Annotated in this window: 33 protein-coding genes and 1 tRNA gene (1 of these 34 running past the window's edge); 17 read left to right on the top strand and 17 right to left on the bottom strand. The window is 37.7% G+C overall.

The genetic code is table 11. The features are described from left to right. Window positions 1–4,272: the 3' portion of a choice-of-anchor L domain-containing protein gene (locus JNL75_01220; GenBank protein ID MBL7788434.1), read on the top strand. It extends 4,986 nt beyond the left edge of the window; only the last 4,272 of its 9,258 coding nucleotides appear in the window; the start codon falls outside the window, past its left edge; the stop codon is at window positions 4,270–4,272. Between the two features lie 174 nt (window positions 4,273–4,446). Beyond that, window positions 4,447–13,644 (top strand): choice-of-anchor L domain-containing protein, encoded by a 9,198-nt coding sequence (locus JNL75_01215; GenBank protein ID MBL7788433.1) that lies wholly within the window; start codon window positions 4,447–4,449, stop codon window positions 13,642–13,644. Between the two features lie 60 nt (window positions 13,645–13,704). Here JNL75_01215 and JNL75_01210 read toward each other — a convergent pair whose 3' ends face one another. Next, window positions 13,705–14,292, bottom strand: a complete 588-nt coding sequence (locus JNL75_01210; GenBank protein ID MBL7788432.1) for a DUF502 domain-containing protein — start codon at window positions 14,290–14,292, stop codon at window positions 13,705–13,707. A 64-nt stretch (window positions 14,293–14,356) separates the two neighbouring features. Continuing rightward, window positions 14,357–17,677 (bottom strand): leucine--tRNA ligase, encoded by a 3,321-nt coding sequence (locus tag JNL75_01205; protein MBL7788431.1) that lies wholly within the window; start codon window positions 17,675–17,677, stop codon window positions 14,357–14,359. A gap of 198 nt (window positions 17,678–17,875) precedes the next feature. Here JNL75_01205 and JNL75_01200 point away from each other — a divergent pair, with 198 nt between their 5' ends. Beyond that, window positions 17,876–18,577 (top strand): phosphatase PAP2 family protein, encoded by a 702-nt coding sequence (locus JNL75_01200; GenBank protein MBL7788430.1) that lies wholly within the window; start codon window positions 17,876–17,878, stop codon window positions 18,575–18,577. A 46-nt stretch (window positions 18,578–18,623) separates the two neighbouring features. After that, window positions 18,624–18,698: transfer RNA gene (locus tag JNL75_01195), tRNA-Val, on the top strand. Window positions 18,699–18,791: 93 nt separating this feature from the next. Here the strand turns inward: JNL75_01195 and JNL75_01190 are convergent. Genes JNL75_01190 through JNL75_01165 form a run of 6 tightly spaced genes read right to left on the bottom strand, consistent with a single transcriptional unit; the run spans window position 18,792 to window position 24,084 of the window. Then, window positions 18,792–18,944 (bottom strand): hypothetical protein, encoded by a 153-nt coding sequence (locus JNL75_01190; GenBank protein ID MBL7788429.1) that lies wholly within the window; start codon window positions 18,942–18,944, stop codon window positions 18,792–18,794. A gap of 60 nt (window positions 18,945–19,004) precedes the next feature. Beyond that, entirely contained in the window at window positions 19,005–19,229 is a 225-nt protein-coding gene (locus JNL75_01185; protein MBL7788428.1) for an MscL family protein, read from the bottom strand. 26 nt (window positions 19,230–19,255) lie between these two features. Further along, entirely contained in the window at window positions 19,256–20,215 is a 960-nt protein-coding gene (locus JNL75_01180; protein MBL7788427.1) for a M28 family peptidase, read from the bottom strand. A 2-nt stretch (window positions 20,216–20,217) separates the two neighbouring features. Beyond that, window positions 20,218–21,993: a 2-oxoacid:acceptor oxidoreductase subunit alpha gene (locus tag JNL75_01175; GenBank protein MBL7788426.1), complete on the bottom strand. Its 1,776-nt coding sequence runs from the start codon at window positions 21,991–21,993 to the stop codon at window positions 20,218–20,220. Between the two features lie 8 nt (window positions 21,994–22,001). Next, the gene (locus JNL75_01170) at window positions 22,002–22,418 is read right to left on the bottom strand and encodes a hypothetical protein (protein ID MBL7788425.1); all 417 of its coding nucleotides are present in this window, start codon (window positions 22,416–22,418) and stop codon (window positions 22,002–22,004) included. Between the two features lie 4 nt (window positions 22,419–22,422). After that, window positions 22,423–24,084 (bottom strand): S41 family peptidase, encoded by a 1,662-nt coding sequence (locus tag JNL75_01165; protein ID MBL7788424.1) that lies wholly within the window; start codon window positions 24,082–24,084, stop codon window positions 22,423–22,425. Between the two features lie 118 nt (window positions 24,085–24,202). Between JNL75_01165 and JNL75_01160 the strand changes: the two genes are divergently transcribed. The 4 genes from JNL75_01160 (at window position 24,203) to JNL75_01145 (ending at window position 28,437) form a co-directional block, all read left to right on the top strand. Further along, entirely contained in the window at window positions 24,203–24,940 is a 738-nt protein-coding gene (locus JNL75_01160) for an isoprenyl transferase (protein ID MBL7788423.1), read from the top strand. 9 nt (window positions 24,941–24,949) lie between these two features. Next, window positions 24,950–26,236, top strand: a complete 1,287-nt coding sequence (locus tag JNL75_01155) for a DUF2157 domain-containing protein (protein MBL7788422.1) — start codon at window positions 24,950–24,952, stop codon at window positions 26,234–26,236. Further along, a complete protein-coding gene (locus JNL75_01150; protein MBL7788421.1) occupies window positions 26,229–26,786 on the top strand; it encodes a GDYXXLXY domain-containing protein in 558 nt (185 codons plus the stop codon). The genes JNL75_01155 and JNL75_01150 overlap by 8 nt, the downstream gene beginning before the upstream one ends. A gap of 136 nt (window positions 26,787–26,922) precedes the next feature. After that, window positions 26,923–28,437 (top strand): T9SS type A sorting domain-containing protein, encoded by a 1,515-nt coding sequence (locus JNL75_01145; protein ID MBL7788420.1) that lies wholly within the window; start codon window positions 26,923–26,925, stop codon window positions 28,435–28,437. A 5-nt stretch (window positions 28,438–28,442) separates the two neighbouring features. Here the strand turns inward: JNL75_01145 and JNL75_01140 are convergent, their stop codons facing one another. From JNL75_01140 to JNL75_01100, 9 genes are all read right to left on the bottom strand, one after another. Continuing rightward, on the bottom strand, window positions 28,443–30,011 hold the full coding sequence (locus JNL75_01140; protein ID MBL7788419.1) for an OmpA family protein: 1,569 nt from the start codon (window positions 30,009–30,011) through the stop codon (window positions 28,443–28,445). A gap of 87 nt (window positions 30,012–30,098) precedes the next feature. Then, window positions 30,099–31,268: a molecular chaperone DnaJ gene (dnaJ, locus tag JNL75_01135; protein MBL7788418.1), complete on the bottom strand. Its 1,170-nt coding sequence runs from the start codon at window positions 31,266–31,268 to the stop codon at window positions 30,099–30,101. Window positions 31,269–31,440: 172 nt separating this feature from the next. Next, complete coding sequence (locus JNL75_01130) at window positions 31,441–31,995, bottom strand: nucleotide exchange factor GrpE (GenBank protein MBL7788417.1); 555 nt, start codon at window positions 31,993–31,995, stop codon at window positions 31,441–31,443. Window positions 31,996–32,144: 149 nt separating this feature from the next. Further along, on the bottom strand, window positions 32,145–33,719 hold the full coding sequence (gene rny / locus JNL75_01125; protein ID MBL7788416.1) for a ribonuclease Y: 1,575 nt from the start codon (window positions 33,717–33,719) through the stop codon (window positions 32,145–32,147). Window positions 33,720–33,790: 71 nt separating this feature from the next. Then, a complete protein-coding gene (locus JNL75_01120; GenBank protein MBL7788415.1) occupies window positions 33,791–34,087 on the bottom strand; it encodes a cell division protein ZapA in 297 nt (98 codons plus the stop codon). After that, entirely contained in the window at window positions 34,084–34,377 is a 294-nt protein-coding gene (locus JNL75_01115; protein MBL7788414.1) for a hypothetical protein, read from the bottom strand. Before JNL75_01115 ends, JNL75_01120 begins: the two co-directional genes overlap by 4 nt. 184 nt (window positions 34,378–34,561) lie before the next feature. Beyond that, window positions 34,562–35,140: a NifU family protein gene (locus tag JNL75_01110; GenBank protein MBL7788413.1), complete on the bottom strand. Its 579-nt coding sequence runs from the start codon at window positions 35,138–35,140 to the stop codon at window positions 34,562–34,564. Between the two features lie 45 nt (window positions 35,141–35,185). Beyond that, window positions 35,186–36,250, bottom strand: coding sequence for a 4-hydroxythreonine-4-phosphate dehydrogenase PdxA (gene pdxA / locus JNL75_01105; protein MBL7788412.1), 1,065 nt, complete (start codon window positions 36,248–36,250; stop codon window positions 35,186–35,188). After that, on the bottom strand, window positions 36,251–37,693 hold the full coding sequence (locus JNL75_01100) for a leucyl aminopeptidase (protein MBL7788411.1): 1,443 nt from the start codon (window positions 37,691–37,693) through the stop codon (window positions 36,251–36,253). A 104-nt stretch (window positions 37,694–37,797) separates the two neighbouring features. On the opposite strand from JNL75_01100, the gene rsmA reads away from it, so the two are divergent. The 9 genes from rsmA to JNL75_01055 all read left to right on the top strand — a co-directional run. Continuing rightward, a complete protein-coding gene (gene rsmA / locus JNL75_01095) occupies window positions 37,798–38,553 on the top strand; it encodes a ribosomal RNA small subunit methyltransferase A (protein ID MBL7788410.1) in 756 nt (251 codons plus the stop codon). Next, entirely contained in the window at window positions 38,553–39,479 is a 927-nt protein-coding gene (locus JNL75_01090) for a hypothetical protein (GenBank protein ID MBL7788409.1), read from the top strand. Before rsmA ends, JNL75_01090 begins: the two co-directional genes overlap by 1 nt. Window positions 39,480–39,588: 109 nt before the next feature. Further along, the gene (locus tag JNL75_01085) at window positions 39,589–43,485 is read left to right on the top strand and encodes a carboxypeptidase regulatory-like domain-containing protein (GenBank protein ID MBL7788408.1); all 3,897 of its coding nucleotides are present in this window, start codon (window positions 39,589–39,591) and stop codon (window positions 43,483–43,485) included. A 62-nt stretch (window positions 43,486–43,547) separates the two neighbouring features. Next, window positions 43,548–47,513: a hypothetical protein gene (locus tag JNL75_01080; GenBank protein MBL7788407.1), complete on the top strand. Its 3,966-nt coding sequence runs from the start codon at window positions 43,548–43,550 to the stop codon at window positions 47,511–47,513. 22 nt (window positions 47,514–47,535) lie between these two features. Beyond that, a complete protein-coding gene (locus JNL75_01075; GenBank protein MBL7788406.1) occupies window positions 47,536–49,692 on the top strand; it encodes a PorV/PorQ family protein in 2,157 nt (718 codons plus the stop codon). 87 nt (window positions 49,693–49,779) lie between these two features. Continuing rightward, a complete protein-coding gene (gene greA, locus JNL75_01070) occupies window positions 49,780–50,250 on the top strand; it encodes a transcription elongation factor GreA (GenBank protein MBL7788405.1) in 471 nt (156 codons plus the stop codon). A 9-nt stretch (window positions 50,251–50,259) separates the two neighbouring features. Further along, window positions 50,260–50,652 (top strand): HIT family protein, encoded by a 393-nt coding sequence (locus JNL75_01065; protein ID MBL7788404.1) that lies wholly within the window; start codon window positions 50,260–50,262, stop codon window positions 50,650–50,652. Between the two features lie 41 nt (window positions 50,653–50,693). After that, window positions 50,694–51,665 (top strand): pyruvate dehydrogenase complex E1 component subunit beta, encoded by a 972-nt coding sequence (locus JNL75_01060; GenBank protein ID MBL7788403.1) that lies wholly within the window; start codon window positions 50,694–50,696, stop codon window positions 51,663–51,665. A gap of 471 nt (window positions 51,666–52,136) precedes the next feature. Then, window positions 52,137–57,671, top strand: a 5,535-nt coding sequence (locus tag JNL75_01055; protein ID MBL7788402.1) for a hypothetical protein, incomplete at its 3' end; no start/stop codon positions are given.

Raw genomic sequence — 57,671 nt, 5'->3', positions numbered from 1 at the left:
TATAGTTATACCTGGTACAATTTCACAACATTAGATTCATTAAGCTCCTTGTTTAGTGGCAATTATTTATTGACTGTTTCGGATAATAGAGCCTGTGTAACGATTGATACCGCAAAGGTTTTATTTATTCAAAGTCCAGATATCAATCTAATCCCTACGAATTCATTTTGTGGACCTAGTAATGGAAGAATCGTCACAAATATTAGTTTTGGGCAATCACCATTTAGTTTTTCTTGGAGCCATGGCCCCACCACTAAAGACTTAAATGGCTTGGCTGCTAACAAATATATCCTGACAATTACCGATAGTACAGGTTGTACAGATAAAGACTCCGTCAACATTGCAGCGCAGCCACCTTTGGCGATTTCTATAAGTAAAAAACCTGCAAACTGTGATTTGAATAACGGTATTCTCACTGCATCTGTTGTTACAGGTAAGCCTCCTTATATATTCCACTGGAATACTATTATTTCTTCTATGACTGCTTCAGGCTTGGATACAGGTAAGCACGTCTTTTATATTTCGGATTCTAATAACTGTGAAATAAGAGACACCGTGCATCTGTCACGTGTGAAAAAGCATAGTGCAAGTCATATTGTAGTGAATGACAATTGCACCTATAAAATAGGAAGCATTTCTACAAATGTTATTGATGGGAGACTTCCTTATACCTACTCATGGAGTGGTGGATTAGGTACGAATGCCAATGCAATAAATGTAGGAGCGGGAACATATACCCTATCTATTACGGACAGTTTGGGTTGTTTGGTCACATCCCTTGTCAATGTAGGAGATACTGCTGGGCCTATTGTTTCGCTCATCGTTAATACTGCGAGTTGCGGACTCAATAATGGTTCTATATTTGCCAATGTTATCAGCTCCCGAACTCCTTTAAGTCATTTCTGGAATAATGTCGCTGGTACAAATACCTTGTCTAATATCAATGGGGGCAAATTTGTATATAGAGTGATTGATTCAAGAGGATGTATCAAGCAGGATTCTGCTACTCTCGATACGGTATTCCCATTGACGGCTACCAAGACCAGTAAAAATCCAAGTTGTAATCTCAATAATGGTTATATCAAAATAAGAGCAACAGGTGGCACTGGTGCGAAATCTTATTTTTGGAGTCCCGCAGCACCTAATACAGATTCTATAGCCAACCTAAGTCCTGGAAAATATAAATACACAGTAACCGATACGCGAGGTTGCATTTGGATAGACTCTGTGACGCTGATACAACAAGGTTTGCCAACTATCAATTTTAATAAAACTCCATCTACCTGTAGAGCTGGCAATGGAAGCCTGCAAGCAGTGGTAACTAATGCGAGCGGAACTATAACCTATAATTGGAGCAATGGCGGCAATACCCCTACCATTAGTGGTATAGTTCCGAACAACTATAGTGTGACCGTGACCGATGCTACAGGTTGTAGTGCTTCTTCGACTACTTTCCTAAATAGTATTGGAGTAGATTCTATCAATTTAATTTTCCAACATCCAAAATGTAATCTTAATAACGGTAAAATAAAAGCTGTGCCGAACAATACGATAGGCACTGTGAATTATAACTGGAGTACCACAGCTACCATAGATAGTATTATAAATCTTGGTGCTAACACATATACTGTGACAGTGACCGACAATCTATGTTCATTTAGCAAGTCACAAACTTTAGTCATGGCCACGTCGCCTGTCCTCAATGTGACTAAACAGGATGCCAGCTGTAACATCAACAATGGACAACTCAACGCCAATATCAATTTAGGAACAGGTACATCGCCCTTTAGTTATACTTGGAACGGAACTCCCGCTTCCTCTAGTTTAGTGAATATAGATTCAGGTACATATAAAGTAGTAGTAACTGATGTAAATAGTTGTAAGGATTCTACCATTATATATGTCTCTCGAATACCTATGCTCACAGTTAGTCTCACAGGCGAGAAATCAAAATGTGGCGAAGCCAATGGAAGTATTGCCACAAATGTAGGAGGTGGAGCTTCCACAAAATTCTACGCCTGGAGCAACGGTGCAAGCACAGCCAACCTTTCGAATATCTTGGCTGGCGCTTATACCCTTACACTAAGCGATAATGGAAATTGTACCATTACATCGAATATAACGATTGATGATTGGAAGAAACCAGAACTATATCCACAGACTGTTGTGTTGCCTGTTTGTGGCAAACCGAATGGATCTATAATGACAACTACAATATTTGGCACCAAACCATTAAGATACTTATGGAATACCGGTGATACGACCACCTTCTTAAATAATGTAGCGGATAATACTTATACACTTGTCGTAACAGATAGTATAGGCTGCAAGGATACTCTTATGGAAAATTTAATATCTGGTGCTTCGCCAGGATTTGATTCAATAAGAGTCGATCGCTCTACATGTGGATTGTCAAATGGTGGCATATATACCCTAATGTCGGTAAGAGCTATAAACCCTGTATATACATGGAGCACTGGATTCGTTGGTAATCATATAGTGAATATTGGACCTGGCACATATACACTTACCGTAACAGATGATAGACAATGTGAAATCATACGAAATTTTGTTGTACCTACAACAAAGCTTCCAAAAATCAAATTGGATTCTATTCAATCTTTTTGTCTTAAGGCAAATGGAAGTATCACATCTACTGTGACGGAAGGAACTGGATCCTATCAATACCTATGGAATACGGGCGCAACTAGTCCAAATATTGCTGGTTTGTTTCCAGGAATCTATAGACTTACCGTTACAGATAGCTTGAATTGCAGGGATTCTGCAAAAATTACTGTGACCGAAGAGCCTAATTTAGTAACAGCTACCTATGATACCTTCAACCTTATTTGCTTTCAAGATTTTTCAGGTCGTGTCAAATTTTTCCCTTCAGGTGGCCAGTTTCCTTATAGTTATAAGGTGTATACTACTAGACAAGATTCTGTAGCTATTGGTCTCAGCGCTGGCAAACATTATTTTACTATCACGGACAATAAAGGTTGTGAATATAAAGATTCATTCACCCTTACCCAGCCAAATAAGATGATTACCAGGGTGCTTGATTCCATCAATCTTATATGCCATAATCAGCCAACTGGAGAAATCTTGGTTAAAACAACAGGAGGTACATTTCCTTACACCTATCGCTGGTTCCCATCAGGAGCTTATGGCGATAGAGCCATTAACTTATATGCAGGAACTCAGACAGTAGCGGTCGAAGATTTAATAGGGTGTAAAGATACCTTAAAAGTAACTCTGACACAGCCTGCCCCGATACTTATTACAACAAGTTCTAAAATACAAAATCCTTGCTATGGCACAGCAAAAGGCTCTCTTTCCGTCAATGTAGTGAATGGAACCAAACCATATCAATATAACTGGTCCAATAAGGCTAATACTAAAGATCTTACGAATCTTAAGCGAGGGGTCTATACGTTAAATCTCATTGACTCGAATGGTTGTAGCGCTGGTCATACTGATTCTTTGATAGATCCAGCTAGAGAGCGCAATAGAGGGTCAATCATCACAAAAGACCTCATATGTAAAGAAATAATCGAAGGCGAGATAACCGTCAATGCAGAAGGAGGCGTTGCTCCGTATCAATATAGTATGGATAGTGGCAAGTTTTTCTCATATAAAAATAAGTGGACGAGACTCAATGCAGGTAATTATTATATACTTATTCGAGATAAGGAAAACTGTGAAACATATAAGGATACGGCTATTGCACCCGCTCCTATTCTGCGTATCGAAGCTACACCATCATCTAGCACCATAAACTTGGGAGAATCAGTCTCTCTAGGATTTAATGTTTTAGAGGGAAATAACTCATGGATAAATGAGATAATGTGGAGTGATGGAAATGGATTGAGTTGTTCAGATTGTGAACAACCAATAGCCACTACTTATGTGGACAATCATTATGTACTGACCATAAAATATCTCAGTAAATGCACTTTACGCGATACTGTTTATATAAAAGTATTAGATGATAATGAATTATATATTCCTACTGCATTTTCTCCGCTAAGCGCTAATCCTGAGAATGCTACATTTAAACTATATTCGAATAAAGTAGTTTCCGCACGCTTAACCATATTTAATCGATGGAGCGAAAAAATGTATGAAACGGAACAAGGAAATACAAAAGGTTGGGACGGATATTTTAAAGGAGAATTAGCACCAACAGGCGAGTATAGCTATATAGCAGAAGTTACTTATCTCAATAGTAGAAAGGTAATTAAAAAAGGAAGTTTTATATTGGTGAGGTAAAAAAAGAAAATCCGATTTCATCAGCCTTTTTTTATCTGAAAATCAATAGTTTTTTTAGACTTTTCTTTTAGCATTTATTATATTTGTGGTTGAGAAAGGAGATAGACTATGAATTTCCAAAAAATATTCCTTTGGGTTCTTGTTTTTTTTTCACTACATGTGAAAAGTCAGACTATGAGTGTCACTCCCAATCATACAGCAACCCAGTTAGCTAGTAGGTTAATAGGAAGGGGAGTTATACTGCCAGGTACAGGCATGAGTTTGAACTGCAACACACAAGCTAATGGAACTTTTATAAATGTAAATCCTACGCCAAATTTAAGTTTAGCCATAGATACAGGGATTGTCTTGTGCACTGGTCGAGTACTGACGGTGAGCGGCGATACAGGCATTAATGCAAATCGATTAGCGCAGGCTAGTAAGAATTGGGGCAATACAACTACGGATGCTCAGATAACTTCATTAGCTGGAAGCGCTGCTATACAGAGAGATCTCTGTTTTTTGCAGTTCCACTTCATACCACAGGGCGATACAGCATTTATAGATTATGCTTTTGCATCGGAGGAGTATCCTGAATATGGCTGTTCACAATACGTAGATGCTTTCGGAATTTTTGTCTCGCCTCCCGCTAGCACTAGTTTTACAAATTATGCTAAAGTGCCTGGAACCAATGTAAATGTTTCTACCAATAGTATTAATGATACTATGAAGCAAACGGGGTGGACAAATTATGTGAACTATTGCCAATCTTTGGGTTCAGGAGCTCCATTCATACAGCATTACACAGGAAATTTAGTTAATAATCATATTGTCTATGATGGAATGACAAAAACGTTAAGGGCAGTAATTCCTGTTTCACCTTTTCAAACGCATACCATGAAAATAGCTATAGCTGATATAGCAGATGGCTTTTTCGATAGTGGTATATTTTTAAAACAATACAGTTTTACTTCAAAAATTAAGCTAGAAATTACTGAGAAGAGAGGCACGAATGGAGTACCTACACCAGATACTATTAAACTAATTGAAGGATGTAACCCTGGAGTTATCCGTTTCTCCAGATTAGCTACTACGTCTCCTATCACGGTCAATGCCAGTTTTTCAGGATCTAGCTCAGCGAATGATTATACTGCTGCAGCTTCATTTACTATACCTACAGGAAGTTCTACCTTTTTGTATAACATTCAGGCTATTTTAGACTCACTCAAGGAAACGCCTGAATCATTGCGAATTGTATTTTCAGTGCCTAGTATTAACTATTCAGATACTGTTTTAATCATTATTCGAGATTTTGCAGGTGGTATAAACATTTTCGGAGGTAAACGTGATACTTCAGTGTGCGCAGGAAGAACATTGCCATTATTCTATACCACTACAGATAATAGCTATAATTTTACTTGGTCCCCCGCTGCTCGGTTGACCTGCACCAGCTGCTCAAATCCTATATATACAGCACCCAATCTCACAGTATTTACTACAGATACTATAAAACTTCGCATATCAGCGGTGGGTTGTCCTGCCTCTGATACACCAATTTTAGTGCGTGTTCAACCATTTCCGATCCTGTCACTCAATCCAAATCTGGCTTATTGTAAGGGAGATTCGGCTCAACTGCAGGTAACACCTAATCCTTTATCTAGTAATTATACCTATTCTTGGACTCCAGCCTCATGGTTGTCTTCTACTACTATTTCCAATCCGATAGCTAAACCACCAAGCACGCAGACATATAAGGTAGTGGTATCCACTTCAGGTGGTTGTCGTGATAGCGCTATTAGTCAAGTTAAGGTTTCGATCATACGTGATGAAATAGATTCGCTCATTGCAGTTAAAACATCGTGTGGTATCAATAATGGGTCTATTCGCATCAAGGTAAAAACTGGGTCTATTTCGAATCCACCTTATCAGTATTCCATTAATGGTGGAGTCAATTTTGTAGCCAGTAATGTGTTTAATGGACTGGCTGCAGGAACATATAATCTCGCTATTCGAAATGTAGCGGGCTGTAGAATCGATACAACCATAGTTGTCTCTGTTGGCACCTCTGCTCCGTCTGCTAATTTTGTTATTGATAGTACCTCCTGTGGATTAAATAATGGCAGGGCAAGAATTATATCAAAATCTGGTGTAAAACCAATAACTCAAACGTGGAGACTTGGCACTACAGTTATTTCAACAGATACATTTATAGATAATAGACCCAGCGGATTATATACACTCAATATACAAGATAGTTTGGGTTGTTCTATACAATACATGATTCCTATTGGTGCGAGTAGTCCCACTTCCACCAGTCGAACTGTCAGTCAACCGAACTGTGGTTTAAATAACGGAGTCATTACAATTATACCAAGCGGAGGTGTTGCGCCATATCGATATTTATGGAGTACAGGTGATACTGTTAGTATCATCTCTAGCAAAGGATCTGGCACCTATGTGCATACTTTAACCGATGCGAAAGGTTGTATCCAAAGAGACACCATTGTACTGAATTCATCCAATGGAATACAGGTGACAAAATCTTCAACTATCTCTACATGTGGACAGTCCAATGGCTCAGCTACTTTCAATGTAGTTAGTGGTGGCACTAGTCCGTATATTTATACCTGGAGCAACGGTGTTTCAACAACTGCTATTACAAGTGCAAACCATTCTATCAGTGGTCTCATTATGGGTTGGTATCGAATAACTATTCAAGATGGTGCGGGTTGCATTAGGATAGATTCTGTATATGTAAATGGAACTTCGGCTGTATCTCTCAATATTGTCAAAACGAACACAAATTGTGGTTTGCCAAATGGTTCCATAAATCTGCAAGTAGTATCCGGGAAAGCTCCATTTACTTATTCATGGTCAGGAGGTGCCTCTACCGCTTCAAGAACGAACTTGATATCTGGACTTTATGTAGTCACTGTTACAGACTCAAATAACTGCTCTGTAGTCACCGGAATAACATTAACGAATAATTCACTACCAACAGTGACCACCGCTCCTGTGCGTCCTACATGTAATTTAAACAATGGAAGAATAGCAGCTACGGTCATTGGGGGCAAGCCAAAAATTACTTATAGCTGGAGTAATGGCGATACTATTAGTTCAATAAGTAAATTAGCCCCAGGAATTTATTCACTAACTGTAACGGATTCCTTTGGATGTCAATTCATAAAAAGAGATACCCTAGAAGCTATACCAGCAGTAGACTTTACAGATAGTGTAATACAACCCGCTTGTCATAATTCATTAGGTTCTATTTTTCTTCAAAATATTTCTGGACCAACCCCAATCAACATTATATGGAGCAATGGATCTACTGCTACATCCTTAGTAAACCGAACGCCTGGAATCTACTCCGTTATGCTAATCGATACGAATAAATGCAGGAAATGGCGTAGTTTCAATCTAGCACCTAAGTCGGACCCAAACATTATATTTGACACCAAAAATGCTATGTGTACAGATACAGTGGGCCGTATTCTAACAAATGTGGTCAACGGTAAATTACCTATAAAATATGCTTGGAGTTCTGGTGATACCACGAGAGATATTGTAAATAAACCTAAAGGCTTTTATACCTTAATTATAACTGATTCCCTTGGTTGTAAAGATACTTTGAGTGATTCTATTCGCAGGAGACCATCGCCTACCTATTCGGATAGTTTCAAACCTGCTCGCTGTGGGTTGCATAATGGGCTAATTCATTTGTATAATTTATCCGGTTCTGGTCCATTTAGTTTTTTATGGTCACATAGTGATACAACAACAACAGGATTTGTCCGCTTCTTGCCCATGGGAATATATACTGTAGCTATAAAAGATGCCAATGGATGTGAAGTAAAGGACACTTTTAATCTTAATTCAAATGGTGACATACTTGTAACCTATGACATTTTTCGGTCGAAGTGCAAGGACTCAACAGGTAAAATTGCATTAACCTTCTATAATGGTACCCCACCATATACTATCAGTTGGTCAAATGGAGATAAAGGACTAGTGGCAGATTCATTAAAATTTGGCACTTATGGCTTAAGTATTCGAGATAGTTTAGGATGTACTTATTGGGATTCTATTAAAGTGAGAGATAGTACGAATATGAGAATGACTTTCGACATCACAAAGACACGATGTGATAGTCATACGGGAAAGGTTATTACAACACCTAATTATGGATTTGCTCCTTATAAATATCAATGGAATAGATTTCCAAAGGACACTTTTGCTATTATAGATTCGTTAGAGGCAAAGGAATATAAACTACAAGTAACAGATTCGCTTGGTTGTAAATATGATACCGCGGTGCAGATAGAATATACACACTATCCAATTATAAGAGATTCAGTAGTAATCGAAACATGTATTGGAGGCAACGGGGAGGTTCATATTAAAATAGATAGTGTCATTCAGCCAATAACCATACGATGGAATGGAGTAATAGATTCTGTTTATAAGAAAACTGGCTTGACGGGGGAGCGAAGCTTTAGTGTCTTCGTAATCGATTCACATAAATGTAATGTAACAGCTAATATAACCTTACCCAAAAATCCAACACAGTTTCCAAGTTTAGGAAAGACGCCTCCACCTTGTGGACGAAATCTCGGATCGCTGGAAGTATTTGGAGATAAACTCCATAGTTTTATTTGGAGTCCAGGCGGTAAGACTAGTAGAAGGATAGATTCGTTAGCTCCTGGTCTTTATGCCGTGACGGTATCGGATAGCAACGGTTGCACCTTTACTCTCAGAGATACATTAGCATATACCATATCTCCTCAAACTATTTATTTAAAGACTAGACCAAATTGTGGTAAGTCAGACGGAGCTATAACGGGTGTGGCCATTTCTACTGTAGGTGGATTAGAATATGCATTTCGAAAATTACCGAACCCATTTAGTTCGAATGTGCCATATCAAGGGGCTATAGAAATGTTTAACTTGGATTCAGGCTACTATGTAGTGAGGGTGAAAGATGGATATAATTGTGAAACAATAGATACAATTTATTTAAAAGATAGCGCAGCACAAAAAATCAACTTAACTGCAACGAATGCTATATGCACAGATAACAATGGAAAGGTAAAGGTAAATATTACAGGGGGTAAGCCACCTTACACTATTCAGTGGTATGATTTCACGAACCTCGACACCATAGTATCCCTTTCTAGCGGAACTTATGCAATAACTGTCACAGATAATAGAAATTGTGAGGTAAAAGATAGTGCAGAGGTTAAGTTTTTCTTACCACCAGAGGTCAGTCTGCAAGGAGAAAATTCACTCTGCGGAAACGGAAAAGGTAAAATTACTACCACGGTGGGCTTTGGAGTCAAGCCTATTGTATATCAATGGCAAGGAAGCTCTATAACTACCAAAGATAGAGTAAACCTTAATGGAGGAAATTATTCTATGACTGTTACAGATAGTTTAGGCTGTCAAGATACAGCTTCGATTTTGATTTTAGCTCAACCTGCTTTAATAGCAAGTTTGAAAGGAAGCCCTGCGCATTGTGCGCTCAATAATGGTTCAGCTACTTCAATTATTACTTCTGGCAAACCCCCTTATAATGTAGTATGGAATGGAAGTTTCTCTGGATTGGCACTCGTGGGAAGTGATTCAGGAAGACAGATTTGCCATATTATTGATTCTAACAATTGCGAACGTAGAGATACGATTTATCTTTCACGAATTCCAAAAACGACTATATCTACCAGTATAGTTAATGATAATTGTACCTATAAGATGGGCTCTATCATATCCAGTGCATCGGGCGGAAAACTGCCATATACTTATGCATGGAGTCATAATGCCTCGCTTAATACTCCAATGGCTGCGAATCTTGGTGCGGGAAATTATACGGTCTCTATAACAGATAGCTTAGGCTGTCAGGCTTCAGAGATTCGTACTATTGGTGATTCAGCGGGTCCAGCTCTCGCATTAATAGTGACAAACGCTACTTGTGGTTTGAATAATGCTTCCATCTTAGCAAATGTAAGTTCAAACAAGCCGCCTATTACTTACTTCTGGAATAATGTTTTAGGAACTAATAACATCGCCAATATCAATGGAGGAAGATATATCTGTCGCGTAGTGGATGCCAGAGGTTGCGTAAAAAGCGATACAGTTACTGTGGATACTTCTAAACCTTTACTAGGCTCTTTTATAAAAAAGAATGCAAGTTGTAATATAAATAACGGATATATCAAAGTCAATATGACAGGAGGCACGGGTAGCCGCTTATTTACATGGGCACATACTATTACAAATTCCGATTCTATAAGAAATCTCAGTCCAGGAACCTATAAATTAACCGTAACGGATAGCAAGGGTTGTGTCTGGTCAGACTCCATTGTGATAAATCAGCAAGGCTTCCCGAGTGTGAATCTTATAAAATACGATGCCAAGTGCCGGTTGCCAAATGGAAGATTGAAAGTTTCAGTTAGTAATCATGCTAGTCGGATGAGTTATATATGGAGCAATACAAATACTGCCGATTCTATTTCTAATTTAGTGCCAGGAAGTTATAGTGTAACGGCAAATGACGGATATGGTTGTAATGTGGCAGCCACTATCCAACTTGGAAATATTGGAATGGATTCGATTCGGTTTAATATTTTTCATCCACGTTGTATGGTAAATAATGGACGCGCTAAAGCTATTGCCGTAAATGCTTTAGGCAATGTTACATATAACTGGAGCAACACATCCACTATAGATAGTATTCATCCATTGGCGCCAGGCTCATATACCGTCACTGTTTCGGATAGTCTTTGTACACATACTAAATCCGCAAATTTAGTTATGGGCACTATACCGAAGCTAAATCTCATAAAACAAGATGCTTCATGCAATATCAATAATGGAACGATAACTACGAATGTCACACAAGGTACTCCGCCAATGAGTTTTAAATGGAGCAATAATATGACGCCTGCAAATTTATTCGGTGTGGATTCCGGTACCTATAGCGTAGTGGTTACAGATAACTATGGTTGCAAAGATAGCAGCGCTATTTATGTAGCGAGAATATCTGGTATGAATATTAGCTTCACTACTACGAAATCAAAATGTGGATTAGCTAATGGATCAATTCAAGGTTTGGTATTGGGAGGTGTACCAGGATACGACCTCACGTGGAATACAGGAGATAAGACAGCAATTATTTCCAATCAAACTGCTGGTAAGTATTGGTTATCAGTGAGAGACATAAATAATTGTGTTCATACGGATACCGTCATACTTGAAGACCGCAAAAAACCTCTAATTGTTGAAACTAAAATTCAGGCGGTCTGTAATAAAGCCAATGGTGCTATCAAGATAAATATACAGGATGGTACAATGCCATTTAGCTACCAATGGAGCAATGGTAAAACAACGAAAGATCTTGATAGTTTGGCAGTAGGTATTTATAGGATTACGGTTACAGATTCTCTAGGTTGTACAGACATTAAAAATATAGATATAGACCCTGGGACACCTCCATATCTACATGCAGATTCTACGCGAAGCGAACAGTCTACTTGTGGCTTAAAAAATGGCAAAATGCAAGCACTTCTTATGCGTGGAGTAGAACCTATTACATATTCTTGGAGTACTGGTGATACGGGATCTAGAGTCAACCATATTCTTCCTGGTAAACATTATTTGACCGTAGTAGATGGAAGACAATGTATAGTCGTGGACTCTTTGATAGTATCAACAACGACCGTTCCTAAGATAAAATTGGATAGTACGGATGCGTATTGTTTGAAAGCTGTTGGACAGATTGTAACAACTATTACCGATGGCACTCCACCATTTATGTATCAATGGAGCCATGGCGCAATCACACAAAATGCCATGAATATTGCGTCAGGAAACTATAGCTTGACAGTTTCAGATTTTTATAATTGTAAGGATACTGCCACTACAAAGGTCTTGGAAGAAGTTAATTTAGTTCGAGCAAGTTATGATACATTTAGATTGAATTGCTTTAATGATAACTCGGGACGAGTCGTTTTGTATGCAACAGGTGGGCAAAAACCATATCTATATTCCATATCAACCTCTAGCTTGGATAGCGCATTTAATGGACTAAGTGCTGGGAAATATGATTTTACTGTGACAGATAATAAAGGTTGTGTATATCGCGATTCATTTATTATTACTCAGCCAGACTCCATTCATCTCGTATTTGACTCTATCAAACCTCTGACCTGCTATAATAGAAACGATGGCATGCTACAAGTAACTGCCAATGGCAGCAATGGCAGCTTTAATTATTTATGGACGCCTTCGAATCAGACTACTAATAAAGCGATTAATCTAGGAGATGCGGCCCATAAAGTCGTGGCTACAGATGCCAAAGGTTGCAGAAAAGAGCTATCGCATACTTTTATCAATCCTGCTCAAATACTTGTCAAATCAATTATTACGCATAATGCATGTCATGGTGAATCTAAAGGTGCCATTAGAATAGAGGCATCCAATGGTGTCAAGCCTTATAACTATGCCTGGTCAAACGGGAACACCTCGAGCAGTCCTAGTCAACTGGGTTCTGGTGTTTATCGCTTAACTTTGACAGATAAGGTAGGCTGCGTCATTTTAAGAAATGATACGGTGACCTCGCCAAAGAAACTTTTTCCTGGAGAGCCTATACCTCTAGACCAAGCTTGCAGAGAGCAACTTTATGGAGAGGTGGAGATAAAAAATACCGAAGGTGGAGTCAGACCATATTCATTTAGTATAGATGGTGGCTTGACCTTTACCATGCGAAATAAATTTGATGAACTCAAACCAGCTAAATATCAAATACTCATAAAAGACTTCAATGGTTGTCTAGATTCTATTCAGACTGAAATAAAAGGATATCCGGTATTTAATATAAAGGCTTATCCAATAGACACGACTATAGCACTGGGAGAAAGCGTATTACTCGGCTTTGATGTCACAGAGGGAAGTCCTGACTTGGTTAATAGTATTCGTTGGGCTAGCTCAGATGGTCTTAGTTGCATAGATTGCAAAGAACCTTTAGCGACCACCTATGTCAGCAAAAATTATGCTGTAGAGGTTAAGTACAATCAGCGCTGTTTTGTTTATGATACCGTAAGAATAAAAGTCATAGATAGTAATGATCTTTATATCCCGAATTCATTCGCTCCTGCAGCTAGCAATGTCGAGAATAGAACATTCAGAATTTATGCAAATAAGGTAGTGCGAGCAGAGCTAATGATATTTAACCGCTGGGGAGAGAAAATGTTCGAGACAGAAGATGCTCATTTATCAGGATGGGATGGAATATATAAAGGAGAACCAGCTCCAATGGCAGTTTATATCTATTATGTGGAAGTCACATATCTCGGGGGTAGAAAAGTAGTACGAAAAGGCGATGTAACCCTAGTGAGGTGAGGATCTGATTATAAGTTAAAGGATTGGATTGTCTGCAATTATTTTATATATAAACAAGTCCTACTTAATCTCTCCATGGACAATACCCCCTGAAATGACAAACTTCATCAAATCTTTGACATCTTTCGTGTCAAGTGGAGTGAGTAAATCTCTGCGGACGAGTAAGAGCTCGCCAGTAAAAGCATAAGAAAGTGGAAAGTAAACGGAAACTAAGTCTGAACTGATATCATAGTTGGATACATCCTCAGAAGTGATGAAACCGATACGATGAATACCTTCTCCCACTCTAGCTAAAACCGGTTTTTCAAATTTCTTTTTATCTGAAGCGAAAGCACCTATGACATCTCGAATGGCTTTATATACTTCTTTGACTATGGGCACTCGAAGAAGAAAAGCTTCGAAACCTTTAAAAAGTTTTTCCATTAAAATATTGGTCCCTAAAAATCCGACAAGTATTAAGACGAGTAAAACGGTAATCAATCCTAAACCATAAATTCTAAATCCAAAAATGGAATGAAAGATTTCCTGCACAGGAGAGTCAATATTATTTAGAATAAGCCAAATAACATAAAATGTAGTTAGGACAGGAGCAGTGATAAATGTACCTCTTAGCAAGTAGGTTCCTGTTTCTTTTATTTGATATTTCATTATAATTTAGTAGTTAGTTTAAAGTCGCATTCGTTAGTTCACCGTATTGGTAATAATTTTTAAATTATACAACTACATTAATCATTCTGCCTTTTACGAAAATAAATTTCTTAATTTCTCTACCTTCTAGCCATTTCAATACAGTTTCATTTGTCATGGCGGCTTCCCTAGCTTGAGCCTCATCGATATCGGCAGCTAGGTTTATCTTGACTCGCATTTTACCATTGATGGATACGGGATATTCTATGGTGTCATCTACGAGATATTTTTCATCTACCGCAGGAAATTCTTCTACGATGATAGAGCCCGTTTTACCCAACTGAGACCAAATAGTCTCGGCAGTATGGGGCGCAAATGGACAAATAGCCTTTAATAGTGGCAGTAAAATATCTTGGCTCGATGTTTTCGCCGATGTCAATTCATTCACTGCTATCATAAAAGCACTCACACAAGTATTGAATGAAAAGTTTTCGATATCCTTGGCGAGTTTATCGAGAGTACGATGTAGCACTTTTAGCTCCTCTGTGGTTGCTCCAGTAGAGGTCATTTTAGAATTGCCATTTTCATCCAAATACAAATTCCAAAAACGCTTTAAAAATTTGGATACACCCTCTATCCCCGCAGTATTCCATGGTTTGGACTGCTCTATGGGACCTAGAAACATCTCATACATTCGAAAACAATCTGCACCATATTTATCGATAATATCATCGGGATTAACGACATTGTATTTGGACTTGGACATTTTTTCGATTTCCCAGCCACAGATATATTTCCCATCTTCTAATTCGAATTGGGCATTCGCAAATTCACTCCTCCATTTTTTGAAAGCTTCGATATCTAAAGCATCGTTTTCTACCATATTTACATCAGTTCGAATTGGTGTAACTTCGGTATCCTTTTTTATTAATCCTTTAGAGATAAATATGTTTTCATTTTCATTAGAACGATAAACAAACTGCGTTCTACCCTGTATCATCCCCTGATTAATCAACCTTTTGAAAGGCTCTTTATGTGAGACAAAACCTCGGTCGTAAAGGAAGTGATTGAAGTAGCGGGAATACAAAAGATGACCTACGGCGTGTTCAGATCCTCCTTGATACAAATCGACTTGCCCCCAATACTTAGCTATATTTTTCGATACAAATTCCTTGTCATTCTGTGGATCCATATAACGGAGGAAATACCATGAAGAACCTGCAAAAGCAGGCATAGTGTCTACTTCACGCGTATAGCCTTCTATTTCATGCACCCATTTTTCATTTCTAGCATTGGGCGCTTGTCCATCTTTTGAGGGAAGAAAAGAATCTACATCGGGGTTTAATAAAGGTAATTGAGACTTATCTAATGGATAAGGTATTTCATCTTTCCATAAAATAGGAATAGGTTCGCCCCAGTATCGTTGACGACTGAAGTTAGCATCGCGAAGTCGAAACTGCGTCTTGCGTTCTCCGATACCATCATCTTCCATTCGTACTATCACCTTGTCGAAGCCATCTTTCCAATTCAGTCCATTTATAAAATCAGAATTCTTAAGAATACCTTGTTTGTCTCCAATTTCCGATTTTTCTATTCCTTTTTTATCAAATATTTCGATAATCTCTATACCAAACTTCTCGGCAAATTTTCTGTCTCGCTCATCCTCTGCTGGCACTGCCATGATAGCACCCGTGCCGTATCCCATCAATACGTATTCGGCGATATAGATAGGAAGCAATTTCCCAGTGAATGGATGAATAGCATAAGCCCCCGTAAACTGTCCACTTACTTCTTTTTCGGCTTGTCTGTCTATATCCGATTTCGATTTACAATAAGCGATATATTCATTGACCTTCGTTTTATATTCATCGGTCACTATCTTAGAAACTATCGTATGTTCAGGTGCCATCACCATAAAGGTAGCTCCGAAGATGGTATCAGGACGAGTAGTGTAAACTAGTATGTTTTTTCTATTGGTTAGATATATTTTGTCTATCTTTGCACTATCGAGTATCGTCTTGGGCGTTTCAGAGAAGGATTCTAGATTTCTAGAAGGCATAGCTCCCTCGATTAAGAGGGAAGATTGTAGTCCAGTCTTCCCTTTATTTATTCTAAAGGTACTTAAGTTTATTTTTTTTCTTCCCTTTCTAATCTCAAATACAGCTACATAATTTGCTTTTCTTATTTGCTTAGTGAAAATTATAGTTGGAAGTCCTCGCAAGTTTACACCTCCGTATATGACATTGTCTGGTTTCAATAAGACATCCATCAATAGTTCGAAATCATAAGAATTTACGCTCTTTTGTCCACGTTTCTCTTCTAGACAGGTATTGCCATGACGCTCGAAAATATGCCTAACGGCGTAGTTGTCAATTTCAAATTGGTATTCTTGATTTAGTTTAATCCCAGATTTTTCAGATAAAATTTGAGAAAATGAATCATCAATTGCACCCAAGGAAAACGAAGTCTTGTCATTTGAATTATCATTCAATGCAGCCTCAATGAATACAATGAATGACCTATTGGTTACTAACGGAAAAGTAACTTGAGCTCCTGTAGATTTCCCTATCCAATTTCGTTGTTGATCTTTTAATGAATTGGAAAAATCTACTTCTTCTAGTCCCTGCAATAATCTATCGGCATAAGCTGTCATTCGCAGCGACCATTGTCGCATTTTCTTTTTGACTACTGGGTGATTTCCGCGCTCACTTCGCCCATTGATGACTTCATCATTTGCGAGTACAGTTCCTAAAGCCTCACACCAGTTGACTTCACCCATACTTGTATAGATGAGGCGATAGTTCATCAGAATATCACTTTTCTCTTTTTCAGAATAGTTTTTCCATTCTTCGGCTGAAAAGGCTTTGACTTGGTTATTGGTAAAGGCGGTATTGTTATAATTCCCATGCTCTTCGAAATGTCTTATTAAGACATCGATTGAATAAGCGCATAGGTTTTCATAACAATAAATAGAATTAAACATTTCGATAAATAGCCACTGCGTCCATTTGTAATATTCTGGGCTGCTCGTCACGACTTCTCTCGACCAGTCAAAACTTAGACCAATTTTATTGAGCTGATTCTTATAAGTAGCTATATTTTCCTTGGTGGTGTCTCTAGGGTCTTTGCCTGTCTCAATAGCATACTGCTCTGCAGGCAAGCCGAAGCTATCAAAACCCATGGGGTGCAGTACATTGAAACCTTTCATCCGCTTGAATCGTGCATAGATATCACTAGCTACATAGCCTAGTGGATGACCTACATGCAAGCCAGCGCCACTGGGATAGGGAAACATCTCTAAGACATAATGTTTTGGCTTAGAAATATCGTTTTCTATTTTGTAAATATCTTTATCTGACCATATTTTCTTAGCCGCCTGGTCTATCGCACTGGGGGAATACTGCATAGTTTGGTAAAAGATGACAAATGTACACATAATTTTTCTTCGTCAAATTATAAACGAAGGAAGAAAAATTATGTGGAACTTACTAACAACCAGTCAAAGAGATAAATAATTAGGGAAATACTAATAGAAAAGATATGTGCGAATTAAATTCATTTTTAGGATTTTTGTTTTATGGCTAAACATTCAATATTTTTTTACTTGTTATTTCAATCCATAATGACTTTGTACGGACAAAACTCTACATATTCTCTGAGTCTAGCAAGAGAAATTAGTTTTTTTGCCACAGGTCTTAGTTTCAATGCCTTAGGTGCCATACAGAGTAGAAATACTTCTGTATTAAGAGTAGAAGATATTGAAAAGCTCTCTCGCAATGTCTTAGATGGGCTAGATAGAACGGCGACTTATAACTACTCGCTGAAAGCGAAGGGAATGAGCGACAAGTTGCTCTTAGGTTCTTTGGTTTTGCCTACGACGATAATGCTTGACCCGAATCAGCGAAATCAACTAGGAGAAAAAACGACCATGTTGCTTCAAACTTACCTGATCAATGCGGGTAGTACTTTGCTTGTTAAATCACTAGTGAGACGTACCAGACCATTTGTGTATAATGAAAATGTGCCCCTCTCAGAGAAGCTAAAAGCGGATGCCCGCATGTCTTTTTTCTCTGGACATACTAGTTTCACGGCTAGTTCAGCATTTTTCACCGCATCTATGCTCACTGCCAATGGTCAAAATAAGAATTTAGCGCCAATAATATGGTCTAGTGCCGCTGTATTACCGGCTGTTCAGGGTTATCTTCGCTGGAAGGCGGGCAAGCATTTCCCTACGGATATTTTCATAGGATATGCTATAGGGGCTGGCTTAGGCTATCTAATTCCGAAAATACATGAAGGTTTTTAAATCTGGAATACAATTATTTTCTATATTTGCACACCTATTTTCTAAGGGGCAATTAGCTCAGCTGGTTCAGAGCACTACGTCGACAACGTAGGGGTCATTGGTTCGAATCCGATATTGCCCACATTCCAATTTTTTTTGCGTAAAGGGTTATTGATTCCCTTAGTACTCTTGCTGCTCAGGAGACAGATTCGCTTTCTACTTTTAAATCTAGTACCTACCTTTCATCTGCTCCTTCATCACCATCTATGATGGCTTTCACATCTGAGGTACAATGTTTACATTTGATAGCATCGACTGGAATAAATTCTCGGCAATAAGGACACTCTCTGCTTCCTTGTGCACGAAAATTGGCGAGTTTGAGTTTCATGATTACCTTGACTAGGGCAAATAGAACTGCAGCTTTAATGAGAAAGCCGATAAGCGTGTTTTAAAATTTTCCTACATGTATCTGCCCTTTTAAAAAGGGTACTGTAAGTCCTGACATATCTGGAACACCTCCTAAGGCAGCTATAAAATCCCCGATAATATCGGTAGATAGACTATCTACCACTGTAGAAAAGGCTGCACCGATGATAACTCCTAACGCTAGGTCAAACATGTTGCCACTCGTAGCAAAGAGCCGAAATTCTTCTAAATATTTTTTAATATACATAGGTAATATAAATTGATGTCAACTTATTACTTTTCCTTTTCTTCTTCTCCAAATTTTACTACTCTATTTTCATTAATTAATGAATAAAGGGCTAGAGTAATTCTAGCAGTAGTTCTATGCAAATATTCAAGGTATAGATTATCTAAATCATCTTTAACAGTTAGGTAGTATTTATCATTTTCAAAGTTGAAGGATGTAAGGGTTATACTTGGGACCTTAAGCACATTAAAGAATGGCTCATGCTCAAAGCTTTCACGAAATACATCGCCGTGAGCTAATTGGATAAATTCAGGATGTATATACCTATTAAGTTGGTTCATGAGTGTATTGGCAGAATCCTGAACACAGAGCAGATTTTGCCTACCTTCGAGGAAAGGTCGCCCCAGCATTTCTAGGTTAATTACATATTTAATGTCCAAGTAATCGTATTTCATAAGTGTATCGGCGAGAAAACCAGCACCTATCATATTTTTGTGTTTCCCAGAAGTGAAGGCAAAGATTATATTTTCACGAGGTTTGATTTTATTAAAGAAAAGCGCTAGCTGAAAAACGGCGGAGACTCCTGTGGCATTATCATTACCACCTTTAAAAAAACTATCCTTGGTAGTCCTATTTTTAGCCATTCCTAGATTGTCATAGTTAGCAGTAATAAGTATCGCTGAGCGTTTTCTCAGATTGCCCCGATAGAGTCCTACAATATTATATCCTGTTTTATTAGCATCTATTTTGTAGGGTATTCGATAATTATCAAAATAGGTTTTGATATTATATGCTCGCAACATACTTTCGAGATAAACAATGCTTCGTGAAATACTCTCTCGTTCTATGTCTCTTCCTTCAAATTGTGGACTGGTAAGTGTGGTCAGGATGCTTTTGGTAAAATTTATATTTTGTCCTTCTAGTATATCTTCAAACCCAATGTTTTGAGCAAAGTAAGAATTGTCTATAATCAATAGAAGGAAGAGCAACGTCTTTTTATGAATCATAGTTAATTCAGTATATCTGAAATCTTTACTGTTAATTCCTCTTCAAAAAATGGATTTCCTTTCAACTTATTGATTTTAAAAATTGGTTTTTTATAAAATGCTCCAAGATAATCAGCAAACTGACCATGATTGAGTTCTGGCACAATTATCTGGTCATAAGAATTTATTGTGGAAAGAAAGTTTTTAGGAAAAGGAAATATCCAATCTAAGTGTAAGTGGGCTATTTCATGAAATTGTTTAGCTAGTTCAGAGAAAGCTTCTTTGGTAGCTCCATAGGTAGAACCCCAGCTTAATATCAATGTCCCTTTTTCCGAACTGAATTTCTCTAAAACGCAATCTGGGATATATTCAGACATTTTCAGAATTTTTTGGTACCGTGTTTCTACCATCTTGTGATGGTTTTGTCCTTCATAGGAAATATGACCTGTGTGATAATCTTTCTCCAATCCTCCAGCGATATAGTTTACACCTGCTTGACCCAAATCTGTCCATGGTCTTACTAAGCTATCTTCAGATCGTGAAAAAGGCAAATCGCTCTTATAAAAATCAATGGTTCGAGCTTCGATGGGTGGTACTTCCCAGAGTTCACTGCCATTCGCAATGAGGGCATCACTCAATAAAAAAACAGGTGTCTGAAATCGCATCATCATTTCTATAGCTTGCAAAGTGGTATCATATGCGCTAGAGGGATTTCTTATGCTTACTACCGGCACAGGACAATCCCCATGTCGTCCCTTGATCACCATATTTAAATCCGACTGCTCTACCTTGGTAGGTAAGCCAGTACTAGGACCAGCGCGCTGCACATCTATAATTAGTAGTGGGATTTCTGCCATGTGGGCAAGACCTATAGTTTCTTGCTTTAGGTCTATGCCAGGACCAGATGATGCGGTAATCCCTATATTCCCTGCAAAGGCAGCACCTAAAGCCATGCCTGCTGCTGCGATTTCATCTTCGGCTTGTTTTACAATCACTTCTTTCATCTTCGTCTTAGCCAATTCATGAAGAATATCGGATGCAGGTGTAATAGGATATCCTCCAAAGAAAACATTTCGACCAAAAATTTTAGGAGCAGAAAGAATCGCTAAAGCTATTGCCGAATTTCCATTAATGTTTCTATAATAACCTTCTTTAAAATGAGCTTTATCATCTAATTTTTCAAGTGAAAACTCAATAGTTTCACCATAGTGAAAACCTTTCTTGAGAGCTACTTCCATCATTTCAAGTTGATCTCCCTTAAATTTATTTTTAATCAAATCTAGGGTTTTATCTATCGAAGATTCCAAAGCAAAAGCAAGAAATCCTAAAGCGAAAATATTTTTATTTTTATCCTTTGCTTTATCTTCTACTTTAAATTCTAGGAGTGCCTCTTTGGTCATACCAGAAAATGCTACTTCTAATTTTTTATTGGGAATAGCTTCTAGTTCTGACAAATCAAACCCTGCTAACTTGCAATTTTTCGTATCAAAGCCACTTGGGTCATAGATTAGTACACCAGTAGGTTTTAAGGTTTTGAAATACTTCTTAAGCGCTGCAGCATTAAAGGCAATGAATACATCAGATTTATTGCCAGCAGTATTAATTTTTTCACCACCATACTGAATTTGAAATCCAGATACGCCGCTAACTGTGCCTGCAGGCGCTCGTATTTCCGCAGGGAAATCAGAAAGGGTATTGAGGTCGAGATTTTCTAAAGCAACGTTATTAGAAAAAGCATTTCCTAATAACTGAATACCATCGCCAGAATCTCCAGCTAGGGTGACTACAAATTTATTCATCGACTAGTTTAGCAACAACAACAACTAGAGAATAGCCCGATGGCAACCAAGGCTGTTAAGATATAAGGAATAATTCCAGATGCCCCGACATAGTCTTTTGCTATGCGTTGTCCGCTAAACAGCTGGATTAAAAGAGCTAAACACAAGACAAAGCCCCATTCTGTAAACACACAGCAATAGCATTCACAAAACAAATAACAGTAAGTTGCGACTAACATCCAACCAGCAACGAATAATTCTTGAAGTGTTATCCAATAAAAAAGTGGAGTGATGATGGGCTTAAGAACTGTGTTTTCAAAAGCCGACTGAAACCAAGATAAATTTCCATTTCGATTGACAAGTTTATCTATTCCTGATTGTAAAAAAGTGATGACAAAAAATAGGCTTAATAGCCCTAAAATAATGGGTGTAGGAGATAAGTTCATATCATTATTTTTTAAGTAATTTATTATACTCTGAGGGGTTGGCAAATAACTTGAGAGCTTCTTTGATATCTTCATCATGCTCGAAATCATGCTCTACAACTCCTTTGCGGAAAAAGTATCTTCTCACAATTTCACCTTCCAGATACTCATGAATATCTTTTTTGTGTGTCATAAACTCATTATTTTTTGCTTCCTTAACCTTGGCTGCTAGCTCGTCATAGGCTTTTTGAATACTAGGCATGAGCTTTTCTCCTTCTGCTTTTTCTTTGAGGTTAGCTAGTTCCCTGTCCACCTCGGAATCATAGTTAAAGTTTTTAGACTTTGCATATTGTATAAATTTCTCATATTCTGCATCGGGCAGTCTAAATGTTTTAGGCGAATTTGGCTTTGGGTTTTTTGCTACATATTGATTTGCAAAATCTGCAGTAACGCCTTTTGCCATCAAATAGAAAATAATAGGAGCTAGGTATTCTTTTTTAGTCTTTACATCGGGATCTATGCCTCCCCCATCATATACTACTCTACCAGCTTTCGTTTTAAATGGAATCTTTAGAGAGTCGGGAATTTTTTTAACAGAGCCATCTGGGTTTTTTTCAGCATAATTTATTGCTTGTATACATCTTCCTGAAGGGATATAGTATTTAGCTGTAGTTACTTTCATTTGCGTGTTATAGGGCAATGGTCGCGTATTTTGAACGAGTCCTTTGCCAAATGTTTTCCCACCTAAAATTACTCCTCTATCATAGTCTTGAACTGCACCAGCCACGATTTCCGAAGCAGATGCAGATCCACCATTCGTAAGCACAATAAGCGGAATATTAGCATCATCTGCTCTTCGCTTGGTTCTGTGGGTCGACTGCATCTCTTGAATTTTTCCTTTTGTGCTGACGATTTCATTATTTTGATCAATAAATATATTAGATAAATCTACAGCCTCATGGAGAAGTCCTCCAGGATTTCCTCGTAAATCTAGCACAAGACCTTTCATGTTTTTATTAGCTTCCTTAAGTTTTAAAAACTCAGTACGGACATCATTACCAGCATTTTCCATAAAACTCTCCAATTTTATATACCCAATATCATTAGAAATCATACCTGCATACGGTACGTTTTTGAGTTTTATTTCTTTACGGGTGATTTCCGTAGTCATTTTTTTATAGGTGCCATCTGCTTGAAGTCTTTCATAAGTGAGTTTGAACGAAGATCCCGCCTGTCCTTTGAGAAGCTTACTTACATCATCAGTTTTTTTTCCTTTCATAGACTTTCCATCGATTTCTAGAATTCGATCACCGGGTATTAAGCCAGCCAAATGTGCAGGCATGCCTTCGTAGGGTTCGTCTATAATAACAAATTCGTCCCGCTGAGAGATAAGACTACCTATACCACCGTATTTTCCCGTGGTCTGAATTCGAAAATCCTCTGTTTCGGCTTCTGAATAATATTCCGTGTAAGGGTCTAGGTCTTTGAGCATAGCATCAATCGCTACTCTTATAGCGTGGCTAGGCTCTACTTTATCTACATAGTGAATATTGAGCTCCTTGAAAAGTGAAACGAAAATGTCAATATTTTTAGATATCTCGAAATAGTCTACATCTTTAAAAGAGATGGCAAATAAGGCAGCGAATGTAAAGAACACTCCAGCTAATCCCATTTTTAGTTTTTTCATCTTAGTTACAATCATTTTTACGATAACTACAAAAATAGAAGAATGTTGACTATGGTTGATTAAATTAATTCTTTTTAATCTCAAAACTTTTAACTTTGCCTTATTCCATCGAATAGAAATGATAACCAACGATATAGATAAATCAAAACTACCACAACATATAGCCATCATCATGGACGGAAATGGCAGGTGGGCACAGAGTCAAGGTAAGGATAGAACTTTTGGGCATCAAAATGGAGTGGAGTCTGTACGAGAAGCTATCAAGGGATGTATGGAAATTGGGGTGAAGTATCTCACACTTTATGCGTTTTCTACGGAAAACTGGAATAGACCGAAGGAAGAAGTTGATTTTTTGATGAATCTGCTCGTAGAGGCTATAGTCGGAGAGACACCAGAGCTACTGAAGAATGATATTCGATTAGAAACAATCGGTGCCATAGATGAGCTACCTCATGTTTCTTATCAGCATTTACTTCAAGCTAAAAAAGATACAGCTCACTGTAAGGAATTGACTTTAATCTTAGCATTGAACTATGGATCAAAAAAAGAGATAACTCAAGCAGTTCAGTCTATTGCGAACAGAGTTTTAAAAGGTGATTTAAAGATTGAAAATATCGACGAGACATGCATAACAGATAACCTTTACACATGTAGTTTTCCAGATCCAGAGATTATGATTCGCACCTCAAATGAGATGAGAGTATCTAATTTTCTCACCTGGCAATTAGCTTATGCGGAGTTTTTCTTTTTACCTATTTTCTGGCCAGAGTTTAAGCGAGAACATTTGTGGGAATGTGTTAGAGATTTTCAGCAGAGAGAGCGTCGCTTCGGTAAAACTAGTGCCCAGGTCCAGTAATTTTTAGTGGTGAAACGAGATATTGAAGAATTATTAAAGGCAAACGTAATAAGTCCAGAGATAGCAGATGCTATCTCCAATTATTACAAGCAAAAAGAAATATCTTCCCCAAACAGACTGGTTGTTGTATTTGGTATTTTAGGAGCATTATTAGTAGGACTAGGTGTTATCTTAATTATAGCGCATAACTGGGATGATCTAGCTCGAGGAGTTAAAACTTTTCTTGCTTTTATTCCACTAGTCCTAGGTCAGGTGGCCACTGGGTATTCTATTTTTAGAAAAAAGGAGAGTACATCCTGGCGAGAAGCTAGCGCCTGTTTTTTGATTTTCGCTATTGGTGCTTGCATCTCACTTATTAGTCAGATATATAATATTGAAGGAGATTTAGGTGATTTTTTATTGACTTGGAGTCTGCTTGTGTTGCCTATAGTTTATATTGCTAGATCTCATATAGCATCTTTGTTATATATTCTTTTGATTACTTATTTTCTATTTGAAAGTAATTCTTGGACGCATGGTAGACAGTTTAACTTTTTATATTGGTTGCTGTTTTTAGCCATAGTCCCTCATTTATTTTTTCTCTTTAAGAATAGAAAAGAAACTAATTTCATAAACTTTCATAGCTTTCTCATTTCAATTAGTTTGTCTTGTGGTGTAGGTTCACTAGCTGGCGAATTCCCTCATTTATTAAGTATTACATTCATTGCCTTGTTTTCATGCTTCTATGGGTTGGGGTATACCTATAAGTCTTCACAACAGGGTCATTTATCGAATGGTTTTATTCTGTATGGCTCTATGGCTACCATGGTCACCTTATTTATAGCTAGTTTTCAAGATTTTTGGAGGACTATGCGAGAAGTTATATGGAGTGCTTCGATATTTCAAACAGAAACATTTTATTTTGCACTTTTATTTTTTGTGAGCGCTATTCTAGTTTACTATTATTACTTTAATGATAGGAGATCCCAATGGCGAGATAATTTACAGCCTATAATGCCAGTATTCATAGTATATAGCTTCATATTTATAATAGGACAATTTTTCCCACAATTAGCACAAATTTTAATCAATATTCTTATTCTTAGTATAGGTGTATTGACTATAAGGCAAGGTGCGAATATGAATCACCTAGGGGTGCTAAATTATGGACTCATAATTATCACCATCCTAGTCGCATGCAGATTTTTTGATACCGATATTAGTTTTGTATGGCGCGGTCTAATTTTCGTCAGTCTAGGGCTTGGTTTTTTTGCTACGAATTTTTGGATGATAAAGAAACGAAGGGAAGATGGATAAAAAGAAGTTTCTAATACTTGCTTTCACACTGATGGCTTTCGCTCAATTATATGTTCCTTTTTCTATGGTTTGGGAAAGTGAAAGTATATTGGCTAAAGGCACCCCTTATAGGTTTAGAACGGCACCTATAGACCCGAATGACCCATTTCGAGGAAAGTATATCACTTTAAATTTTAAAGACAATATCTGTAATATAGCCAATGACAGTATTTGGTCCCAAGGAGATAAAGCATACGGTATTTTAGAAAATGTGAATGGATTTGCAAGTATTCGTTCATTGCAAAAATCTAAGCCAGAAAACAAAGACTATCTCTATCTTACTATAAGCTATATCGTGACTGTAGGGAATGAAAATAAAGCCAATCTTGTTTTCCCATTCGATAAATACTATATGGAAGAATCCAAAGCCTATGCGGCAGAAAAAATTTATCGTGAGCGACAATTGGATACTATTCACACGACCTATGCCCTAGTATATGTAAAAAACGGAGTAGGACGACTCTCCGATGTCAAAATTGGGGATAGCTCTATTCGAGATATGTTAAAGTAGGTCTCAACTATATCATTTTTTGCAAATTTTTTATAACAGATTGCAACAACCAAGTTTATTTCTTGAATTATTTTTGTACTAGTTTTTTTGTCTAGTTTGCAAATAGGCATATTGTTCATCTTTAAATTAATAAATTATGAAAAAGTTTTTAACTCTGGTTTTCTCAGCGACATTTATTTTTTTACAGGCTCAATTTTCTGACTTAGCTATCTTGCCTACACAAGGCAGCTGGGCGATTCATAAAGGTATAATCGATAATACGGAAATTGAGATAATACCCGATGGACACCGTGCTCAGGTAGAATTAACTTTTACAGTTTATGTGGACTCTGTGAATTTACATTTTAATAACTACAGGAGAAATCTACCTACCTACAAGGATAATCTATTAGAAGCACGATTAAATTTTAAGCTAGCTCCGGAGGCTTTCTTCTATGATTCTTATTTATGGCTCAATGCCACTACTATCATCCGAGCTAAAATACTTCCTAGAGGAGAAGCTAATAGGGTTTATGATTCCATTGTGAATCGTAAAATAGATCCTTCCATCTTGCAAAAGAACTGGGACAATCAATATTCTCTCAAAATATTCCCTATATCTACCGTATTTCCTAGAAAAGTAAAAATAGCCTATAGTATTCCCTTCAAAGTGGAAGATAATGGACGAGAGTTTATAGAGTTGCCTACGGATATACTCAAATTGACGAGTGCTAGTTCTACCACAAGTTTGATAGTTCATCATAAATCAAATGTCAAATTTAAGCACCTCGTTTTCCCGCTTACTGGCAGTATAATAAATGAAAATAGCACCAGTGTAACTTTTCGACTCCAAAATAATCAGTGGGTGACTAATCCAAGTTTTTACCTTGAATATTTCAATGAAAATGCGAAGGAGCCCTTTTCATTTTATCATCAAAAATTAACTGCAGATGAGTGCTTCTATGATTTGCGATTATCGACTAAACAATTAACAAATTTGACAAAATCAATTAGTTCTTTTGGTGTGAAAATCCCATTAAGGACAGGAGGTTTTGTCTATCAAAACTACAATACATCTAAGGGTCTTTTGATACCAAATAGCTTGTATAATGAGTGTGGCAGCTTTGTAGGAGAAATGGATTTTGAAAAACCAATAGAGCTCAAGTATAAAATAGGTTCCACTATTTTTACATTATCCGATACACTAAAATCTAACAGAACCGGCGAGTTCCTATATCAAAACTGGGCTCATATGTTTAGCCAGAATGTAACCAATGATGAAACAAAAGAAATTAGTCTTAAGTATAGAGTTTTGAATAATCAAACAGCCTTTTTAGCGCTTGAAGATGGCGATACGGTTACGAGTACAAAGGGAAATGATATGATATCCAATGGTGGTCGTGTGCGCTCAGGAATTGTTTCCGCAGATAAGGAGGCTATTTCTGTCTATCCCAATCCAATTATAAAGGATTTTAAGGTTGAGAGTGAAACGCCTATTATTTCTTTACGAATTATTGATATCAGCGGTAGATTGGTCTATTCACAAGAATTTGAAAAAGGGACCAAGACCTTGGAGTTCAATAGTGAGGAATTGAAAATGAAGAGCGGCATTTATTGGCTTATCATAGAAGAAAAGTCAAAAATGCACACAATAAAAGTCTTGAAAGAGTAATTGCTTTACTCACAAAAATCGACGCGTATTGCTACTCGTCTATTTTTAGCTCTGCATTCTTCGGTATTATTCTCTGGGCAGATAGGGTGTTCTTGTCCATATCCTTCATAGCGCAAGCGTGCTGAATCTATTCCTTTAGCTATAATAGCTCTAGTAGCTGCTTCCGCACGAATGGCAGATAATCGAATGTTTGCTTCAGGGTCACCGACGTTGTCTGTGTAGCCTCCTATTTTAAACTTCTTCTTAGGATAGGATTTAAATATCTTAGCAATCAAGGTAATTTGTTCATCAGAAATTTCTTTTAGTTGATTTGTACCCGACTTGAATAAAATTCTATCCATATCAAACCAAGTTTTTTTGAGTTCACTCGTTCCGCATTTTGCTTCTAAATATTCCACTAATTTGCGCTCTGTGCCATTCTCAGGAACATTGATGAGGGAGCCATCGGGTAGGCGAATAGATACCATTCCTCCTAGGGTCTTTTCCCAGGTGGCTTTTGCCTCTATAGAGGCTTGGTCAACGGAGAGTGAATCTACAGATTTTATTTTGTCGATTGATGCGCTTGCTATCGAATCCTTAGAATTATTTAATCCTGTCAATGACTTTATGGTGTCACAACCTTTCATTTGGGTCAGCCACCATATTAATGCTCCAGTAAGAATTAGTAAGATTAGCCAGCCCAGCCATTTCAGACTTCCTTTGCTTGATTTTTCTTCCTCAGCTAGTATTCTTCCAAGCTCGCTCTTAGGCTCAGAATTGATTTCGCTAGAATGAGTATTAGGTATGTTTTTTATTTCAACATAGTCATCAATAGTTTTATTTTCTTCTGTAGTTTCTTTAGACTCTTCGGAATTTAGTTGAACTTCGTTATTGATTTGTTCGGCTTCGTAGATAATATCCTCTTCGATTTCAAAATCATCTAATTCTGGCTTTATCTCTTTTTTCTCGAATACCTCCTTGGTCTCAGAGCTTGTAATTTCTTTCTGAAAAGATTCAAGTAAAGGAGAACTTATAATTTTTGTAGGTTCTTCTACCTTGTCTTGTGGAGCTGGTGGATCAACATCTATTTTAGTCTCATTGTGTTCCAGCTCACTCGGTTTGTCTTCTTCTACACTAGGCTCTTCTATAATTTCTAATTCTGGGGCAACTGGTGTGACGACCTTTTCCTCAGCTATTGTTAGATGATCTTCTATGACATTTTGATTTGTATCACCAGTATTTGAAGTTATACTATTCAAGGTTATGAATGTCTCTATCTCCTCCTTCATAGGATAGCTTCTTGCTATTTCTTTATGATTTCCTGCTAGCAATATGAGAAAGTGGGCACCATGAGCCGACTCTGTGCGATAGTTATTTTTGTCACCACAATTTTTTATAACGGAATGAATTCCCTGATCTCTCGATGATTCAGTTTTGTAGCCTTCGCTTCTTAGGATTACTTTATCCCCTTTTGTCAAGGCGAAATAGTATAATCCATTCGAATGCTTAAATTCGATAAAATTCACATGGACGGAGGATTTAGAGTCATTTATCCTCTCTTCATATTCTCTTATGATTAAATAATTATCCTCCATAAATGTTAATTTAAACTATGACAAAGATAACATGGTTTGTAAAATGGAATAAAATTTAATTCTCTTAAGTGAAGTTGCTGAAAGGGATTAACTAAAGAAGTCTTTCATTTTACTAAAGAATCCTTCTTTAGATTTAGCATTGACATCGGGATTAAAATTGCTCGCATTGACTAGATTTTCCATTGCTTTTTTCTCTTCTGAAGTGAGATTTTGTGGCGTCCAAGCATTGATAACAATCAACTGGTCTCCTTTGCCATAGCCATTGACATCTGGGATTCCTTTACCACTTAATCGTAAAATTTTTCCCGCCTGAGTACCCGGTTTGATATTGACTTTGACATTTCCATCGATAGTAGGAATTACTACATCGGCACCTAGAGCTAATTTAGCAAAATTGATATTGAGATTGTAGATGATATTTTTATCATCACGAATAAAAGTTGCATGCTCTATTTCTTCTATTTGTACAATTAGATCGCCTCTACTACCGCCATTTTCACCTTGATTGCCTTCGCCTCGAAGAGAGAGGCTCATACCCTGTTGAACTCCAGCAGGAATATTGATTTCTATGGTGTCTTTTGATGTATTGACTCCTTTTCCAGAGCATTCTTTACATGGTTTTATGATGACCTCACCTTTGCCTTCACAGGTCGGACAGACCGATTCTGTCTGAAATTGACCTAAAAACGTAGATTGAACTTTTCTTATGACTCCAGACCCATTACATCTTTTACAACTTTCCTTAGCATTGGCTTCATTCGCTGCTCCACTTCCTTTGCAGCCACTGCAATTTGTTTTTCTCTGGATATTGACTTTTTTTGTGGTGCCTTTGGCTATTTCTTCCAGAGTTAGTTTCGTGGTGATTCGAATACTTGAGCCTCTGTTTGCTCTGCTACCACCGCGGCCTCTACCACCTCCACCAAAGAAATCTTCGAAACCTCCGCCACCGCCGAATACGTCGCCGAAGTTTCGAAAAATATCCTCCATATTCATACCACCAAAACCTCCGCCTCCGCCAAATCCACCATTTCCATCAAAGGCTTGATGTCCGAACTGGTCATAGCGTTGCTTTTTTTCAGCATTACCTAATACATCATAGGCTTCGGCGGCTTCTTTAAACTTTTCTTCAGCAGCTTTGTCACCTTGGTTTCTATCGGGATGATATTTAATCGCTAACTTGCGATAAGCATCTTTTATCTCTTTTTCAGTGGCGTTTTTCGATACGCCTAATATTTCGTAATAATCTCTTTTAGCCATTTACTAGTGGGTAGTTTGTATAGTGGTCAGTGATTCAGTTGTCAGTTATTCATTGAATAATATTTCCAGTGGCAATAACTGGGAGTGGATAGAGGTCTTTAAACTTAAATAATCTTAAATCATACATTCATTTTCAAATTTTCAAATTGACCCATTTTTAAATTGTATAATATTATTTCCCAACAACCACTTTAGCGAATCGAATCACTTTTTCATGCATCATATATCCGCTCTCAATCTCATCGATGACCTTGCCTTTTTGACTATCATCGGACACTGGTATTTCCGTAATAGCTTCGTGCTTCTCTACATCAAAGTGCATTCCCTTAGCCTCTATTTTTTTCACTCCTTTTTTCTCTATTGTTTTATTGAGTTTGTCATATATAAGTTGAACTCCCTCTTTGATGGCTGACAAATCTTCAGAACCTTCGAATGATTTTAATGCTCTCTCGAAATCATCATTAACAGATATCATGTCGAGAATTATATCTTTTCCTGCTATGGCATAGAATTCACGTTGCTCTTTAGCCACTCGTTTTTTATAATTATCAAATTCGGCGAACAGACGGAGAAATTTATCTTTCTGCTCAGCCAGCTGAGCCTCTAAAGAATTTTCTGCCTCTGTGTCTTTCTGTTCAACATTTGAGGCTGTTTGTTCATCACCAATGTTCTGAGAATTTTCTTGTTCTAATTCTAATTCTAATTCTTCTTTCTTGTTCTCTTCCATTTAGATTTCTTTTTTCTTTAAAGTACTATACATCAAATTGCTTTCCAAAAGTGTAAAAAAGACATTTTGGCAGCTAAAAAATAACCCAAAGAAAGCATCAATCAGCAATCTTTGGGTTATCTAGGTGTTTAAAAACCTTAATTTCTTTATTACTTCGCTACATTCACCGCTCTTTTCTCTCGAATGACAGTTACTTTGATTTGTCCAGGATAAGTCATATCATTCTGAATTTTTTGAGCTATTTCGAAGGATAAGTCCTCAGACTCTTTATCATTTATTTTATCACTTTCTACTATGACTCTCAGTTCTCTACCTGCTTGGATAGCATAGGCTTTTTCTACGCCCTTGTAGCTTCCTGCAATTTGCTCTAGCTCTGCAATACGCTTCATATAGCTTTCCATCACTTCACGCCTAGCACCAGGTCTTGCACCCGAGATAGAGTCGCAGGCTTGAATAATCGGAGCAATCATAAACTTCATCTCTATTTCATCGTGGTGGGCACCTACAGCGTTACAAACGGATGGATGCTCGCCATATTTTTCACAAATTTTCATACCTAATATAGCATGAGAAAGTTCGGACTCTTCATCAGGTACTTTACCTATATCATGCAATAGACCTGCGCGCTTGGCTAATTTAGGATTTAAACCTAATTCTGCAGCCATAGTAGCACAAAGATTGGCAACCTCTCGAGAGTGCATGAGGAGATTTTGACCATAGCTAGAGCGGAATCGCATACGTCCGACATAACGTATCAGCTCTGGGTGCATGCCTTGAATATTAAGGTCAAGTACTGTGCGCTCTCCAATTTCTACAATATGGTCTTCGAGTTGTTTTTGAGTTTTTTGCACGACCTCTTCTATTCTAGCAGGGTGAATACGTCCATCCGCAACGAGTCGTTGAAGTGAGAGTCTGGCGACTTCTCTACGAATAGGATCGTATCCAGAGATGATAATGGCTTCGGGAGTGTCATCTACAACCAATTCGCAACCTGTAGCTGCTTCAATAGCTCGGATATTTCTACCTTCTCTACCTATGATTTGACCTTTTTGGTCATCGCTATCAAGGTTGAAAACCGACACCGTATTTTCAATGGCGTATTCCGAAGCGGTTCTTTGAATTGATTGAATAATTATTTTTTTAGCTTCCTTATTAGCCTTGTTCATTGTTTCTTCAATGATTACTTTAGACTGCTTCAAGGCCTCGCTTTCAGCTTTAGCTCGAACACTTTCTATAAGTTGTTGCTTGGCATCTTCCTTGGACATACCTGAGATTTTCTCTAGCTCTTGTTGAAAGGTAACATGCTGTTTCTCTACTTCTTGCTGTTTTCTTTCGAGTGTTTCTTTTTGTTTGGCTAAGAGGTTTCTTTCGTTTTCTAACTCTTTGTCTTTTCTAGATTGCTGCTCTATCTTTTGAGATAGCTGTGATTGTCGGTTTTTAAAATCTGCTTCTTTTTGTATGAGTTTAGATTCTCTATCACGCGTCGATTTTTCAAATTCGGCGGTTAGTCTTAGCTTTTCTTCTTTAGCTTCGATTAATTGATTTTTCTTAATGTTTTCCGCTTCTTTTTTTGCGTTTTCTACTATACGAAGTGCCTCTTTTTTGCTTTCTTCTTCGAGCTTAGTGACATCGGAAGAGACACTTTTCTTTCCGAAAATAAACCCAGCCAATGTGCCTAGAAGACCTATAACTCCTAAGACAATTAATACTAATGGATTTTCCATAAATTTTGAACTAGTTTAAATATTAATTTAATGATGTTATTAAATCAATATACTCTAAAATAAGCAGTTAACTAATTTAAGGCCTCATTGAGCAGCCCTTCTATCTTTTCGATTTCGGGCTCTAAACTATTGTCAGAAGCAGAGCTTGATTGATGAGAGCTATTTTGCTGTGCGTATAATTGAAGTATACACATGGCTAAATAGTCTTGGTTATCCTTTGCATCATAGACAGATTTTAACTGTTCTATCTTGTGATTCACGGATTTAACTATACTAAGTATCTTGTCCTCATCCTGCTTATAGATTTTGAGGGGATACGTTCTATTAGCTATGACCACCTCTCGATGGACTCTCTCCTGCTGACTCATAGTTTCTCTATCTGCGCTATACAGTTATCTATTTCAGATATATATTGATCTATTTGAGCTTTTATTTGTTCTTTTGTTAAATTCTCGACCGCTAAGGTATTGAATTTTAACTTATTTTCTGCGTTTTCTTTTTCAATTAGTAATTTTTCCAAGTCAATTTTATATCTATTCTGCACATCCCTAGATAGTTCGAGTTCAGATTTTAATTTCTCATTTTCAGTTTTTAACTCTTTATTGAGGGCAACGAGTTTTTGAATTTTATCATAAATGGAATCTAATCGTGCTTGCATATATTTAGTTTAAAGTGTAAGGTCAAAAGTTTAAAGTGTAAGGTAAAAAGACACAAAAATTCCCAATACCTTGTACCTAATACTTAATACTCCTGATATATTTTCTCATTTTCACATCATCAAATCAACTCATCTCCATATCAAAAGAACCATTTTTAAATTGATTCATTTTCAAATTAACTAATTATCCTGCTTCGGCCTCTACTTCCATCACTTCTGGAACCATTCGCTTCAGAAGACCCTCAATTCCTGATTTCAAAGTAATCTGAGAAGATGGACAGCCACTACATGATCCCTGCATTTTAAGCTTGACCAAGCCATTCTCAAATGAGTGAAAAGCAATAAAGCCCCCATCTTTTTCTACAGCGGGCTTTACATATTTATCTAGCAGGTCCTTTATTTTTCCTTCGACAGTATCATCTTGCTCATTCAATTTTTCAGCGAGTTGATTGTCCAGATAGGATTTTGTAACGATATCAAAATTATTTTCGATATACATTTTAACATAATCTCTCGCTTCATTCATAAATTCGTACCAATCATTCGGGCTTCCTTTGGTTAAGGTCACAAAATTGTTGGATACGAAAACCCCTGTTAGCCATTCAAATTTTTCGAAAAGACTTTCTGCTAATGGAAATTCGCTGGTATCTTCTCCACGTCTTCTATCAATAATTATATTGGGAAGCAAAATTTGGCTGGTTACCAATTTTAAGCTTTCAGGGTTAGGAGTTTGTTCGAAATAAATTTCTATCGGAGCTCGCATATTATTTGTTTTTCTTTATCAACACAGAATGGGATAAAATAATTCCTAAAGGTTTTTTAGATTTATTTTGGGAAGTGGATTTTCTCGCATGGTTTTTTGCCTGGCTCTCATGTGATATATGTCCAACGCATTCGTGATGGCACGATGCATGGAGGTGAAATCTGCTATATCCTTATCTACGATATCCAGAGCCACACCATGATCTGGAGAAGTTCTCACATAGGGAAGATTGGCGGTAAAGTTGACACCATCCCAGCCTGATATGTATTTAAACGGTATCAAAGCCTGATCGTGATACATAGCCAGTACACCATCGAAATGAGGGAATTTGACACCGCCAAAGAAACTATCTGCAGAAAATGGACCTTGAACTATCATTTTATCTGCTTCTGCTTTTTTAATAGCAGGTACTATTTTTTCTATTTCATCCTTACCTATTTTCCCATTTTCTCCTCCATGAGGATTCAGTGCTAATACAGCTATCTTAGGTCTTTGACAACCAAAATCATAGGTGAGAGATTGATTGAATAATTTTATTTTATCATAAATCAACTGAGTAGTCAAGGTTTTAGATACATCTTGGATAGGTATATGCTGAGTGACCATAGCTACTCTCAAAGCATCTGCATTCATGATCATTAAGGTATCTTTTACGTTGGCTTTGTGTGCCAGATATTCTGTATGACCAGAAAAAGGAGGATTGGTTGTAATAAAGGCCTTATTCACAGGGCCAGTGACGAGGACATCAATTTTTCCTTGCTGAAGATAAAATAAAGCATCATTAATAAAGCGCAAACTCATAGAGCCAGAGAATTCATTAGACACACCCATATTGATTATAATAGGTTTATCTGCGCATTCGATAAGGTTAGGCAATTTAGCATGGAGCTTGTACTCGTTTTGCTTTTGTAAAACGTGAAAATTCGTTTTAATATTCGGTAGTGCTTTTTTGTAAAATTGAACCACACTCTCAGATCCAAAAACAACGATTTGACATTGCTTGTAGATCCGTTCTTCCTCCAATGCCTTGAGAATTACCTGAGGGCCGATGCCATTGACATCGCCCATGGTGATTCCTACTATAGGTTTTTTCTTTTCTTCTAGAGACATCTATATTTTTGATTTTAGGAAATGGTATAGCAATCGAACGCCATATCCAGTGCCGCCTTTTGTTTTATAATGCTCAGGACTAGTGAGAAATGATGGACCCGCAATATCTATGTGTATCCATGGATAATCAGTAAAATGAGCCAAGAATTTACCTGCAGTGATACAACCACCTTCTCTGCCACCTACATTCTTTATATCCGCTATATCAGACTTGATGAGTTCATCATACTCATCCCAGAATGGCATTTCAGCTACTCTTTCATGTGTTTCATAACCTATTTTAGATAGATGGTTTTTAACTTCTTGTGGAGCTGAACCCATGATAGCTGCACCATATTGTCCTATGGCCAATACTTGCGCACCTGTCAAGGTGGCTAAATCCATAACCAATTCTGGTTTGTATTTCTTTGCATAGTCAAGTGCATCGCCTAAAATTAATCGACCTTCTGCATCGGTATTGAGAACCTCTACTGTTATACCACCTCTCAATGTGATGACATCACCAGGTGTATAGGCCATTTCACCTGGTCTATTATCTGTAGCTGGAATGAGTCCCACTGCATGAATAGGCAATTTATTTTTTGCTACTGCATACATGGTCCCTACTACTGCTGCAGCACCAGCCATGTCAGACTTCATAGAATCCATACTACCAGGAGTAGGTTTTAGTGAAAGTCCTCCTGTATCATAAACCACACCCTTACCTACCAGTACATAAGGCTTTTTGTTTTTAGCGTTTTTCGGCTTATATTCCATGATAGTGAAGGTAGGAGGAAGCTGAGATCCAGAATTGACGGCTAATAAACCACCCATTTTTTCCTTCACAATTTCTTTTTTATCTAAAACTTTTACTGAGAAGCTAGCGATCTTGCCTAATTTTTGAATTTCCTTGCTCAATCGCTCGGCAGTTAGTGTAATGACGGGCTCATTGACTAAGGTCCTCGCAAAGTATACTCCAGTCAAAACTTCATTCAATTCTGTAAAATCAGAAGCTTTTAATTTAGCGTCATCAACGGTTAACTTTTTCAAATAGTTTTTCTTCTTATCAGACTTGTAGGTCAGAAATTGATAGTTTGAAAGTACGATGCCTTCTGCGAGCGATAGCAATAGTTGAGTATCCTCAGCGTAAGAGGTCAAACAAAGATTTTCAATTTGAAACTTTTTCGTCTCTTTGAATAGCGTAGAACCTTTTCTTCTGCATTCTTCTTTGGATTTCGCTAGATTAGTTTTATCCAATTTTTCTATTTGAACTACTATTTTAGTATCCTTTTCATTTCTAAGAATCGCAATTCCACCGTTTTCGGCAGATTTTTTAAGCTCAGCGAGTTCCCAAGGAGTGAATCCCATTTTGGCATTTGCCGTTCCTTTTTCCATAAGGAAGACCTTTTCTTTTGCGTTGGAGATTTTTCCTGCACTGACCTGAATTGGTTTTGAATCTAACATAATTTATATTTAATGTGAATAAGTAATTAGAATTGCTTGTAAATTTGCAAATCTAATAAAATAAGTCAATTTCGATTCTTAATATCCTTAAAAACCCCTATTAATTGGAACTCAAAAAGAACCTTGGCCAGCATTTCTTGGCAGATCAGTCTGTTTTGGAGAGCATAGTAGCTGCCGTTGAGGGGCTATCGCCATTGAATATCCTTATCGAGGTGGGTCCGGGTATGGGAGCTCTTACCGCCCATCTGCTTTCTATAAAAACGCAGGATTTCTACCTTATAGAGAAAGATGATCGCTTTGTCCTAGAATTGCCCAAGAAATTTCCAGAATTGAAAGATCGTATTTTTCACCAAGATGTATTAACATTTGAAATCGACAAAATACTGGGCAGAGAAGTTTCTGTTGTAGGAAATTATCCATATAATATTTCCAATTTAATAATGTTTTGGATTATTGAAAATTCGGACTATGTCGTGAATAGTGTGGGTATGTTTCAGAAAGAGGTAGCTAAAAGAATTGCCTCCAAGAGCGGGACTAAGGACTACGGAGTTTTGAGTGTTTTGACGCAATCAATCTATGAAGTCGAGTATTTATTCGATATACCTGCAGAAGCCTTTGACCCACCTCCCAAAGTGGTATCAGGAATTATAAAAATGATGAGACGAGATAAGCCTCTAGCTGATTACACGAAATTAAAAAAACTAGTCAAGGCAGCGTTTAACCAGCGTAGAAAAATGCTCAGTAATTCTTTAAAGGGAATTCAATTTTTAGAAACGGATAGATTTGAATCATTGAAAAACTTGAGACCAGAACAACTGAGTTTGGAAGACTTTTGTCAATTATCAAAGGACCTCGCATAATGAAGAAGGCGCTTATCACCGAAGAATTTCACCCAGACTTGACAAAAGGACTTGAAAAATTGGGTTATGTATGTGCTCAAGAATGGAATTACACTACAGAGGATGTAAAAAATAGTATATCAGATTTTGAAGTGCTAGTAGTCAATAGTAAAATTCTTGTCAATAAAGATTTGCTGGACAATGCTCATAATTTGAAGGCTGTTATCAGGATAGGCTCCGGCTTGGAAATAATCGATCAGGATGCTTGTAAAGAAAAAAATGTTGTAGTGATATCTACCCCAGAGGGAAATGCCAATGCTGTGGCAGAGCATGTCATTGGCTTTCTTCTTTCTTCCTACAATAATTTGTGCAAATCTCAAAGTGAAATGTTAGCTGGACAGTGGTCTAGAGAACCGAATAGAGGTGAAGAATTGAGTAATAAGGTGCTTGCCGTTATAGGTTGTGGACATAATGGAAGCCAGCTAGTCAATCTTCTATCTGGATTTAAAACTGAGATTTTGGTTTATGATATTGTCGATGTCAAGGACAGAATAAAAAATTCGAGAGCGAGACAGACAGAAATGGATGAAATTTTTAGAAATGCGGACGTCGTTTCTTTTCATATACCTTTCAATAAGATGACTTCTCAACTCATTTGTTCAGATTACCTTCAAAAATTTAACAAATCCATAGATATCGTCAATACTTCGCGTGGAGGAATATGTAAAGAAGGAGATCTGTGGCAAGCCATCGCCAATGGTAAGGTCAAGAGGGCTATGCTTGATGTCTTTGAAAAAGAGCCATTTAGACTTACTGATAATTTAAAAAAACTAGTCGAAGAAGGAAGGTTATTTCTAAGCCCACATATAGCAGGATGGACCAAGGAAAGCAAAAAACGCATGTCAGATATAGCTCTTGATAAGCTAGAAAAAGCCCTTTTCCTATAAACTGTCAATTTTTTTTATATTAATTAAACAAAACTGCTAAATTTGCTCGGTTTTTTTGTGCACCTTTGCACTAAGAAAATAATTAGTAATATTGAATTAAGGAGAAGATATGAACAAATTTTTACAAGTATTGTGTGTTTTATTAATAACGTCATTTTCTGCCAAGTCCCAAACAGGGGAGATTCAGGGTAGGGTATTAGATGAGAAAGGTGAGCCTGTACCATTTGCTATTGTTGTCGTCATTACAGACCAAGCAGGTAAACAACGAACATCCAAAGGAACAAAAGCGGACGCCAACGGTAGATATACCTTGAAAGGTCTAAATCCAGGCACCTATAATCTTATGGCTACTTCCGTAGGAAAACCTTCGGCAATTGAATTGGGCGTGCAGGTTTTTGCTGGTAGACCTACAGAGCAAAACTTTGTTATGGAACAAAAAAGTAACGTGAAAAAAGAAGTTGTCATCAAAGCAGTAGCACCTGTGAAACCTCCAAAACTTATCGATGTCTATAAACCTAAGGAAAATGTTATAGGTGAAGCAGAGGTCAAAGAAGCCTCTATGCGAGATGTAGGTTCTATCGCTGCTAGTACAGGTGGAGTAGTTCAGTCTGATGTTGGAGGCGGTTTGAATGTCGGTGGAGGTAGAGAAGGTGGTCTAGTCTATTTCGTAGATGGGGTGAAGATGACAGGTTCCCCCAATGTACCCGCTACGGACATAGCTCAAATGGAAGTATTTACTAGTGGTATTCCAGCTAAGTACGGCGATGCCGATGCTGCCGTTATTACCATTATTACCAAGGGTCCTTCTGATAAGCTTATGGGGAAGGTAGAAGGTATCACTTCGCAATTTTTAGATCCATTCGGATACAATCTCGGAGGCTTTAGTTTACGTGGTCCACTTATCAGAGCTAAATCTACCATAGATACTATGGCTCCTGGAGTATATGAAAAACGAAAAGGAGAAGCAATTTTAGGGTTTTCTATCAATGGAGAATACGAATATAAAGGAGATAACAATCCAACAATAAACGGAAACTGGAAAGTGAAAGATGATGTCATGAAAAGAATACAGGACAATCCATACCAATTATCGGCGGATGGCAGTCAGTTACTTTTGTCACAGGCTTTCCTTACAATTAATGATTTAGAACGCACCAATTCTCATCAAAATACTTCAGCTAGGACTATAAGATTAAATGGAAAGCTAGATTGGAAGGTAGTGAAAAATAGTACCAATTTAACGCTTGGTTTTCGAGCGGAAGATAATGAGTATAATAGTTTTATTCAACGATATTCACTTTTGAACTATCAAAATAATCCGATTTATACCAATAAGAGTTACAACGTATATCTGCGTTTGTATCAGCCGCTATTTAATGCAGACAAACAAGTAAAAAAAGCAATACGGAATACGACTATGACCTTGCAGATGGATGCTACACTTTCAGGGCAGGATTTTAAGTCTCCTGTAGGTAGAGACAATCCATGGCATTATGGATATATTGGTAAATTTGAAGAGGATAGAGTCTGGAATTGGGAGAGGAAAACAGGAGGTGATGGAGAAAAAGTATACTATGCGCCGAATCAATTTTTGACATTCACCGATTTCGTTTCCGCAAATGCTTCTACATCCAACGCAGTAAGATTTACACCAGGTACTATCAATGCCCCAGCAGCAGCTCAGACAGCATATTTTCTTAATATGTACAACAATACCATTGGCAAGACCGATGCAGGACCTCTTCGATCTATTAATGCAATGGAGAACGCAGGTGCTGTCATCAATGGTTTGCGAGCGAATATTACAGTGCATGATTTATTCTTTCCTGCTACAAGGGTATTTAATGGTATTCAGAAACAAGAGAATATGCAGTTCAGAGTTACTGGGGCATTCAATTTTGATATAGAACCTGTAAAGAATAAGAGCGCATTTATCAATAAGCATACTATCGAAGCAGGCTTCGAGTTAGAACAAAGAGTTAACAGCCAATATAACATTAGCCCATTAACCCTATGGACGGTGGCACAGTCAGGGTTTTTGAATAATCATTTAGCACCAGATAATACTAAGAACTTCAATCCATTAATGATAATGCGAGGTGGAACAGTGAGAATGCGTTTGCAAGATTATATGAAACAAGATACTATTGTATTCGCGGCTTTTGATACCTTATTGTATGACAAAGAAATTTCTAACGGTGCTCAAACCAATTTTTCTAGAAATCTGAGAAATGATTTATTCGGTGGCGACTCTACCACTAGAATCAATATACATGAATTAGACCCGAATAAAATGAAATTAGATTGGTTTTCAGCAGAAGAATTGTTAAATAACGGACTGGTAAGTGGAAATGGATATGATGTATATGGTAACAAGCTAGGAATGTCTACGACGTTTAATGAATTTTTTACTGCCAAGGATAAAAAAGGTAATTTACTGAGACATGTGGCTGCATTGATGCCGAGATATGGCGCTGCATATATTCAAGATAGATTTCAATTGAAATCATTAGCCTTGAATGTCGGTCTTAGGGTAGATTATTTTGATCCGAATACAAACACTTTGAGAGATCCTTATGTACCTCAGGGAGGAAGAACTATAAGCATGGTGGACTCCATAGGTGGTGCAAAAGCTGTACATCCCAAAAATCTACCATCTGATGCCGTGGTCTATGTAGACAGAGCTGTAGGACCAGGTAGAATTACGGGATATCGCGTAGGAGATCAATGGTATTCAAAAGATGGGGCAGAGGTTGCTGGTGCCAATCCTATAGAAATAGAATCAGGAGGAAATGCGCAACCCTACCTAATCGGTAATACACCAGAAGAGAGAGCTAAGCGAGATATGGGTTCTACAACGTTTGATCCTGAGCTCATGTTTAGAAAAGTGACACCTCGATTTGCTTTTTCTCCGCGGGTAAACTTTTCTTTCAACATCGATACGTTTGCATTGCTATTTGCACACTATGATATCTTGACACAGAGACCAGAAATAGGCGCACCTACAGCCTTGAATTATTATAACCTATTGCAGCGTAGAAATACATCGTTTATCAATAATCCTGACCTTGACTTTTCATCAACGACTGATTTAGAATTAGGATTTAAGCAAAGATTGAATTCTAGATCTACCCTTACTGTGAATTTTCAGTATCGCGAATATTCCAATCAGGTATCGGTGACAAGACTTCAAGGAGCCTACCCTGGAGCTTACAACACTTTTAATAACTCGGACTTCTCTACTGTGAAATCAATAGGTTTAGCATTTGAGCAGAGAAGAATGAAAAATCTCAAAATAAAGGCAAACTATACGATGTCATTTGCAGAGGGTACCTCTTCTTCTCGGACTGCGCAGTTGACCTTAATCAATGCGGGGTTAGGGAATATGCGTGTGATTTATCCACTAGATTGGGATACAAGACATAACCTCAATTTTATTGCTAATTATAAATTTGATAGTCGAGATCCATATAACAAGGGTATCCCTAAGTTTTTAAGAGATTTTGCTATAAATATTGATATGAACTTACGTTCTGGAACACCTTTTACCCAGCAGACTGCGGCTACGCCAGAGTCGTTTATGAATACAACAGCCAGAGCAGTGAATTTAGGTGATATAAACTCTGGCAGCTTGCCATGGAGGTTTATGACCAATCTAAAATTAGATAAAGATTTCACCTTTAAATTCGGTAGACAAGATTCTGCTAAAACTAAAGGTATAGACAATAGAAGAGAGTATGGTCTTAATATTTATCTACAAATTACCAATCTATTCAATTCTATGAATGTATTGAAGGTCTATAGATTTACAGGTAGTCCTACGACAGATGGTTATCTCAGCAGTCCAGACGGGCAATTGGATTATATAACCAAGGAAGCAGTCGCAAAGGGTTATGGACAGGCGTTTAGAGATTTATATAACGTAGCGTTGGAAATACCTGAAGATAGAAATTCAATGTTTATTCGTCCTCGTATTATTCAACTAGGAGCTACCTTATCATTTTAAACTAGCTATAGAAAAGAACAAGATAAAAACACTAACTGACCACAAAATATAAAAATAAGCATATGAAAAAGATATTGATTTTAATTTTAGGACTCCTTCTAGGAGAAGTTCAAGCAGCAATTAACACCGCTATAGACAATGTGATTACTCCTCAGCAGAAGAAGCCCCTCAATGCCAGAGCGGGTGATTGTGTAAGAGGTAAAGCGACTATTTATCTAGAGGTGAATAATATCCGAGCTATGCTACTCAATAGTGGAGATTTATGGTGGAATAGAAATACAGCTGAATATGAAGCTCCTGCGCGCACTGCAGAGCAAGTAAAGAATAAAGCAAGAGCTATTTATCCATTGTTTGCAGGATCAGTCTGGATTTCGGGATTGGTCGGCGGAAACTTAAGAATGGCGGCTATTAGATATAGCAATAATATGAGTGCCTGGTGGCCAGGACCTTTGAAACAAGATCAAACAACTATAAATAAGTCGAGATGCGAAAAATTTGACCAATATTGGAATGTGACTTCCGAAGAGATAAATGCTGCCATTAATGAAGGTAAAATTTCACAGTCTATACTAGAATGGCCAGGTAAGAAGAATAAATATCTGATAAACAAAGGGACTTTCACGGCCGAAGAGTTATCAGAAGATTTAGCGCCATTTAATGATGAGAACGCAGACGGAATTTATGATCCACAAGGCGGTGATTTGCCATCTATTAAGAACGTTAATAAACTAGATCCACGATACAATAAAAACAAATTCACCTTTGCAGATCAAATGATTTTTTGGGTGATAAACGATATAGGGAATGATCACGTCAATCCTGCCTCTACGCCTATAGGAGCACAAATGAATTGTTTAGCATTTGCTTTTAAATCATCGGATGAGTTAAATGATATGACCTTTTATACTTATGAAATACATAATAAATCCAATGTAACCTTAGAGCAAACCTATATGTCTCAGTATATGGACGCAGACCTCGGCAACTACAATGATGACTATGTAGGCTGTGATACCACACGTTCGATAGGTTTTGTTTACAATGCAGATGATTATGATGACAATACCACTGTATTAGGATACTTGGATCAACCTCCAGTATTTGCTGCAGACTTTTTTGAAGGACCTAAAAAAGCTAATGGTTCTCCCATTGGATTATCATCCTTTGTTTACTATATTAACGGTGCAGGAGGATTATTTAATGACCCACAGACCGAAGTACAGTATAGAAATTTCCAACAAGGATTGGCTAGTAATGGAACTCCACTAACGATTAGTAATGATTGTGGAACACCTGGTTTTCCTACTACCAAATTTTGTTTCTCTGGTGACCCTTCCAAGCCAGGAGAGTGGTCTATGTGTGATCGAAACTTTACACCACGGGACTTGCGTTGGCTTCAAAATTCTGGACCTTTTGATATGGAAGGTGGTTCTCAGGAGGTGGTTACTATCGGTTGCATATTTGTAAGACCTGCGAAAGGAACTCAAACTGGCTGTAGACCAGTTATGCGATTAGTTCAAGATGCGGATGATAAGGCACAGCGCTTATTTGACTTTCAATTTGAAAAATCTCCTGGTCCAGATGCTCCAGAATTAAAAATTATTGAATCACCTAATAAACTCTACCTAAGTATAGAAAACCCACCATCTTCGAATAACGCAGGTGAAGGGTATAATCTAAAAAATATTGATGTCCCTCTTCTACCATGGAATAAGGATACTACCTACAAGTTTGAAGGGTATGCTATCTATCAAATTTTGAGCGAAAATGCGGTCAGTAATCTATCTGATTTAAAAGACCCTACCAAAGCTAAGCTAATAACCTACATGGACAAAAAAAACAATGTAGAGCGCGCCGTCAATTTTTCTGATGATATTGTTAATGGACAACCAGTTACGGTAATTGAGCACGATATTAAATTGCCTAATAAGGGAATTGAAAACGAAATTGTGTTGGATCGAGATTTCTTTCAATTTGAAGGGCAATCGTTTTTAATTAATAACAAGACATACTACTATGCTACAGTGGCCTTTGCTTACAATAATTATAGAAATCCCCTTGATCCCAAGGTTTTCCAAAAAAAGCAATTATTGTTTAGTAATGAAATTAAAATATTTAAAGGAACGCCTCATAACAATGATTTCTGGGGTATAAAAGCAAAAACTAATTACTATCAGGGAATTCCAGTTACTAGAAAGGCAGGACAAGGGCATGGAAAGTATTTTCTTGACCTAGAGACCGGAGAAGAAGAGAAGATTTTAGCTGGTGGTTCGGTTAGTGATTTAATGTACCAAGGAGGCAAGTCTCCAATAATGGTTAAAGTTATTGATCCATTCAAGGTACAGAATGCTAAGTTTAAACTCACGATGATGGATTCATCGGCAGTAAATAATCCGAATCGATTCAATCTGTCCAAAACTTATTGGTCATTAGAAATTAGAGATACCGCTACGAGAACTATTTATTCACAAGGAAATCTGGACAGAGACTTTAGCCAGTCAGTGTATGCTAGAATAAATAATAATTTAGAGAGTTATGGTATTGCTGTTGTTGTTACCAATCCTGATACGGTAGGATCTGTAGCTCGTAATGGCAATAAAGTTTATGGATATATAGATGCTAGTATTAGCTATAAAGATAGCTCTAAAAAATGGCTCAGACTGATAGCAGATGAAGATGGAACAAATTATAAAGATTGGATAAGATCAGGTGCTATCAATGATAACACAGCAAAATTTGCATCAGCATATAATATTATTAATGGTAGAAGAGTATGGACAGATTCTACTGGGGCATTCTCTAAAGTCTTAGGGGGTCAGTTTGCACCATATTGTTTAGCCGCCAATGCCAATGTTTTGGCCATAGCCGCAGAGAATAATTACCAAAGTTTTGGACCAGGTTTTAAGTGGAGAAGAGTATCCAATGATTCAGCTACTATGGTGACTAATGGTGAAGCTCCTGAAAATAATTTGGACTCCATATTTAGTGTAGATTTGGTGATAACTCCAGATAAGACGAAATGGTCAAGAGCCGTAGTATTCGAGACTGGAGAATCTGATATTTTTAATGAAGGCGGAGCATTTAAAGGTCAAATAAGACAGGCTACAAGTGTAGATAAAGATGGACTCCCTTCTGGATCAGATAAAGGTTTGAGTTGGTTTCCTGGTTATGCTATTAATTTAGAGACTGGAGTTAGAGTAAATGTATATTTCGGTGAAAACTCCAGATTTAGAGGTCAAAATGCAGCTAATATGCGCTGGGATCCTGATACTACAACAGAGACAGCACTCGGAAACCCGCTATACGGTGGTAGCCAGTTCATATATATCATGAATACACCTTATGATAATGAGAATACGGCTGTAAGTGATGCTCAGTTTCTGAATAGTAATTTCTCCACTTCTTTTACGGGCTCGGGGGCAGGCCGAACCTTAAACCCAACAGTAGCCAATTTCTATCGAAAAATTGCATGGACTTGCTTCCCACTTACTGCAAAGAACTTCAGTCTTTATAATAGTTCAGGAGAATATGAAATACCAACAGAGCTGCGAATAAAAGTACGTGTTGAGAAGCCATATTCTAAATATCAAGGGGACGAATCTGTCTATGAGTTTTCTACCGAAGGACTTCAAGCGGTACAAAGTGATAGTCTGTTAAAATCGGCTTTCGATAAAATGACTGTCGTACCTAATCCATATTATGCATTTTCTTCTTATGAATTAAACGCAACTCAAAACATAGTTAAGATCGTAAATGTACCAAAAAATAGCACGGTTAGCATTTTTACGACAGACGGTATGTTAGTAAGAAAATTGAAGCTAGATCCGAAGGGAATATCGGATGGTCAATATGGAGAAGGTTCTGGTGGCATCAATTACGATAACTCCATTGATTGGGATTTAAGAACAAGCAGTGGAGTAATGATTGCGAGTGGTGTTTATTATATACATGTAGAAGCACCAAATGTAGGAAGTAAAGTATTAAAGCTATTTGCTACTATGAGAGCAGCCGATGTAAGTAATTTTTAAATATATAAAGTAGAAGATAGCTATGGTGAAGTTTTATAGATGGTCGTTGTCGATAGGAGTCTTATTCTTTGGACTATGTACCCGAGCTGGAAATTCCGACAGGATAGGTGAGGCAGGTGCGTATGAATTGTTAATTAATACGCAAGCGAGGACCATGGGACTCATGGGTATAAACTCAGCAAATGTGAGAGGAATAGATGCCCTAGGGTCCAATATTGCGGGGCTAGCTCACAATAAGGGTTTATCCGTATTCAGCAACTATACAAGTTGGTTGACAGCTACAGGTACCTCTTTATTTAATGTGGGAGTAGGAGGCGAAGTGTCTCCTGGAAATAATATAGGTTTCTCTATTGGTTATATGACTTTTGGAGAAATTCCTAGAACCTCAACTATCAATCCAGAGCCATTGAGTACCTTTTCACCGTTCTATCTTAATCTAGGACTTTCTTATTCGAGAGTTTTTGGACGCGGGGTGAGAGCTGGTATTACTGGTAAACTTATCAATCAATCGATAAACAATTTGTCAGCGACAGGATTTGCCTTAGATGCAGGTATGCAGTACACCACTGGTCAAAAAGAAGATTTTCATTTCGGAGTCTATGTTCGAAATCTTGGTTTCCCTATGAAATATTCTGGAGATGGTTTGATTTTGAATAGACCTGTACCGCTGGGAAGTTCACAATATGATTTACCGTTTTACAATAGAGCAGCAAAGTTTGAACTCCCAACTCAATTTTCTATTGCCTTAAGCAAAGACTTCTATTTCGGTGATAAACCTAGTAACTCAGATGCATTTTGTAAACCTATTCATAGACTTTCTGCGTCTACTAATTTTATCTATAACGGCTTTACACCGAATAACTATGGTTTAGGTTTTGAATATGCCCTTAGAGAGCAAGTTTCGATACGCTTAGGTTTTCTATATGAAGATAATACGTTTAACAAGGAGACTACGACCAGAGCCCATATGGGGTTTGCTGGAGGTGTCTCTTATGATCTCAAGGTAGGAAAAGATAGAAAGAAGGTAAAAAATCCTACGGTTTTAGAAATCAGCTATAATTATAGACCTGCTCATGTTTTCGGCGGTACGCATAATTTGGGATTTGTATATTTCACAAATAAATATAGCTACTGCGATGAATATGTAATAGCCAAGGCTGCTGAAGTAGCGAGGACTGTGGAGCCAGAAAAAAAACCAGAAGTAAAGACAGAGACCATAATTAAGGAAATAATTAAATATGATACTATTTTCAGAGATGCTCCAGCAAAAATTGAAACAGTGACAGACTATAAAAAAGTCAATGATATGCTGAAAAATTTCGCCAGCAATATTGAGTTTAGAACCGGCACAGCTATATTGACAGAAAGAGGAGAAGGAGCTTTGATGGTAGTTGGAGAAATGATTAAAAACTATCCTGATACCCGTTTCCTTATTGAAGGACATACCGACAATGATGGTACTCCAGAAAATAATATGCGCTTGTCAAAATTGCGAGCTAAAACAGTGGCAAGGTATCTGACAGAGTTCAAAGGAATACCGGAAGTAAATATGAAAGTCGAGTGGTATGGCGAAACGAAGCCTGTGGCTGATAATTCTACTGAGGAGGGCAAACAAAGAAACAGAAGGGTCGAGGTAAAAGTATTGGATGCCAAACTAGAGAATTTGTCTAGAGCAGTTTCAACACCTGCGTCAACAGTTCCTAAGAAAGTAGAGACCAAAACGGTGCCAGCGCCTACAGCTCCTAAAGTAGAAACTCCGACACCTAAAAAGGAGATTACAACACCTACAAGTAATATAGAGACTAGCTCAGATGTGCCTAAAAAAGCACCACAAGACGAGCTCAATGAAAATGCAAATAGCATTACATTCAAACCAGGCACTGACTCACTTAATAGAAGTGGCAAGCGCGCTATAACCAATGTAGTCAACGTTCTGAAGGATAATCCAAATTTGAAAATTAAGATTGAGGCACATACCGATAATGGTAAGTATGCTCTTAGCAATCAGGAGTTATCTGAGAAAATGGCCAAAGTGGTGAAAGATATGCTGGTTCAGCAGGGCATAGATGCTTCAAGAATTACTGTCGAAGCTTTAGGAGATTCTAAGCCGAAAGAAACGAATGATTCTGACATCGGACGAAAGAACAATCGAAGAATTGAATTGAAAATTGTGAATTAATATTATATTTGCATTCAGAAAGAAAGAGAGGTGTTCGCCGAAAGCGGATACCTCTTTTTAATTATAAAATATAGATAAGAATTAGATATGGCTAGTGTTTTTTTGACAAAAGAAAGTTATGATAGATTAAAAGCAGATTTGCAGCATTTAAAATCTGTAGGACGTGCAGAAGCTGGAGCAGCTTTGGCAGAAGCTAGAGAGAAAGGGGACCTTAGCGAGAATGCAGAATATGATGCTGCAAAGGAAGAACAAGCTAAGCTTGAGAAAAGAATAGCTCAATTAGAAATGGCTTTGGCAGATGTGAGAATATTGGATGAGAAGGAAATCGATGATACCAAAGTGAGCATTCTTACTACCGTGAAAGTAAAGAATTTAAAAGCGAATAAGGAGTTTGTGTATAAAATGGTGTCAGAAATAGAGGCAGATTTTAAGACGGGTAAATTATCCGTAGTATCTCCTATAGGGAAGGGCTTATTAGGACACAAGAAGGGTGAAAAGGTCCTAATTCAAACCCCAGCTGGAGCTATGGAGTATGAAATTTTAGATATTAGAAAATAAATCAACGAAGTGGCTTCTATTTTTACTAGAATAGTCTTAGGTGAATTGCCAAGTGTGAAAGTAGCAGAAACAGATACTTGCTTGGCCTTTATGGATATTAATCCTTTAAAGGAGGGTCATGTATTGGTTATACCTAAAATAGAAGTGGATGAGATTTATGAATTAACGAATGAACAGTTTACGGACTTAAATTTATTTGCTAAACGCATCGCGCATGCTTTAAAGTTAACTTTTCGAACACGGATAGGTATGTGGGTAGAAGGGTTGGCTGTGCCACATGCTCATATCCACCTCATGCCAATACAGAGCGAAAGGGACTTTGTTTTTGACTATCCTAGGTTAAAATTAAGTACTGATAAACTACGGAATATTGCAGACAAAATCAAATCTCATCTAGTATAAGCCTCATAAACTAACTATTAAAATTTTAAATTAAAGAAGATATGCGACAGATAAAATTTAGAGATGCTTTAAGAGAGGCCATGAGCGAAGAAATGAGAAAAGATCCTTCGGTTTTTCTAATGGGTGAAGAAGTTGCTGAATACAACGGAGCCTATAAAGTAAGTCAAGGCATGCTCGATGAGTTTGGACCTAGAAGAGTTATTGATACGCCTATTGCAGAGCTGGGATTTACAGCCATAGGTGTCGGTGCTGCTATGAATGGGTTAAAGCCTATTGTAGAATTTATGACCTGGAATTTTGCCTTATTGGCGATTGATCAGATAATAAACCACTCAGCTAAAACACTTGCTATGAGTGCTGGTGAGTTTTCCAATCCGATTGTATTTCGTGGACCAAATGGTAGTGCAGGTCAGCTAGGAGCTCAACATAGTATGGCATTTGAGAGTATGTATGCGAGCATACCAGGATTAAAGGTGATTTCTCCGTCAAATGGATATGATGCTAAAGGATTATTAAAATCTGCTATACTCGATCCTGATCCTATTGTGTTTATGGAGAGCGAAGTGATGTATAGCGATAATTGTGAGATTCCAGATGAAGAATATTATATTCCAATAGGAAAGGCGGACATTAAAAGAGAGGGTACAGATTGTACTATCGTTTCATTTAATAAAATGATGAAAGTAGCTCTTGCTGCTGCAGAAGAATTAGCTAAAGATGGAGTAAGTTGTGAAGTCATTGACTTGCGCACCATACGCCCTTTAGATATAGAGACACTAGTAAATTCTGTCAAGAAGACCAATCGTATGGTAATAGTGGAAGAAAGCTGGCCATTTGGAAGTATCGCTTCGGAAATTACGTTTCAAGTACAAAAAAATGCATTTGACTACCTCGATGCACCCATTAAAAGGGTAACAGGGGCAGACAGTTCTATGCATTATGCAGCTAATTTGGTAGATGCCTATTTGCCAAATCCGGGTAAGGTAATTGAAGTGGTGAAGTCTGTTATTTAGGGTTGGCTGAAAAACTAAGAAGTGCGGTAAATTCGATGAAGGCTGAATGCAGCCCCTATATAAGATAGGGTAGGGTGTGAGAAATTTCACTTCCCGAAAGTCTAAGACTTCTGTGAAGTGAAATTTGTACTACTCTAAATCCAATCCCATGCTCTCCAATAGTGCCCCATTAAAATTTTTGTAAATCGATGAGAGCATCTTCTCCTCCTAAGAAGTCGTGTTTGGTGTGTTGTTCCATTTCATCGAAGTCAAGGACTTCGATGAAATGAAAAATAAACTAGACACATCCTTCCTCTGTTTCCTTAATTGCATTTTCATAATTCTGTAAATGTAAATATTTTAAATATAAGAAAACCAGACTTATAAAGACGAAATGCTTTATACTCTTGAGTTGTTTCATAAAAAAACCACTTTTGGCACACAGTTTGATTATATATTTGCAGATAAAATATAAAACTTAAAGCAATTTTTATGAAAAAACTCGTTACAGTTCAGCATGAAACGAAAGTCTCTAGTAGCTGCATAGCCAAGTGGTGGAAAGGATGCCTTATTTTTAGCATCATTCTATTGGCGGGCACTAGCTTATTGGCACAGACCTTCACTTCTATCAATGCACCAAGCGTTTTAGTGTCTTGTACTACCAGAGATACCGTCTCCGTTACGGTATTAAATAATTCGGGTGGTCCGGTGACTAATCTGAGAATAGTACCCACGATGGGAGGTTTTCGCTATGTGTCCACAGTAGCTAATGCGAACGTGACGGTACTAAATGCCAGTGCCACGGCTCCTATTATTCAAATCAATAGCTTGGCGGCAGGAGCTAGTCAGAATGTAAGATTTTTCATAGAAGCAGGCTGTAGTGCCAATACAGGTTCTATGCCTATCCAACTTCAGACGAGTGGTGGTACTTTGATTACTTCACAGAATACACCTATTATGACAGTCTATCAGCCTACACTGGGTATGACAGGTACACTCAATACGAGTATATCACCAAGCAATGAATCGAGTGCAGGCATATTGTCCAACTTAGTAAACGGACAGACTCTTGTGAAAGGATTTAGAATGACGTCCAATAACTCTTCAGCTCCTTTAGATGAAGTAAGAGTCTATGTTTTAAATACATTAAAATATTGGGAATCTATCGGTATTTCTAGAGGAACGAGAACTATTCTAGGTAGTGGAGACACTATTATGTACACATTCGGTCCAGCCGATTTCATGACTATGGGAGACGGAGATGGTCTATTCGAGTCTACGGATGGACCTTTCAATTTTACAGATACTATGCGTTTAATTGGTTGTAATTCAGATGTGACGACGAATACCTCTTTAAAATATTTTGCAGCTTGGGGTTGCTTTGCCCCACCAGTTTATTGTGATAAAAGTGCGGATGTAGATGCTTATGCGAGTATTAGAGCAGCTAATGATAATATATTAATTGAAAATAATCCATTAAACCATCCAGTGCCTACTATGTGCAGTAGCGGACCAAATGATACCACAGCTAAAATGAGTTTTCGAATACGAAATAGCAATAATGAAGCTGGAGTCGCTGGTTCAGGAACCATTTATGATTTAGTTATCAGATTAGGTAAAGGCGATTATCCATTTAACAATGATACCTTTGTAGGAAATCAACACATTAAGATATTAGCGGCCAAAGTCAATGGGCAGATCGTTCCTTTTAGTAGAACTTCTCGATTCGGTGTCCGAATAGAAAATTTGACCTCTGCTCAATATACAGGGGGTGGCTTGCAAGACATAGATGGAGATGGTTTTCTAGATGACCTAAGAAAAGATAGTAGTGTCATAGTAGAGCTATTCTGTAATTTTAGACCGGCTGTAGCCACTTCCTATGGGTCTGACAATTTGCAGGGTGGCAGCAATCGAGCTACGTATATTGTTACAAAATCGGACTCTGTATCCTATGGTTACAGCTCTGATGCAGCAGGTTCTGCTACAAATATGCTAATAGCTGCTACACAGTGGAAATGTAATATTGTGTACAAAACACCTTGTAAGGATAAATCAATTACCAAATCAGGTTATTATCTCTATACCTACTGGAATAGTATGCCAGCTACTTCTAGTCTGAATCCGGATTTTTACAATAATCAACAAAATATATATACTATAACTGTAAGGGAGGAGTATAATTATTTGAATGCATATCCTAGAATAAATAATGGTTCACAATACGCTGATAGCATGATATCGGAGTTTAAGGTAATACTCCCTCCAGGTATAAATCTAGATTCATTTAGTGGCAGATATGGTTCTGGTTATAATAGAACTAGAGTGTTTCAATCTGAAGTCAATGGCCCAGGTGATTATGACACTGCCACTGTGCGCTATGCGAGAAGAATGGGCGGCGGCGGCGGCGCTCAAGATTTGCAGGTATATCTTAAATTGGATTGCAGTCAACTGACAAATCAATGTCCAGGTCTAGATTCAGTCAAATGGTATAGCTGGCAGCATATATACCCGACTAGCGGTGCTACTAGTCCTTGTCATAGTACTATAGTCAATTGGGGTTATAGACCAATGCGATATCATTGCAATTCGTATTTTAAAGGATTGAAAATGACGAGTTATACCAATAAGCGAATCACTATGGGTGTGCGTAGAGGAGATACATCTATCAATGCTCAATCGATAGACCCCAATTCTAGCTTTGCCAATAGTGATAGTATAGATAGACAAACTTACCTTACTTATGATACGGTTATCATGCAAATGCGAGGAGTTGTTACAGATACAGCATTGGCTGAGCCTTATGTCAAAGTCATCATAGACAAGATAAACTATAATCAGTATGGATTCAGAACAGATCTCAATAGAAGTAGTGTGAGAATCTATGATGCCAGTACAGCTACATATAGAAGTTTTAAACTTGGCTATTTCAATATAGTCAATGAACCAGGGGGCGGCAATCTAGTGCGCACCATGTATATACCACTCAAGCAATATGTGGATAGTATGCGTGCGTTTGATCCTACTTACTTAATCGGTGGGAACGTGGGCAGCACGGTCTATACCCAAGACTCTGTTTTGATAGATTACTATTACCATTACGGTATCATAGGAGCAGCAGATTCATTAGCAAATACGAATAGAGATATAGAAATTTTTTACACAGCAGAGTATCGAAATGATTCATTGACTGGATCTAGAACTTGCGATTTATTCAGCGAATATAATCGCTTGATAGAATTTTTCAATTATTCTTATCAAGATAATTATAATGCCGTATTAAATGGTCCATGTTATTCTGGCGGATCAGTTCTTGTTGATTTTTATTTTGAAAATAGGGGTCAGTCTGGAGATTGGTTCAGAAATGAATGGCATAATAATAATAGTACACAGCGTATAGAATATAACTATAACCCTACAATCTTATCTGACCCAGATAGTATTTATTATTCAGCTACTATTTACCAAGAGTTTGGTGATATCATTTCCTATAGAAAGCTTCCAGCTAATAAGTATACTGTAGTTAATGGAAAGGTTACAATTTTTATAGATTCTATTCTTGGGGGCAGAAAACAACAAAACCTGGGCCCATTGGGAGTAATTTTTTATATGTTCCAGCAGCCTACCTGTGCGGCAGCAGGTGCGCGACAGGATTTAATAGGATCTATAGGGGTTAATACTGTTGATATGTATTATAATCCCCATGCGAATGCAGATTTGAATATAAATCAAAAGTACTCAAGGGGTTCTACGGCACGAGCAGACCTTATCCCAAATAATTCTATTATAGTGAGTGCTAATCCTGCCTCTGTCAATATGGCGCAAACAGATACACTCACATGGACAATCAATTATAGAAATAACTCTAGCAATAGATTTAATCATGCATGGATGGATTTTAGAAGTCCAGGATTGAATGTAGTCAAAGTAGAGGATATTACAGGTGCTCCTATTAATAAGCCTATATTTACTTATTTCTTAGGAGATGTGCAGCAGTGGGCGAAATTAGATACTATCCTAGCAGGCGCTACTAGAACATATAAAATATACGCTACCCTTTCAGGTTGTAAAAATGACACATTAAATGTAACACTTGGATACAACTGTAAGTATTATCCAGTAGATCCATCCCAGGGTTATTTGCCTCCGTATTTGTATAGCTGTAATAGTGAACAGCGTAAAATTGCTCTACCAGTAGGGATACCTCCTTATCAACTTCAGTGGGCTAAAATTAGCGAAACCCCAGCTTCTCCTATTAATCTTTGCGATACAATTACCTACACGAGTAGAATAACAAACTTAAATTTATCTAATCTCTCACAAATTAAGTTGAATGTTACCTTACCTACAGGTTCGAATATTCAATATTTAGCTAATTCTGCTTTATTGCAATGGCCAGAAGGAGGCTCTTACCTTTCTATGGGCGTTACTCCTACTACGAGTGGAGGTGTGATGACCTTTGATCTTTCTTCTAAGTTTCGTGGTGGAGTATTGCCAAATAGTATTACCCCACTAGATAGCAATAAGGCCTTGGTTAGAATGCGATTTATTACAGGATGTCCATTTGCTTCTGGCGATCAGATTCCAAGTTTCGGCATTACAGCTAAGCAACCATGTGGTGATGTGATTACAGGAACAGGTCATACTTCCCAAGTACTTCGCATTAACGGATTGCCAGTTTCTCCTTTGACACAACTTATGGGTAAGATTGTAAGTATAGATACCTTAGGGGTATGTGGAGATACTTCTACTATGCGTTTCAGAGTACTCAATACAGGTGGTTCTCCTACAGGAACACGACATTCATTTACATGGGAAATGCCTTCTGATATGAATTTTGTAGCAGGTAGTGCAGTGGCTTCTGTACCGGCTCGTTTAGTATCTGTGACACCAACGAATACTGTTGTAGGTAATAAACGTATATTAAAATGGTCTATGAGTTCTACCGCTATGAATGTCAATGATAGTTTGACCATTACCTTTAGGTCTATCAATACAAACTCATTCCTGACCTGTGGTAGCACAAATACAGCTAGTCTGAGAACATTAGAATCTCATACAGTTGGCGCGGCTTGTGCTCCAGGCGGTAATTGTGATGTAGACTTTATAATTGACAATAAACTAGACACCATTCGAGTAGACGCATCTAGATTCAGTTTGAGTAATTTAGTGGTTAGCAGTGTGTCAAATTCTCCTATGGGAGAGACAGTGAGCTATAGCGTGACCATAACTAATAATGGAGAACCATATACTGGAAATTATATGTTGAAGTTTTTCGGAAATGTTACGGGTAATGATTCTGTAGGTATCCGAACTATATCCGGTGGATTGGCCAGAGGGGCATCAGCCAACATTACGGGTACACTCAATGTACCTGCAGGTAAGGCTTGTAATTTGAGAATTAAATTAGATTCAACAGGTTGCTTCTGTTCTTACCCAACTATTAGTGGACCATATAGGTTAAATGTTGCCTTAAAAGACTCTACGATATGCTCTGGAGCTACGCTTCCATTGGGTGCAGGTACTATTACAGGATATTCTTATTTCTGGAATGATGGCACCTTGACCGCGAATAACAATAAAACCTTTACAAATACAGATCCTAATAATAATAGAATGGATACCAATATAGTGGTTATAGACAGAATGGTCTGTACTAGCTCTGATACTACAGTCACTACGGTTAAACCAAACCCTCAAGGATTGACAATCACCCCAGACAACACGTGTTTATTGACGAATCCAATAACGTTTACTGCGAGTTCTACCTCGAGTGGAGTGACCTATTCATGGACCTTCCCAGGCGGAGGTAGTTCTACGACGAATCCTACGGATAGAACGATGCTAGCGGGTACACAGAATGTGATTATCAATGCGACGAAGAACGGTTGTGCTACGACCTACAATGAGAGTTTTGTATTTTATGATTTGAATAATGCTGCTACGGCAGATAATCCTGTGGTATGTTTTAACTCTTCGACCTTGCTTCGTGCGAATTCTTCGAATGCGACGAATTTCCAATGGTATAGA

The organism is Chitinophagales bacterium (genome assembly GCA_016787225.1).
GTDB lineage: Bacteria > Bacteroidota > Bacteroidia > Chitinophagales > JADJOU01 > CHPMRC01.
Note: the sequence above shows the minus strand (reverse complement) of the source record. Positions and strands in the feature narration are given on the sequence as shown.

Bases quoted from the DNA above. Each gene is read 5' to 3' on its own strand.
- JNL75_01215 (MBL7788433.1), top strand. From the start codon at position 4,447: ATGAGTGTCACTCCCAATCATACAGCAACCCAGTTAGCTAGTAGGTTA.
- JNL75_01210 (MBL7788432.1), bottom strand. From the start codon at position 14,292: ATGAAATATCAAATAAAAGAAACAGGAACCTACTTGCTAAGAGGTACA.
- JNL75_01205 (MBL7788431.1), bottom strand. From the start codon at position 17,677: ATGCAGTATTCCCCCAGTGCGATAGACCAGGCGGCTAAGAAAATATGG.
- JNL75_01190 (MBL7788429.1), bottom strand. From the start codon at position 18,944: ATGAAACTCAAACTCGCCAATTTTCGTGCACAAGGAAGCAGAGAGTGT.
- JNL75_01185 (MBL7788428.1), bottom strand. From the start codon at position 19,229: ATGTATATTAAAAAATATTTAGAAGAATTTCGGCTCTTTGCTACGAGT.
- JNL75_01180 (MBL7788427.1), bottom strand. From the start codon at position 20,215: ATGATTCATAAAAAGACGTTGCTCTTCCTTCTATTGATTATAGACAAT.
- JNL75_01175 (MBL7788426.1), bottom strand. From the start codon at position 21,993: ATGAATAAATTTGTAGTCACCCTAGCTGGAGATTCTGGCGATGGTATT.
- JNL75_01170 (MBL7788425.1), bottom strand. From the start codon at position 22,418: ATGAACTTATCTCCTACACCCATTATTTTAGGGCTATTAAGCCTATTT.
- JNL75_01165 (MBL7788424.1), bottom strand. From the start codon at position 24,084: ATGAAAAAACTAAAAATGGGATTAGCTGGAGTGTTCTTTACATTCGCT.
- JNL75_01160 (MBL7788423.1), top strand. From the start codon at position 24,203: ATGATAACCAACGATATAGATAAATCAAAACTACCACAACATATAGCC.
- JNL75_01150 (MBL7788421.1), top strand. From the start codon at position 26,229: ATGGATAAAAAGAAGTTTCTAATACTTGCTTTCACACTGATGGCTTTC.
- JNL75_01145 (MBL7788420.1), top strand. From the start codon at position 26,923: ATGAAAAAGTTTTTAACTCTGGTTTTCTCAGCGACATTTATTTTTTTA.
- JNL75_01140 (MBL7788419.1), bottom strand. From the start codon at position 30,011: ATGGAGGATAATTATTTAATCATAAGAGAATATGAAGAGAGGATAAAT.
- dnaJ (MBL7788418.1), bottom strand. From the start codon at position 31,268: ATGGCTAAAAGAGATTATTACGAAATATTAGGCGTATCGAAAAACGCC.
- JNL75_01130 (MBL7788417.1), bottom strand. From the start codon at position 31,995: ATGGAAGAGAACAAGAAAGAAGAATTAGAATTAGAATTAGAACAAGAA.
- rny (MBL7788416.1), bottom strand. From the start codon at position 33,719: ATGGAAAATCCATTAGTATTAATTGTCTTAGGAGTTATAGGTCTTCTA.
- JNL75_01120 (MBL7788415.1), bottom strand. From the start codon at position 34,087: ATGAGTCAGCAGGAGAGAGTCCATCGAGAGGTGGTCATAGCTAATAGA.
- JNL75_01115 (MBL7788414.1), bottom strand. From the start codon at position 34,377: ATGCAAGCACGATTAGATTCCATTTATGATAAAATTCAAAAACTCGTT.
- JNL75_01110 (MBL7788413.1), bottom strand. From the start codon at position 35,140: ATGCGAGCTCCGATAGAAATTTATTTCGAACAAACTCCTAACCCTGAA.
- pdxA (MBL7788412.1), bottom strand. From the start codon at position 36,250: ATGTCTCTAGAAGAAAAGAAAAAACCTATAGTAGGAATCACCATGGGC.
- JNL75_01100 (MBL7788411.1), bottom strand. From the start codon at position 37,693: ATGTTAGATTCAAAACCAATTCAGGTCAGTGCAGGAAAAATCTCCAAC.
- JNL75_01090 (MBL7788409.1), top strand. From the start codon at position 38,553: ATGAAGAAGGCGCTTATCACCGAAGAATTTCACCCAGACTTGACAAAA.
- JNL75_01085 (MBL7788408.1), top strand. From the start codon at position 39,589: ATGAACAAATTTTTACAAGTATTGTGTGTTTTATTAATAACGTCATTT.
- JNL75_01080 (MBL7788407.1), top strand. From the start codon at position 43,548: ATGAAAAAGATATTGATTTTAATTTTAGGACTCCTTCTAGGAGAAGTT.
- JNL75_01075 (MBL7788406.1), top strand. From the start codon at position 47,536: ATGGTGAAGTTTTATAGATGGTCGTTGTCGATAGGAGTCTTATTCTTT.
- greA (MBL7788405.1), top strand. From the start codon at position 49,780: ATGGCTAGTGTTTTTTTGACAAAAGAAAGTTATGATAGATTAAAAGCA.
- JNL75_01060 (MBL7788403.1), top strand. From the start codon at position 50,694: ATGCGACAGATAAAATTTAGAGATGCTTTAAGAGAGGCCATGAGCGAA.